Here is a 57,671-nt window from a genome sequence, read left to right as displayed (position 1 = left end):
GAGATTATTAATGATTCTATTTATCTCCTGATTATTTTTCAACTGACCAACACATAGGAATGGTATGATGAACAAAAATAGGCCAAACATAGATAACTTTTTCATAATCAATTCTATAAATTATAAATATTCTTGTATAACTCAGCTATATTATCCCACTTATAATTTTCAGCAAAATTTATAGCCTCAATTTTCATCTTGTTTAATAAATCCCGGTTTTTCGAGATATGTTCTAGAATTTCTTCAATTTGCAATTGACCATCTTTATCCACTAAAAATCCTTGTACACTATCTACGATTAAACCATCTATTCCCGTATTTTTACAGGCTAAAACCGGAAGCCCCGATGCCATTGCCTCAAAGTAAACGCGGCCTAATGTCTCAGGATAACTTACCATAGCAAAAATATCATAGCTAGGGAGTAAACGTATTATCTCTTCGTGATTTAGCCTCCCTAATAATTTAATACGGTGGTTCAACTTGAGATTACCTATCTGATCTCTAATATTATTTTCTTCCGGACCATCTCCAATAATGTCGAAATGCACATTATCCAAATCTTTAATAGCGGAGATTATGATATTTATATTTTTCAATTTCAATAATCTGCCTACAAAGATCAGACGAAGATTATTTGATACATTTTCTTTATGGCTCTGGAAGAATTTAGCATCAATCCCATGGGGAATAGTTATTGAGTCAAGATCAAAATATTTCAACCCATCATTCTTCTGGGTTTTGGATACTGATAAAAGAGCCCTGGCACCAAGTAAATTTTGATGAATTAAATGATCATGGATAAAATTGATTCCCCTTAAAGTGACAATATAGGGTATATCATATTTTTCTTTAATATATCTCGCTATATATGCGCTAACATCTGCATCTTGAGCATGGATCACTGTGGGTTTAAACTCCTGAATAATATTGTCCAACCTCCTTTTGTATTTTAATAAGCTTAACTTAAATAAAAGTCCTCTTTTTTCTACTTTATAAGGCAATTGTATAATGGGGAGAATATCTATTTTAACATCGTCCTTAGATCGAAAGTAATTATATTTTCTCAAGGTACTCAACTCCTTCCACTTTTTTGAAAATAGACCTAGGAAATCGTTAGAATAGATAAGAGGATATATATTTCTAAATGTTATTCCATTATAATAGAAACCAATCTTATTTTGGGTTTCAAGTACAATGTCATTTTCATTCTTCTTATGTGATAATTCACTGATTGGAAATATCGCAGAAATAACTAATACTCTAGAAGGCATATTTTGGTCTATCTTCATTTGGTATTCTTCTTATGTTTGTTATATTATTTAAATTGATAAATGAAACATATAATACTATAAAAAATATTGTATTTTGATTCATCAGCAAATCAATGTTTAAAGAAGTAAGCATAATGACCACTAGAACAAGTGGAAAAAATAGTTTTAACTTGTACAGCCTCTTTAATAGTATCAGATATAAAATAAGGGGAACAATGCCAAATCTTAAAAGAATATTGATAAAACTTATATCTGTTTTAGATGCTTCATATATCCCATCAATCCTTTGTATTTCAAAAATCTTAGTTTTAAAATCAAGCCCAGCTATCCAATAGCTCTCCGACAATCTCCGAAAAACTCCATCGTAAATTACTTGACGACTATCTTGAACCGCATTTTCGGAGATAGATTGTTCTTGTGTAAGAATCGGCAAAATTCTCCTATCTATCTGTTTTCGAATCGTTTCATTTGAATTATACAATAAAAAAGCAACTATTATACCAACAACGCCAACGAAAATAGCACTTATAGCTTTTTTTACATTAAAGCTCTTAAACGTCAAAATAATCACCTCTACGAAAATTGCTGCTAAAAACGTCCTATTAAAAGTCATGACTAGGATTATAATGCTTAAAATATATACGGCCTTATATATCTTCTTATCGTAAAAAAAAGAATTACATTTTTTTAGTAAAAGATAAACACCTATTAATCCAAAACTAGCATTTCCATTAATCAATCTACCGGAAAAAGCAGATAGAACATCTTCTGAGTTATCCAAGTTATAATAAATTGGTAAAGGATAAACTAACGAAATTAGCGACAATAAATATGACGTAAGAATTGTAATTATAAATACATAATACAGTTGTTTAATATTTGTATTTATTCCCCGAAAGAGTAAAAATAAAGATACTAGTAAAGGAAGTGCATATCTTAATGACTTTACACCATCACTAATGGACTGGGAATAGACAATAGATTTTAATACCAGTTCATTAAATAAAATTAGCATTAGTAAAGATAGACTCAATAATCTAAGCTTCTTACTACGTAAACGAAATGAATATTTTGACTTGCACAATTCATTTACTACAGGCAGCCCTAGCAGGGCTAGTTCATTGAATTTCAGCAAAACACCGGGAAGTGGAATGTAAAATGTATTATTTGTCGGCAAGAAGAAACCAACAAATATAAGTAGATAAAACAAATAATTAAAAACAAAGTATTTACTCATCTTATTTAAATTTGAAAGAAACTAGAAATGCAGCTTTAAAGTATTCCTTAAAACTTATTATAGTCATCTTATTTATTAAATACCTCCAGCTTGGGTAAAATAATATCATCATAGAGATTGTAAGTGATAAAGCAACAAATTCAATCCCCCATCTACTTCCAGTAAAAACTGCTAATGGTATAACGGCCAATGTTAATAAATTCCACTTAAAATCTAGATCAGTCCGCCCCGTTGCAACAACGAGACTTCCTACAGGATTGCCAATTGCTCTAAAAATCATATATACACTCAAAATCCGTACTAATATTGAAACGTTCAAATAATCCTTTCCGTATAGAATTTCTATAGCTTGATCGGAAAACAAAATTAGCAAAACATAAATAAGAATATTTAAAGATGAGACAGAATTAAGAAGTTTTAAGTAATTGATTTTTAATGACTCCGGATCATTTTGGCTTTTCGCCAGAACAGGAGATGCTACCTTGATAATTACCGGGTTTATTAATTGAAATGGTCTAAAAACTAATTGTTTGGCTAAGCTATAACCACCAAGGATTTGAGCATTAAATAACTTACCAATAATTAGAATATCCAGATCTCTATTAAAATAATTAGCGATTTGCCCGCCGACCTGAAACATTCCAATTCTAAAAAAGTCCTTTATTAATGCTAAATTACAATACAAAGATATTTTATGCTTTGAAAACCCTAATATAACAAAAGTACAGTTACTTAAAAACATCTGTAAAATGGTGGAATATACTAACGAAAAAACTCCGAACCCCTTAATGGCTAAATATACCGCAAGACAAAGGGAAATTAGAGCAGAAGAAATATCAGCAACTGCCAATAGTCTGAAGTTTAATTCTTTCTGCAAAATAACTTTGAATTGTCGGCCAATTCCTGTAAACAACAAATTCAAGGCCAACAAGGGCGTTATGACAGACAATTGTGGCTGATTATAAAAGTTAACTATAAGAGGTGTTGCAAGAAAAATTACAAAATACAAGAAAATACTCAATCCTAAATTGGACCAATACAAACTCGAATACTCTTTTTTACTAATATTTTGCTTGTGTAATATTGCTGTAGAAATTCCCATATCATTAAAAAGATCCATAAAATTTAAAATGAATGTAATCATAGCAATTAATCCAAAATCAGACTTATTAAGATAACGAGTTAAGATAGAAATTTTAGCAATTGCAACAATAGCTAATACAATAGTACTAAATGAGGTCCATTTAACCCCTTTTATAACACTTTTTTTAAAATCCATTATATACTTTCAACTAACTTTCCTAAATGGTATACTACTATCTCCTTCGAAAAATTTTTCCTCAAAATTTCTCTGTTCTCGTCCGCTAAAACTTCCTCTAAAACTGCCGTGCCGTAAAGAATATAGTCGTTATCAAAATCGAATACATTAAGCCCAATTCTTTTGCAATATCTATAAGCAGGATTATTATTAGATAGATAGACCCGCATTCCCATATAGAGTAAAGCTATAATATTACCCATCGCTTGTTGACGAAAGTGATAAAATATAGCAATACTACACCCAGAAATTAAATTTAAGTAATCCGATATAGCCATAAAGTCTGTTAAAGCAACTACTTTTTCTCCATATTTTTCTTTACCATATTGGATTACAAAATTTCGATATTCTAAGTCATTTCCATAGCTCAAAGGAATATAAATCTTTGCTCCCCCTTCTCTCCCCTTAAGTTTTTCCAAAACATCCACATGATTATTCTCTATCGAGTTTGAATTACCCAGCAATATATTCGATGCTGCTGACGACATTCTTCTATCTTGGTTCCCTCCAAGATACTGATCTATAGTACAAAAAGGTGCGTAGAAGAATGCTGAGGAATGATTGTAGAATTTATCAAAAAACAAGAAGTCATCCTCGATATATGAACAAAAATATTTTATTCTTTTATATGCAATATTTATATTATTTTGATAATCTTGAGTACCGAGGATTTTATAGTATAGCTTTTTGATAAAAGGAATATTTTTTATAGTTCGCTTCAATCCTCCTTTTCTGAACTTTCCTCTCAATTTCTGTGTTTCAGTAGCGTACAAGGTATTTCGGACACGATCTTGATTGTAAATATCAAACCCCCATACGAACCAAGCAATTGAGACATTATGTGGAATTTTGTTTATTAAAGCAGCAAATTCCGGAAATAGACCATGAATTATCAATTTTGAAATTCCAAAATCTTTAATTATATGAGATATTTCTAGATTTTCAACCTTCTGTTGGTCAACTCCATCACCTATTGTCACTAGATCATTATTGAATATTAGAAATAAATTCCTAATATTCAATAATGAAAAGTTCTCAATAATATTTGAGCTTATCTTTTCCGATCTTAACAGGTGTAACACGCAATCCGTTTGCATTACTGACTAAATTATATTTGAAATGATTTTAGCCAAGTCTTCCTGATTCAACTCATAATACATAGGAAGTCTCACAAGATTTTCTGAATAGAAATCAGATAATGGCAGCTCCCTGCCATCGTGTTTTTCATGATAAAAAGGGCTCTTGTGTAAACTTAAATAATGAAAAACAGCAGAAATATCATTGGCTTTTAACCTTTCAATAATAGCTGAACGTTGTTCTATCGATTCACAGACTAAATAAAACATATGTGCGTTATTAGTCGCTGAATTCGGTATTTTTGGTAAACGTACATTATTCTTTCCTGCCCATTCTTTCAATCCCTCAAAATACGTATTCCAATGTTGCTTACGTTTAATTTGTATATCATCTAAATTTTCCAGTTGTGCCCACAAAAACGCAGCTATTGTTTCAGATGGTAAAAATGAAGATCCTATATCAACCCAACCATATTTATCTACTTCTCCTCTAAAAAATGCAGACCTATTTGTTCCTTTTTCCCAAATAATCTCCGCTCTTTTTGAGAATCTCTCATCATTAATTGCCAACAACCCTCCTTCGCCAGAAATAATATTTTTAGTTTCATGAAACGAAAAAGCAGCTAAATGACCTATTGCCCCTAAGGCTTTTACCGTTCCGTCACTAAATGTAAAGTAACTATCAATGGCCTGAGCAGCATCTTCAATTACCAATAAATTATATTTCGCTGCGAGCGCCATAATCTTTTCCATATCACAAGCAACACCTGCATAATGCACAGGGACAATAGCCTTAGTTTTGGCTGTAATTAGGGTCTCTATACTATCTTCATCAATACCTGGATGATCTTTTCTACTGTCTGCAAAACGAATATGCGCTCCTCTTAATACAAAAGCATTTGAGGTAGATACAAACGTATAAGAAGGCATAATAACCTCATCACCGGGTTGAATATCGGCAAGAATAGCTGCCATTTCTAGTGCATCCGTACAAGAAGTTGTCAAAAGGCATTTTTTGAATCCATATTTGGATTCAAAAAAATGTTGACATTTCTTAGTAAATTTTCCGTTGCCGGACAACTTTCCCGTGTACACAGCATCATACATATAGTGGGCTTCTTTGCCTGTCAAGTAAGGCTTATTAAATGGTATCATAATTCCAAATGTGGTAAATGTATGTTAATTCCTTTAATTCGAATCCAACAGATTCATATAATTTTGTTGCAGGTATATTATCAATTTGTGTCACAACCTGCATCTTCGTAAAGCCAATATTACTGGCATAACCTTTTACATGTTCAATTAATGAAGACGCAACTTTTCTTCCCCTAGCTTCAGGACTAACCGCCAATAGTCCAATATCCGCCAAGTCTTCAGCTTTTTTTGTCAATGTAATAAATCCCAAAAGTTCCTTATTCTCCAATGCAACAAAGACTTCAATAGCCGACGTCTTATTTACAGAGTTTTCAATCCACTTCGTATATAACCTCGAAAACTCTTCATTAACAAACTCCTTATCAACAAAAAAACGTGAAAAAACACCGCTCTCTAACGTAAGGCTTTTTAAGGTCTCATAGGAGTGTTTCCGTGCATCAAAAGATTCTATTAATAGAGAATTATTCGAAATCTCATTATTAACCAAAATAGTCTCCATATGAAAACAAGCCTTTTTATCCATCAATTTAGATTCAAGACTAGCAATAGGCTGTCGACTGAATACGTATACTAATCGGAAACGTCGATCCAACAAAACAGAATTGTCTATCGAATCGCTTACTTCTATCTTAGCAACATTGTAGCCAAAAAACTCACTATCCCAGTCCAAAGGTATTAATTGCATGCTATTCACTTTCTATAAGACTTTTTTCTTAATATAATCGAAATAATCACCCTTCATAGACCTAACTTGCTTTTCTAGGAACTCTTTATCTATCCAATTATAACGAGCTGAAATTTCTTCAATACAAGCGATTTTTAGACCTGTCCTTTTTTCAACAGCTTTAACAAATTCGGTTGCTTCTGTTAAAGATTCATGAGTCCCCGTATCTAGCCAAGCAAAACCTCTACTCATTGTCTTTAACTTCAATTGTTCTTGAGTTAAATAATACTGATTAACGGAAGTTATTTCTAATTCACCGCGATTCGAAGGTTTAACATTCTTCGCAACATCAATAACTGAATTCGGATAAAAATATAACCCTACTACCGCATAGTTCGATTTCGGAGATTGTGGTTTCTCTTCGATACTTAATACTCTTCCCTCCGAATCAAACTCTGCAACTCCATATCGTTCAGGATCTTCCACATAGTATCCAAACACAACAGCATTCTTATCTCCTTCAACATCCCTTACGGACTCCGCGAGCAATTTTTGAAAGCCAGCTCCATAAAAGATATTATCTCCCAAAATAAGACATACATCATCATTCCCTATAAACTCTTCTCCGATGATAAATGCTTGAGCTAAACCATCTGGACTTGGTTGTTCTGCGTAACTTAAAGATATACCTAATTGCGATCCATCCCCCAGTAATTTTTGAAAGTTAGGAAGATCGTGCGGGGTTGAAATAATTAATATCTCTCTTATTCCTGCTAACATGAGAACAGAAAGGGGGTAATAAATCATTGGTTTATCATACACCGGCAACAATTGCTTTGAAACAGCAATTGTCAATGGATGTAATCGCGTGCCGGATCCACCAGCTAATATAATTCCTTTCATAACCCTGCTCCTCTATTATTGGTATTGTTTTTCGTAGTAATTTTGATATTCTCCAGATGTCACCTGATCCAACCAATCCTGATTTTCTAAGTACCAGTCTATTGTTCTTGATAACCCCTCTTCAAATGTAACTGATGGTTGATACCCAAGCTCCTGATTAATCTTCGTCGCATCGATAGCATAACGAAGATCATGGCCGGGACGGTCTTTAACATAAGTGATCAGTTGAGTGGCTTTACCTTCTTCTCGTCCCAACTTCTCATCCATTTGTTTACACAACTCCTTGACCAAATCTATATTCTGCCATTCATTAAAACCTCCGACATTATAAGATTCGCCTAATTTTCCTCTATGAAAAACCAAATCAATGGCACGCGCGTGGTCAATCACATAAAGCCAATCTCGCGTAAACTTCCCGTCACCATAGATAGGTAATGGTTTATTATTTAAAATATTATGTATACAAAGTGGAATCAGCTTCTCTGGGAAATGATTTGGTCCATAATTGTTAGAGCAATTTGTCATAACAATAGGTAAGCCATAAGTATCGTGATATGCCCTGACGAAATGATCTGAAGACGCCTTCGACGCCGAATAAGGCGAATGCGGATCGTAAGCAGTTTGTTCCGTAAATAGTCCTGTATCACTTAACGTACCATAAACCTCGTCTGTAGAAACGTGATGAAAAAGCTTCCCGGAAAAATCTTTCCCCCAGATCTCTTTTGCTGCATTCAGTAGATTTACTGTACCAATCACATTTGTCATCACAAATGCTAAAGGATCAGAAATTGATCGATCAACATGGGACTCGGCTGCAAGATGAATAATTCCATCTGGCAAATACTGTTTGAATATATCCAAAATATGCCCCGCATCCGTAATATCTGCTTTAACGAACGTGTAATTTGAACACCCTTCAATATCTTTTAAGTTTGCCAAATTACCTGCATAGGTTAAAGCATCCAAATTTATAATTTGATAATCTGGGTATTTTAAAACAAATTCACGAACCACGTGTGAACCAATAAATCCAGCCCCTCCAGTTATAACGATAGACTTCATACCAATAACCTATTTATTTGTCACTCCACAGAAATCAAGAACAACTTTTCCTTCTGCAATTTCTAAAGTCTTAAATTCGTTATGTGCGACCAAGAAAACTATAATATCAGCTTTAGCAATGGCATCCTTGTAATCCGTCAGTTTGAAAACCTTATGTTCGTGCACATTGGGCTCTACAATATACATATCAGCGTCTCCTGAATCCTGTAACACACGCTCGGCAATATGAATAGCTGGCGATTCTCTTAAATCATCAATATTTGGTTTAAAGGCTAATCCCATAATTGCAATCGAAGGTTGACGACCGTTCTTGATTTCGAACTCCAATCTTGCTGTTTTCACTTTTTCGGCACACCAAAAAGATTTATAATTATTTGTTTCTCTAGCCTGTGCAATCATACGTGACTCCATAGGAAAATCTGCAGTCAAGAAGTAAGGATCAACTGCAATACAGTGCCCGCCAACACCACATCCAGGTTGCAAGATATTAACACGCGGGTGTTTATTGGCCAAGCGGATCAAATCCCAAACATTAATATCGGCTTTATCGCAGATCAAAGAAAGCTCATTTGCAAACGCTATTTGTGAATCTCTAGATGCATTTTCAGTTAACTTACACATCTCAGCAGTACGCGCATTGGTTGGATGCAGTTCTCCTTTTACAAACTGACCATAAAATGCCAGTGCTTTTTGCGTAGAAGCCTCATTTACTCCACCGATAACACGATCATTATGCACCAATTCGTACATTACATTCCCAGGGAGAACACGTTCTGGACAGTATGCCAACGAAATTTTCCCCTCCAATTCAGGACGTTTTGAGAAAATCAAGGCCATCATCTTCTCTGTCGTTCCAACTGGAGACGTTGACTCAATCACATATAAATCCCCCTCTTTCAATAATGGAATAATACCTTCTGTAGCCGCCTGAACATAGGAAATATCAGGTTGGTGATCACCCTTAAAAGGCGTAGGAACAACCACTAAGTACGTGTCAGCCTCAACAGGCTTTGTATCCGCCTTTAAAAAACCTTCCGCCACAGCTTTCGCTACAGCCTTATCCAAATCGGGTTCAACAATATGAATTTTACCTGCATTGATCGTATCCACAACATGTTGTGAGATATCTACACCATGCACAGCGATGCCACTATTTGCGATTAATGCTGAGGTAGGCAATCCAATATATCCTAAACCAACGGTTACTACTTTTGCTTGCATTGATATGATTATTTTAAGTTTTTAATAAAGTTAACAATTCTTTCACATGCCTTACCATCACCGTAAGGATTATGCAATCCACTCATTTGTTGATACCGACCAACGTTGCTCAAAAGGTCTTGCGCTTCTTTAACGATTTTTTCTGTATCAGTACCAACAAGGATAACTGTACCTGCATCAACTGCCTCTGGTCTCTCTGTTGTGTCGCGCATCACCAAAACCGGCTTACCAAGACTAGGAGCCTCTTCTTGGACACCACCTGAGTCTGTAATAATCAGGTAAGACTCATTCATTAACCAGACAAATGCTGGATAGGCCAAAGGTTCGATCAAATGAATATTATTCACCTCAGATAAGATCTCATAGACTGGCTTCTTCACATTTGGATTCAAATGAACAGGATAAATTATCTGTACATCAGTATTTGACAATGCGATTTCCTTTAAAGCCTGGCAAATATTGATAAAACCCTGACCGTGGTTTTCACGTCTGTGCCCTGTCACTAAAATCAATTTTCTCGTAGGATCAACCAGCTCTTTTAAACGATTAATTTCGTTATTATCCAAATCCTTTACACGGTTAGAGCTTTCAAATAAAGCATCAATAACAGTATTACCAGTAACTAAAATATCTGAATCCTGAATATTTTCACGTAGCAAGTTCTGCCTTGACGCCTCAGTAGGAGCGAAGTGAAAATCGCAAATACGCCCAGCAACCTGCCTGTTGATTTCTTCAGGGAACGGAGAACGCTTGTTATGTGTACGAAGTCCAGCCTCAACATGACAAACCTGTGCCCCAGCATAGAAAGCTGCAATGCTCGATGCCATAGTCGTCGTTGTATCTCCATGCACATAAACATAATCTGGTTTAAAATCTTCCAACACCACTTTCATTTCAGTGATAATGTCAGCTGTTAATGAATAGAGATTCTGATTTGGTTTCATTAAATTCAAATCATAATCAGGCTTAATATCAAAAAACTCTAATACCTGATCCAACATCTCACGATGTTGCGCAGTAACACATACTTTTGTTTCAAAAGAGTTGTCTTTTTGGAATTCTTTTACCAAAGGAGCCATTTTAATAGCCTCAGGCCTAGTACCAAATACAATTAAATTCTTAATTTTCATAAATATAAATATTACAATCTAGCATCAACAAGTGACCTATCCAAACAGGCTTTCAGATCAAATACAACCGAATTATCTTTCTTTAGAGATTTTAGATCTAACGTCAAAAATTCGTTATGAGAAACTGCTACGACTATGGCATCGTATTGATTTTCAGCACTAATCTCATTTAAAATATCGACACCATACTCGTGTGCTACCTCTGTGGCCTCAGCCCAAGGATCATATATGTCAACATCTACTCCATACTCATGCAACTCCCTATAAACGTCCACGACCTTCGTATTACGGACATCAGGACAATTTTCCTTAAAGGTTACGCCCAATATTAATGCTTTGGCACCACTCACAGAAATCCCCTTCTTGATCATAAGTTTGACCACTTTCGAAGCTATAAATTCAGCCACGGAATCATTTACGCGACGTCCCGATAAAATCACATCCGGGTGATAACCTAATTGAGTGGCTTTATGTGCCAAATAGTACGGATCTACTGATATACAATGCCCTCCAACTAAGCCCGGCTTATATTTTAAAAAATTAAACTTAGTACCAGCAGCTTCCAGTACATCATTTGTATCAATGCCAATACGATCAAATATCAATGCAAGTTCGTTAACAAAGGATATATTTACATCTCGTTGCGCATTTTCAATGGCCTTGGATGCTTCTGCCACTTTAATGTTCGCTGCTTTATGCGTACCTGCTTTGATAATCGTTTTATATAGCTGATCAACTTCTTCTGCAATCTCCGGAGTAGATCCCGAGGTAACTTTTTTTATTGTTGTCAAGGTGTTTACTTTGTCTCCTGGAACAATGCGCTCTGGAGAGTATCCAACATAAAATCCTTTATTAAAAATGAGACCGGAATATTTTTCCAAAATTGGCACGCAATCTTCTTCTGTACAACCAGGATAAACAGTAGATTCATAAATAACAATATCTCCTTGTTTTAACACCTTACCCAGCATTTCAGACGCTTTAAGCAATGGCGTTAAATCGGGAGCATTATAACGATCGATCGGGGTTGGGACGGTAACAATATAAATTTGAGCTCCTGCAAGTTCCTCAAGGCTATTTGAAGCCTTGTATCCAACTGAAAAATCACTTTCCGCTGCCTGCTTTAATCCATGATTTAACTTCTCCAAATCAGCTTCTAAGGTCCTATCTTTTCCGGAATTTAATTCCTCAACGCGTTCCTGATTGATATCAAAACCAAGTACTGGAAAATATTGAGCGAACTCGATTGCCAAAGGCAAACCAACATAACCCTGGCCAATAACTGCTATTTTTTTCATTTATTTCTTTTTTATATAACGAGCTTTATTTTACAGAATATAGAATGATACGATGTTTTTCGGACATATCTGTCAAATGTAATACAATTGCTTTCTGCAATTTTTTTTCAACCTTGTCCGCTAACAGCAATAAATATGCCTGATTTATATTTTCACCCAAAACTAATACGTCAATTTTTCCTGAATCTACGCCTTCAGCATAATCTCCAACCAAACTAACTTCTTGAATATCTCCCGCTTGCTGTAGTATATTATCTACAATTTCATCAATTCCCAAATAGGTATGAATTAATTTTTGAAGAGGTGCAAATAAAGAATGCTTTGTGTTGGCTCGGTATAGGATTTTGTTTTTGTCTGTACTCTTTTCTAAATAACCTGCTTCGGACAATTGGTTCAGTTCTTTTCGTATGGCATTGGTTGATTCTTGAAACTCATCCGCAAGGCCTCTTAAATGTGATTGGTTACTTGCCGATACAAAAAACTTGATCAGTAGCTTCAGTCGAGTCTTGGATGTAATTAAAGAGTCTAGCATGGTATAGTTCAGATTGAGTAACAAAAGTACTCAATCTGATTATATTTATCAAATTAAATTATTGTTAAACAATGATCAAATTGTTTATTCGCCAATTGCATAATAGTCAAAGCCTAGTTTTTTCAGACTAGCGCTATCTAATAATTTCCGCCCATCAAATACAAAGGAGGGCTTCTTCATCTGTTTCTTGATCAGCGCCCAATCATACCCCTTAAACTCATCCCATTCTGTTAATATCGTAGCAGCATGCGCCTCCTGTAAAGCTTCATAAGGATCATTAACGACCGTTACCAAACGGCGATTTTCCTCAGCTGACCGAGTTTTTAAATAATCCAGATCCTTATAAATTTGATCTGCAGAAACTTTTGGATCGTAAACCACAAGATGTGCCTCCTCATCTAACAGATGATCGGCCACATAAATAGCAGCAGATTCCCGCGTATCGTTTGTGTCTTTTTTAAAAGCCCAGCCCAAAAAGGCAATTTTCTTCCCGTTTACTGTATTATACATGGTCTGGATAATCCGTTCTGCGAATCGCGATTTTTGATGATCGTTTAAAATAATTACCTGTTCCCAGTAATCAGCGACAGCAGTCAGGTTGTAACTTCGTGCGATGTAAACAAGATTGAGAATATCTTTCTGGAAACAAGAACCTCCAAAACCCACCGAAGCCTTCAGAAATTTAGATCCAATGCGGCTATCATGACCAATCGCTCGAGACACTTCATCCACATTGGCACCCGTCACCTCACACAACTCCGAAATCGCATTGATAGACGAAACACGTTGGGCCAAAAAAGCATTTGCAACCAATTTAGATAGTTCCGATGACCATAAATTGGTCGTAAGTATACGTTCTTGTGGAACCCAGGCAGCATAAATCTGCACCAATGCCTGAATAGCTTCTTCATCTTCACCACCGATAAGCACTCTGTCTGGATGGTGTAAATCCGCAACGGCTGTTCCTTCAGCCAAAAATTCCGGATTGGAAAGAATGGCAAAGTTGACGCCGTTCCCTGTATCGTCCAATATACTTTTTAATGCTGCAGCCGTACGGACCGGCAATGTCGACTTCTCGACAATTATTTTATCACCCTGAGCAACCCGGGCAATCTGTCGCGCACAAAGTTCGATATATTTTAAATCTGCAGCCTGCCCCTTCCCTTTACCATAAGTTTTTGTCGGCGTATTGACAGATATAAAGATCATGTCCGCCTCATCGATAGCCGTTTCAACATCTGTCGAAAAAAACAAATTCCGCCCACGAGCTTCTCCTACCACCCCATCAAGTCCAGGCTCATAAATTGGAAGCTGGCTAAGATCTTCATCGTTCCAGGCGTCAATACGTTGTTGATTGAGATCAACTACAGTAACTTGGATACCGGGATTTTTCTGTGCAATCACAGACATCGTCGGCCCCCCAACATATCCAGCTCCGATACATGCTATTTTCTTTATTTCTTTCATCTTTATGTGCCTAATTTTTAATGAGTCATTATTCTACAATGCGCAAGTCATTATTCCGCTAAAGATAGGAATATGCCCTGAATTTGTGATCAAAAGAAAATGACAATAAATAAGCTGAAAGCAAACTCCACGTGGAACATCGCCATGAATAAGAATAAAGAAACCCCGGCAAGCAGGGTTCCTTTGAGTTAAATAGGTATCTAATATGGAATAAAAACACGTAAATTATTTATTGACCAAACCATCCGATTTTTCGGAATGATTATGATATACGCCCATCATGGGAAGAACAGTACTAAAAGCTTTCTTTTCCCCATTTTGATAATTAATTACAGCTTGTATTCTGACTTTATAATTAGTCAGATCAATTTCTTTCGTTTTATCCGATCCAATCCGAAATCGTACAGACACTTCAAAAGAAGTATTTTCACTTTCTTTAAAAGGCAGAACCAATATCTGCTGGAGCTTTATTTCTACTTTGGAGTCTGTTGATCGGACGTCCTTCACGACAATATTATTGACATCGTCCCGAAATCGCTCGCCCCGAAATACCAGCGCCCCGTGGGTTGCTCGGAAACTGCCGCTATACTGTCCAGGATGTTCCTGAAAACGGTAGTAAACATTCATCGAGACATCAGTAGGTTTTTTCTTGCTAGAAGAAAAAAACCAAAATAAAGCATACACTAGTGCAATAAATAGAAATATATATAAATACATCATAATCAACTTATCATTCTATCTGAATGTCAATACCCTTGCGTTCGTAGATATTCCTTTAAATGCGTATAACAAAAGTAACAAGTAATTGTAGACCGAAACAGAGACCCTAGGGTCTTATTTACAATTAGGAAAATAAAAGCTTATTAGGTTTAATGAAAATAATGCATTTTTGTTTGCCTTATGAAGCCAAATATTATTGTTACCATTCTGTTGCTGCTCAGTATAGCCATAATCCATTTCGGGAGAGATGCAATTATGTCCAATAACCAAGCTACAGTGAACACGTGTCTGGCCAATAACTCTCCGATTCTCATTACAAAGGAAAATACGGCGTATAACAATCCCAACTATTATTATGATCATCCTAGCATATTTGTCCCCATCAGCCAGGTCAAAAGGGATATCGATCAAGAAAAGGGCATCTTCTGGCTGAAAAAAGAAATAACCCCATCAGATAGATTATCAACAGACAATTATGTACTTTCCTTTGACAATTTAACCTATGTCAATCTCACCTTGATCAATGCAAAAGGAGAAATTGAATTCAGTAGGAAATCCGGCTTATTTCGAAAACGAAAAGAATTGGCTCGGGATGACAATCGTGATTATTTTGTTTTACATCTGGAAGCCCAAAAACCTTATACGATATTGCTCCGTGTGAAACATAGCAAAGGGTACACTCCTGTATATAACTTCCGCTTGCAGACAGAACTGGATTTTGTCAAGAAGAAACAGCGCGGACGTATTGTACATGCCTTTATGGAAGGTGCTATTATCGTACTCCTGCTGTATATGGCATTGGCCTGGATGGTGTCACGTTACCGCCCATATATCTGGATCTTTTTATTCCTGCTATCCATTGGCTTATATAGCGTTGCACTGCAAAACTTCTTTATAGACTTTTTCTTTTATAATAGACCTCAACTGGGCTGGAGTACGGTATCGCTCTTTAGCCGATTGGCGGCCATCAGCTTCTACCTACTGACTATAGATTTTCTTCAACTGAGGAAACTACACACGCGTTATTACAAAGTCGCTTGTTATATCATTGCCACAATTGGTCTCACAGCACTGCTTACATTTATAAATAACTTCTATTTTGCCAACTACAAACAAAGTAACTGGATAAATATTACGCTCGGCATTATTCATATGCTCTATTTTTCCAACCTTTTTATTTCCCTATGGAAGAAGATCGATCTGATGCAACGTTTCTTGGCGTATGGCAGTGTGTTTTTTGTGACCGGCATTACGACTATGGTCTACTGCGCACTCACTTTACAAGAGCAGGCCATACAATATGTTTCCATGCTGACGCAGTTTTTTGCCCTGTGCATTACCATGTTGCTATTGATCGGTATACGCTTAAAATTGCGTAAAAATGAACTGGACTATCATCAATCGACCGAGTCAATTGTGCAGGAAAGGACAAACGAACTCAAAAAAGCAAATAATGCACTTTATGAACAGCAGATCCAGCTACTTCAAAAGAATTGCTATATTGAGACATTGATTGATGAAGTCAATCATCGGGTCAAAAACAACCTGCAACTTCTATATAGCCTCAGCAGCCTGTATAAAACCGGAGAAAATCATGGTGTTCAATATAATCAGGCCATCCAGTCGATGCAGGACCGCATCCACGCCATGATGCTGGTCAACCAGCTGCTGGTATATAATCAGAACAGCCAGCTGAAATTAAAAACACTGGTTGTTGAAACAATAAACTATCTCAGACAGATGCATGATCCGGAAAAAACGGTCTGCGTTAACGTCAATATTGAACAAGACTGGTTGATATCCACAAACACGTCGATCCCGCTAGCGTTGATCATCACAGAGCTATTGACAAATAGTTATAAATATGCTTTTCCAGAAGGAAGCACAAGTACCCCAGCCATTAGCCTAAAAATCATTAAGAAAAAACTTGAGACAATCATGCATTTTGAAGATAATGGCGTTGGCGCAGCTCAAACTGTTTTATCAACTTCCTTCGGAATTGGCCTGGTTAAAGACCTGACCAGGCAGATCAAAGGAACCGTTACGATTCAGCAAGAGCGAGGATTTCAGTATATATTTGAATTTAACAACATGATATGAGCCTAAAAGTTTTAATTGTAGAAGATGAAATGATTATCGCCCGATTTATTGAATATCAGCTTCATTCCCTTTATAACGGATTGGAATTGCATATTGCACTCACCGTTGACGAGGCAGATCAATACATGGCGCAAAACTCACCGGATCTAATACTCTGTGATATCCAGCTCAATGATCGATTAGATGGCATTGAGTTAATGGAAAAATATGCCGCAACCAAGCTTTTTAGCCTTATTTTTATTACTTCGTATCAATCGAAAAGCAGCATTGACCGGGCTGCCGCACTAAATCCTGAAAATTACATTATTAAACCGCTGGGAGAAAACCGACTCTATGCAGGTACGCATATGGTTATCCAGCGCCTGCAACAGCAAAGGGATAAAAATCAAGCGGTGGAAAAATTAAAAACATTGACTCCGGCAGAGTTAAATATCCTTAAGCTAATAGCCCTTCGGCATACGACAAAATATATTGCAGATAGCCTGTTCCTCAGTCCTTATACCATCAAAAACACAAGGCATCGCATCTGCAGGAAGCTTGATCTCCAAGAAGAAAACAATGCACTCTTGTCCTGGGCTATCGAACATCAGCATTTGCTGAAATTCTAGTTCAAAAAAATAAGGGTTTGTCCATTACAAACCCTTTCCCATAAAATAAGAATTAATGCAAATTATTTCGTCTGATTGGAGTACTCGCTCGATTGATAAAGCTCACCTATCTTCATTACTGTACTAAAATTTTTCGGTTTTCTGTTGGTATAATTCAATACACCAGCAATGCGTATCCTTTTTCCTTCCAATGCTGTTATTTCGCCTTTTTTTCGCTGTAATTTAAATCGCACCGATACATCTGAATCGCCTTTTTTGCTTTCGAAGGGTACCACCACAATCTGTTCTAAATTGACGACCAAAGCGGGATGGTCGGGCTTGACCTGTTTTATTACCATATTTTTAAGCTCTTCGTCTTTGGATTTTGTCCGAAATACAAAAACACCACTTTTTGTCCGATAGTCGCCACTGTATTGCCCTGGCCTATCCTGAAACAGGTAGTTGACCTGCATCGAAACAGCTTCGTTAAATAGCTTTTCCCGTTGCTTTGATTGCAGAATAAAATAAATAATAAATAAAACGATAACTGAAACTGCTAAAATAAGTACCATAATAAAATAGATAATAGGACTAGGTGTTATACAATCTTATGATTGCATTTAACTATATCTCAAAATTACGGTAATTGGCAATTGATGACTAAAATTGACAGGGGACAAATTGGGGACAATCACATATTCAGCTAAAAATCAACAATATAATGTATTTTACATGGAATTTATTGAATAGTTTAGAGTTCTACTTTACCCTCTGAGAGCGGGAATCAGCTACACGCTCAATAAAACCGTGAAGCTGATTAGCGTAATCTACGCATACAAGGAAATAGTTTAACTTGTAGCTAGATTGAAATTAGTCGATCAGTTTGGACTGATGACGTTCCAATGTATTATATATTTTCTTGACATCCTGCGATTTCTCTTTTTGTAACACCAGTATCGCGTCTTTTGTATGCACAAGAATACTATCACGCATCCCCACAAATGCCGTGTAAATATCGGTACCGATAACCATATTGCCATTCTCATCAACCGGATGACCCGTCTGTTTTAAATAATCGTACATGGATTCAAAGGAGCCAAGATCGGACCATTGGAAACTCGTCGCAACAACGCGAATTTTCTTGGAGCGTTCCATCACAGCATAATCAATGGAGATTGATGGAATCTCCTTAGATAAGGCCAAATCAAGCTCACCATCATTGCGATGCTGCCATGCGTTGAATGCTGTTGCATACACTTTAGGCTCAAAAGTCTGTAACTCGGCCAGAAACGTATCGGCTCTAAAACAGAACATCCCAGAATTCCATAAGAAATTGCCGCGTTCAATAAAATCTTCAGCAGTATCCTGATTGGGTTTCTCGCGGAAGGATAAAACTTTATCATCCTTATACTCGATATAACCATATCCCGTTTCAGGACGTGTCGGCTGAATACCAAAAGTAACAATATAACCTTTATTAGCCTTTTCTATCCCAGCTTTGATTGCTTCCGCATACGCCTCCTCACCCACAATCACATGATCGGAAGGTGTGACGATCAAAATATCATCCGGCTGTGCGGCAAAGGCAGCAAATGCAATCGCTGCGGCAGTATTACGGGGTGTAGCCTCGACAATGTCAATATAGTCTATCTTATTGTTTTCCATGACTTCACGGCTCAAACTATGGTTATCACAGTTGCCCACAACAATCACTTGTCCGCAAAGGGATTGATTACGTTTAACGGTCATTTCAAACAATGAGCCATCCTTAAATAAATCAAGGTATTGCTTGGGATAACTTTTACGTGAAAGAGGCCATAAACGGCTACCTACTCCACCTGTTAAAACAACATGAATTATTTTGCTCATAATCTTTATTTTTGCTCTTCCTCTTTTGCAGCGACAACACGACGTAAACCCGCGCTCGAAAAGCGATGTGTTCGCTTATTATAATAGATTTCAATATTCTCTTCTACGCAATACATACGACCCGAAAAATCTTTATCCCGATACTCCTCTCCAATAATACGGATATGAATAGGAAGTGCTTTGATCATATCAATCAAATCTTGCTCCGTCTCATAGGGGATAATTTCATCGACATAACGACAACCTTCCAATTGTACATAGCGCTCGACAATCGTTTGCGTCGGTTTAGCTTTCTCAGGAAATACTTCTGAGGGATCTGTATTTAAACCAACAATCAAGTAATCACAATTTCTCTTTGCTTCTTCAAGCATCATAATATGGCCAGCGTGTAATAAATCGAACACACCAAAGGTAATTCCAATTTTCATCTTATAATCTGTTCTTTAAAGGATGAGGTGAGCATTCAAGCTTGATCTTAAAAATTATTAGACAGTTTTCAATACAGTTTCTTCTTCTGAATTGGCATCAGCAACAATTCTTCGCAAGCCTGAACTCGAAAAGCGGTGATCCCTGCTATTGAAATAAAGCTCAATGCCTTTTTCCTCACAATAGGTTCTTCCAGTAAAGCTTTTCTCGCGGTATTCATCGCCAACAATTCTCACGTCAATATTGAATGAACGTAAGATATCTTCTAGATCTTGCTCAGTCGCATAAGGAACAATCTGATCGACATATTTACAGCCCTTGAGCTGTATATAACGTTCTACAACGGTCTGAACAGGTTTGTTTTTTTCAGGACGGTCAATAGTTGGATCTGTCTGTAGGCCACAGATCAAATAGTCACATTGCCTTTTTGCATCTTCCAACATTTTAATATGCCCGGCATGCAGCAGGTCGAATGCACTGAAAGTAATACCAATTCGCATTCCTTTTTCTGGAATTTTTATCATAGTCGCATTGATTTTAATAGAATAGAAATTTTATTGTATTCATATACCAAAGATAAGATATATCTAATAACAACCGGAGGTAATATTTGGTTCGATAAAAATGGGATGACTATATAGTCAAACCTACATCGTGATGTCGAATAAATAATTCCGCACAAGCACGTGCATCCGAAAGGGCTTCATGATGATTCAATTCAATACCCAATACTTCACAACATGCATTAAGTCTTGCCGGTTTAAATCCCTTGCCTTGGTAAATCTTAAATGTACACTCCCATTTGTCCATTAATCCCAGGTGATCATAGGGCAAATTATAGTAACTCATCGTTTTGCGAAGCACACCACGATCAAATAATTCATTATGAGCCACCATAATCCGATTATTAATAAGAGGATAAATTCGCGGAAACAACTCCTTGAATGTGGGGGCCTGCGCAGTATCTTTAGGCCGAATGCCATGTACGCGTGTCGTCTGCCACATATATTGGTTGTTGGGCGGCTGTATCAATGAATAGAATTCCTCAACAATAATTCCCTGCTCTACGACGACCAAACCCACCGCGCAGGCTGAATTTTGATTAGCCGTAGCTGTTTCAAAATCTATTGCTGTAAAACTTAATTCTGATTGCATTAACCCTCCTCCTTAAACTTTAGCAAAAATAACAACTTATTACTTATTTTGAGAATTGATTTTCCTGAGAATATCTTTATTGATTAAACGTCTTTTCCAATCAAAAAACCAGCCCCATTTATTAAAGTAGTAAATCGCAGACTGCATTCCTATTTTGGTCAACCGCCACGATTTGTGTGATCCTTTTTCAAAATGATGATAGATATGAACTTTCGGGTAGAAAACAGTGCGATACGCCGCATCTATTAAACGTCTACATAAATCGGTCTCTTCTCCATACATAAATATACCTTCATCAAAAAGGCCAATTTCCTTCAGTGCGGAGATTCGCAAATACATAAAACATCCGGATAAATAGGGTACATCCATAATATGGTCATACCCAGTAAATCTGAGTTCAAAAAGATCGTTTCTCCGCTCGACCATTTTTTTAAAAGGATTAAATCTTCTGCCGATCCAATCGTAGGGTGTCGGCAGCAGCTTACAAAGCCGCTGGATCTCATTATTCGGATAGAGTACCTTGGGCATAATATTGCCAATATCCGCATTCTTCTCCAGATAATCAGTCAATTCTTCCAACACACCTTCAGCGTAATAAACATCAGGATTTAAAATAAGATGGTATGTTGCCCCTTGTTGAATAGCCAATTTCAACGCAATATTATGCCCAGCACCAAATCCAGGGTTTGATGGATTGTGTATATATTCAATTCTCGCATCGGCAGCAATATCTTTCAGCTCATCTGTAGGTGAATTATCAATGAGGTATAACTTTGTTACTAAACCTGATAGAAGAAAACTTCCAATAGCCTCTAGGAGAATATTTCTTTCGTTCCGGTATAAAACGATTGAACCTGTTACAATAACCATTTATTTTAAAATTTGGATTTTACCTCTTGATAAACACGATTAATACCTTCTCGCAGAGAAATTTTAGCTCGCCATCCTATTCCATTGATTTTGGAGACATCCATTAATTTACGAGGCGTTCCATCTGGCTTGGAACTATCCAGTACTATTTCCCCTTCAAACCCAACAATCTCCTTAATTAATAGAGCTAAATTATAGATCGAAATATCCTCGCCCACGCCAATATTGACTAAACCTGCTTCATTATAATTTTCCATAAGGAAAACACAGGCATTTGCTAAATCATCAGCATGCAAAAATTCACGAAGGGGGGTTCCGCTTCCCCAGATCACAACTTGATCATATCCCTCTCTTTTTGCCGTAACAAATTTACGTATCATTGCGGGAAGCACATGAGAATTATTCAGGTCGTAATTGTCATTTGGTCCATATAGATTTGTTGGCATGACCGAAATAAAATTACAGCCATATTGCGACCGATAGGCATCACACATTTTGATACCAGCAATCTTTGCAATCGCATAAGGCTCATTGGTAGGTTCCAATTCCCCTGTCAATAAATATTCTTCTTTCAAAGGTTGGGGCGCCAACTTAGGATAAATACAGGATGAACCCAAAAACATAAGCTTATTTACACCGTTCAAATAAGATTGATGAATGACGTTATTCTGAATCATCAAATTTTCATAAATAAAATCTGCTCGATATGTATTATTGGCAATGATCCCGCCTACTTTTGCCGCAGCAAGAAAAACGTAATCTGGTTTTTCTTGCTCAAAAAAATGGGCAACGAGATTTGAATCGCGTAAATCCAGTTCTGCGGATGTTCTTAACACAAAATTATGATAACCTTGCTTTTCCAATTCTCTTAATATCGCAGAGCCCACCATTCCCCGATGCCCAGCGATATATATTTTACCACTTTTATTCATAAGCTCTTTTTCCTCTTCTTATTTTTTCAGTCTATCCAGATCAGCTTCCATCATCTCTTTTACTAAACCAGCTAGATCGTATTTGGGTTGCCAACCGAGTTTAGTCTTTGATTTCGTAGGATCACCAATCAAAAGATCTACCTCAGTTGGTCTAAAATAGGTCGGATCAATCGCAACTACTTGTTTCCCAATTTCGAGATTAAAATCAGGGTTACTGCATGTTTTGATAAACGCTTTTTCCCCAATACCTTCTCCACAAAAATCGAGCTCTACCCCTACCTGCGCAAAAGACATACGAATAAAATCTCGGACTGTCGTCGTTACACCAGTAGCAATTACATAATCTTCTGGTTTATCCTGTTGCAATATCAGCCACATCGCTTCCACATAATCTTTGGCATGCCCCCAATCCCTTTGCGCATCTAAATTGCCTAAATACAGACAATCTTGTTTCCCTAAAGCAATCGCCGCTGTTGCCATTGTGATTTTCCGGGTGACAAATGTTTCGCCACGACGGGGAGATTCATGATTAAACAAAATGCCATTGCATGCGAAAAGATCATAGGCTTCGCGGTAATTTTTTGTAATCCAAAAACCGTAAATTTTAGCCACGCCATAGGGTGAGCGAGGATAAAATGGTGAGTTTTCATCATAAAATCCTTTTTCATTTTTATTCTCGGCCAAGCCTCCATATAATTCAGAAGTGGAAGCCTGATAAATACGTGTCTTTTTTTCTAATCCCAAAATACGAACTGCCTCAAGAATACGCAGTGTACCTATACCATCAACATTCGCTACATATTCAGGAGAGTCAAATGAAACTTTGACATGCGACATAGCACCTAAATTGTAAATCTCATCTGGCTGTACTTCTTGTATAATACGAATTAGGTTGGTAGAGTCTGTAAGATCTCCATAATGTAATTTAAATCGTACATGTTGTTCATGTTGATCAATATAAAGATGGTCAATCCGCTGTGTATTAAAAGATGATGCCCTTCTTTTTATTCCATGAACCATATATCCCTTCTCCAATAAAAACTCTGCTAAATATGATCCATCCTGTCCTGTAATACCGGTAATTAATGCTATTTTCATTTCCCTTTCTTATTTTTCTTTATCAAACTTTCGATTATATATATTTAAGACCCGCCCTAGATTAGATCTTTGAATGCGACTTGTGTAGTTTAAAAAACTATTGCCAGCAACCTCCCAAACAAAACCATTCGCCCCTATATCAAGTATGAAACCCGTTAACCCCACATTATTTATGATGCCCGCATGTCCCTCACCGATCTCTATCAAATAATAGGCTGAACTAGAGTCCGAAGTCGCAACATTGTTTTGAATCTGAACATTTTTTGCTCCGTTCAATTGTATGAGATGCCGAAAGCTATTTTCAAAATAGTTTCCATCAATCACAAATCCATAAGTTGCCTGATTTAATGATAAACCAGTACCCTTTTCTATAGCTATGACCGCCTCACACCTGTTTCGAAGAAACGAATTTCCTAAAGCTGTTTTTCCGCGCTTACCTAAGCTTAGATAACCTTCTTTCATATTTTCGAACCCAGTTGACTCAATCGTATTAATATTATATGTGCCCTCACAAAAGATGCCTAAGCGCGAAGCCTTAAAGTAACTGTCGCGAATTATATTTGCATACATTCCTTCTAAAATCCCTCCATCAACCTCAATACAGATATCATGATCCTGAAAAACACAATTGTAGATCTTCACTTTAGTAAAAGCTCCACCGTTTGCCACATTCAGGTAAATCCCAGATTTACTTCCCAAGGTTCTGATATTTTCGAGTATAACATCTTCTAAAAGATTTCCCTTCGCCGTAAAAATCGCCGATAGATCTTTACCCACGCCGGAGCTAATGACCATACCTCCGGCCCCGCCAACATCTCCTTCACCAAGAAGCTTGATGGAATTGGGCAAAATTAATGGCCTTGTGACACGATAATTTCCCCTTGGAAAGAAAATTGTTTTCCCTACCCCCGCATTAATGGCCTGTTGTATAGACTCTGTATCATCTGCAGCTCCGTCTCCCTTTGCTCCAAAATCGCGAACATTTAATGTAAAATTGCTGCATACCTGCTCCTCAGATTTCTGTTTTGCCCTTCCGTGGCAAGAAATGTTGAGTACACAAAAAATAAACGATAGGATTGGAACAATTTTATTCATTGATAATTCTATTAATAAAATTCGGTTTCTTAACAAAAAGTCGATAATCACCTTCCACTAAAGAAGAATCTTTTTGAACAGGTAAAAGCTGCAACTTGCCCTCTTCATTAATTATCCCAATATCATATCCCAATGATAAAATGATTTGCGACAATTTGGCTTCACCAAAACGAATAATTGAAAGCTTATAATTCTCATTTTCGCCGGGAAATACTCCTCCATTAGCCGCAGTTATTTCACGCAAAATATCGGTAGTAGTTAATAAAAAAAAACTCTGCACATGTGGTGTGTAGTTGTCTCTGATCAACGACTGGTACACCTTTGAACTGTAAGAAATCCCCAACAAGCCCAAATTGCTCTGTGCACGAAATATGTTGATATACTCATCAATAAATACGTCGGAATCAGCATTGACAGAAGTATTGGTCAGAAAAATATACTTATTATCACCAGCTATTAGGTTTTTAACAACGAAACCATATCCCCCAAAATCCATTCCCCGATTAGGCACTCCATATACTTCAACACTTTTATCGAAGAACTTTTCACACGTTAATCTTTCGCTATAATTATCATCCAGATCCGATACAGTCAATATGTTTCTTATTTGTCGATGCCCTTGATAGTCCCGGAGCCTCTCAAAATGAAATCGCAATCCGCATAAAAACTTATTCCCGGTATACTTAATAACCTTGTGACGTTCAAAAGGATATCCTGACCACTCATGCGCATGAACAATTACCTCGTTACTTAAAATAGGATTACGTTGCTTTTTCCTAACTTTTACCGGCATATTTTTATTCAAGTGCAGGATGTTTAGGATATACTCAAAGACAACAAATAAATAAAATCTAATCATAAATTTTTATATACTGCTTTCTCACCAACTCCATTGAAAAATGATTTTGGATAAATTCCTTGTTAATCTTCTGCCTTTCTCGATATAAAGCGGAGGACCCAACTTCAAATATCTTTTTAAGATCATTTAAATTATTCATGATTAAATTTTCCTTTGGAACAATTTCTCTTACAGCAGGAATATCCCATGCAATGATGGGTAATCCAGCATTCATGGCTTCCAAATAAACCATTCCAAAAGTCTCACCCCGAGACAATAAGACAAAATAATCAGACCTTTCTAGTAACTGGTCAATATCCGATCGGTAGCCCATAAACTCAACTTTATCGGAAATACCTAAAGCTAAGACTCTCTGCTTAAGAAACGTTATATAATTTTCCTCTCCCCCACCAACAATTTTCAATGACCATTCAAATTCCTTAATCAAGCCAAAGGCCTCAAGCATCCGATCTGTCCCTTTTTGAAAGCTAATACTTCCGACGCTAATAAATTTTAACGGCTGATTTACATTCTCTTTTACCTGGATTTTGCAAACATCTACCCAGTTGGGAATACAAAATGCTTTCTTTTTAAAAAAGGATCTTTTTAAGGTAAACAAAGTCAGATATATAATTTTATGGGACAACAACTCAGCGAGAAAAAGTACTATCGTATGAAACATAAATACCAATTGCCTTTTAAACAAATTAGTATATGAATCTTTGTTATTTTCTGGTAGTGAATGAACGGTAATAATGGATTTCAATCCAAGGAGCCTTCCTAAAATTGCTGTCCAAAGAATAGCTTTGGGTTGATGTCCATGAATAAAATCAAAATCACTCGCTTTAATATAGTTAAAGAGCTTATTTACACCCGTCTTTGGAAACCAGCCCGTCTTTATAACGCATACAACAACATCTTTCGGAATTTTTTCCAACAATGGTCCTTCATCAAACGCTATGAGGTGAATTTCATATTCTCCTTTCAGCATTTCGATCAATTTTAATACATGAAGTTCACTTCCGTACAAATTCGGCTTATCAATTAAAAAGGCTATTCTCTTCATTCTCATAAACAAAAAACATAATTAAAAAGGGAATAGAAAAATTTAAAGTCTGAAAAGACATTGAAAATAGTAGTAAATAAAAGTACCAATACCTAATAAAAGAACACGATGTCTTTTTTAAAATTAAACCGCATGCAGCAAAATATGCCATGAAAAGAATCAGACCTAGTTCTACAGCCATTTGCAGAACGAAATTAAATGATGCGGGGCTTGCACCCCTTGGATAATATAAGACATTCATGTAGGAAGGCAAATAATCCTTAATATAATATTGGAAATTGTACATCCCCACTCCCAAAAAGAGAGACTTATCTTTTAACAAGTTAAAAAGAGCTTCTGAACTTCCATATCTTTCAATAGTCGAAAGATCGGCCTCAACCTCAAAAGTACTGATAAAGCGTGCTCCAATATTAAACCCCCCGATAGATAGCGTACTTATCAGATAAATCAAAGCTAAAACAACGGGTAATATAAATAGCGATTTTAATGCCCCCTTTAAACTAAAAATATGAATATATCGGCCAAACTCTATAGCATAGAAAATAAAAAAAAGCAACTGTCCCAACCTAGAAATGGAGAGGATAACACAGACTAAAAATAAAACCGCTATAGCTAAAAACAATTTTAGGCTAAGCAAACGTTTTCTAAATGCGTAAAATAAGGCAAGATTAGAAAAAAATAACTGATAGACAAAAAAAGAAGCCTCATTTGTTAGTCCTGCAGGTCTGGCGCCTAAATAGTCTTCGATTCTAAATGTCTCTGAAAATGAAGGGTTATTATGAATTAATATAAAACCAATACCCGAGAACTGGATAAGCACAGCCAAGGAGGGCAATATTCCCCCTAATATCATTGCATATAAAAAGTTACTATTTATTTTCTCAATACTAAAGTGATCAATAAGATAGTTACGAACAATAATAAAAACAGGAAGAAAAACAAAAAGCTTATTCAAAGACATTATTCCTCTAATGAATGGGCTAGGGCTCATATATTGTTCTGGAGATAAATTTCCTAAAGCTACTCTCGTCAGCCCAAAAAATATTGAAATGAGAGAAACACCAAGAAAAGCTATCCAAATAAAATCCGGCAAGAATAGTCGTACACTCGTTAAATACGTCTTCAATTTTTGTTTTTGGAACAATAGAATCAAAGCTAATAACAAAAAAAGATTCAATTCAAAAAAGGAAACTGTTATTCCAATCTTTACGATGGAAGTTACATTAAACTGTGAAGTTATAATCAAAGGATAAATTACACCTATTGATTTTTTTAAAAAAAAATATACAGTGGAAATTATGATTAAAAAATATAATAAATAAAAGAGTACACCTAGCATATCCTTTTTTTGAGATTTACAACATGGAATAATACCTTCCGATATTCTCTATAAAGATACGCTTTCCAAGAAGAAACTTTCAGGTTCTTCATAGAGGCTTTACAAACTTCATCAAATCCCTTAGTCGCATTAACATTGCTAATACCTTCTGTATTCATATGCGCTACGGTTTTATCTAAAAAATAAAATGCCCCTTTGTCCGCATAGATACGCGAGAAAAGATCATAATCCATTGCAATCTTATAATCCAAATCGTACTGCATTTTAATATATACTTCGCGAGAGACAAAACACGTCGGATGCCAAATAGGCATCTGAAAAGTAAAAGTATCCAGGCCCTTAGGCAAATAAGTTTTACTGGTTTGGCTATTGAACAGTGTGAGCTTTCCATGGATTACTCTAAATGGGATATTTGGATCGCTCTTAAGAAATAAATGAGCAATTTCAGAAAGTATATTAGGCTCGTAATAATCTCCGGAATTAATTAAGCCTACTAAATCACCAGAAGCCTGCTTCGTTCCTTTATTAAACGCATCACTTATTCCTTGATCTTTCTCGCTAATAACTGCACTTATTTTATCTCGATATTTGTTTACAATTTCCAAAGTTCCGTCTGTAGATCCACCATCTATTATAATATATTCTTTATTGGAATATTCCTGCTCGAATAATACATTTTTTATTGTTTTCTCTATATTTTTGACGTCATTATAAACAATCGTAATGATCGATATCTTTGGTAATACTTCCATTTTATAAGTTTATTTTATTTAAAAAATATTTAGCACGCTGGATTAAATTCCGGGGTAACCAATGAAATATAGATGATTTATAAAAATTGCCATCCGTCCCAGATTGACCGACTATCCATGGTAAATACTTAAATGGCATAAAACGCTTTCCTGAAGCCATTGCTAGTAATGTTGCTTTTGATAGACAATGCTCAAAATATATCCCCTTGCTATCGTTTAAGCTACCTAAAAATTGAAACAGAAAATCAGAGAAAAAAGACTTCTGTACTATAAATATTCTAGAATCTACAAATTGAAAGTTAAACTTCTGTAATCCATATATATCACTTTTCTCAAGGTTATATGAGCTTAGCAGATTATTTATATTCTTTATTATATATCTCCCTGTAATCTTACATATAAATTCAGCGTCTTTAATAAATTTTGATTGTTCAATTGCTTTCATTAAAATTAACATCTCCCCATAACCCTTTCCCAAATTTCTATCGTAATCGTTGCTCGAGAAAGTAATAAATTCCAAACGTTTTTTTTCGACGTCATTAAATTCAGTAGAAATATCTGTTCCTGAATTTTCTACGAAAACAATCGGAAGGTTAGTTTTTTGTATATAATATCTAATCGCCAGAATATATTGCGACTTTCTATCTTCATAATTCTGTAGGGCAGTTAATACCATTCCCTTTGGATCAATGCAGCCCGTCAATAATAGTACTCCCATATAAATCTATTTTTTCCAAATTCCGCGCGCAGTCCCTGCGACAATCTTTTGATACTGCACAAATTCGATCACCGCAGATATTATACTTAAAATCAAGGTCGCTAAAACAACACCTGCAAGACCAATCCAATGCCCGAAGAAAATGCCAAGAGGTATATTCAATATACCTACCACTACAACTAAAATAACTTGCAAACTAATGATCCCAAGACCATTTAAATAATAGATATAAATAGTTCTAAATGCATTCAAAACGGTATACAATGCTAATACCCAAGAGAGTAAAATAGGCGAATCTATTTCCATCCCCAGCCATAATTTATAGGCAAAACGAGATGAAACTGCCATAATACAAGCTAAAATTCCTAACCCCAAAACAAGCATTTGCATTTTCTTTATCGTGCTTTTTATCCATGTATGATCCTCTATTCTATAGGCTTCTCCAAACGCAGTCCATAAGGGTGCCATCACAATACCAGATAACATGGTAATAATGCTAAAATAGCGATATGATATATTGTAAGTAGTCACTGCATCAGGACCGAATAGCTGGGTTATGATTAAATTATCGATATTATAAACTAAAATTAAGCCCAATTGAATAATAAAGAACTTCCAGCCTAGCTGAAAAATATCCTTTAATAAGGTGGAATCGAAAAATGAATAATTTGGAGCTATAACCTTATATCTGCCTTTAAACAAAAAATAGTTTGCACTAAACAAAATTAATACTGGACTTAAAGCCATGGGAATGGCTAGCATTTCTAACGTACCTGTTTTTACATACACCGTTAATAGGAAAATCACAACAAGAGACAGGCAATTGATGAGAAGATTGACTATAGATCCAATGATGGTATTTTGGTTGGCAGCAGCGACTGTAACAATTGTATTCAGTACAAATTGAAATGTGAAAGAGAAAAAAATAAGGAAAGCAACCCTTTTCAATTCACTTTCTGTCATAAAATGTGCATTTAAAATGTCTTGCCAACTAACAAAGAACTGACCAATTATAAATAATAAAAATAGCCCTAAAGAAATGCATAGTAGAAGTAAATATGTTGTACTGACATATTTCTTTGCCTTTACAACATCCCCATCAGTAAGTGATTCTGTCAGCTTAGTCTTCAATCCATTTCCGAGACCGATATCAAAAAAATTAAACCAACCAATTATACTGCTTAACACCAGCCATAAACCATATTGATCTTTATTCACAAATTTCAATGTGATTGGTACCAATGCCAATGTAGCAAGTACACTTAACCCTTTAAATAATAGTGAGTATGAAATGTTATTCTTTAACCTACTGGTGCGATGGGACATTTTGCTATTTTTTAAATGCAAATGAAATTGTTAAAAAAAAGAGGGATATAAATATTCCCAGCACTCCTCCTAAAATAATCCCTTTGATTACTCCTATTGATTTTTTACTTAAAGGTAAAACAGGCTCATCAATAACTTGAATTAACGGTGTTTCACGCATAAGAGATAATTTGGCCATTTCTAAATTTTGGATTAACTGGCTCAATATAGCTTTATTAGTCTCCGCAGAAAATTGAGAACGCTGAGTTGGTATGATTCGCTGTGCTTGTTTTGTTGGGTTGAGATTTGGAGTATTGTCTATAACAATTGCCGCCGAGGTTATTGCTCCATTCAAAACTCCTCTAACGGAATCTGTTTTATGCTGTAAAATTTTTATATTATCTTCAGATTTCTTGGTTTTTGTTTTGACATAAAATTCATTCACTTTTTTTACCAAGGCTGAATTAAAATCTTTCGCAAATACTTCGTTAGTTGATTTTAACTCAACTTTAATGATAGACAGCTTTTTATCTAATTTATCTACAACCAAGTCTTTGTCACTTATATTAGCGACAATACTATTCATAACGCTGTCTTTTGCTCTTTGCAACTCTGATGACTTCTGTTTTGCTTCTTTAAAAGAGATCTTCAATAAAGTTGGTTTCTTTTTCTCCCACATTTTTTTCAACCCACTTATCTCCAGATATTTATCAACCATTAAAACTGAAGAATCGCCAGGAATGGGATCATATAATGCAGCCTCTATCATCTTTCTAGATTTATATAGCTCCAATAGATTGTCTCCTTGAAAAATTCCCCCGCTGGAAGATCCGAAATCTAATCCTGCTAATGCCGCTAGCCCAGCTACCTGTCCGAGCCCCCCGGGATTATTATCTCCAGACTCCAAAACAAATGTAGTTGTAGCCATATAAATTGGTTTATTAGCTTTAGCGTAAAATAACCCGCCAGCTATCCCAATTCCTAAAAGAATGAGAATGATATACCATTTTGACAAAAGGTAACTTATCCATCTTTTTATCTTAATCGCTAATTCACCTAAAGATAATTCCCCGGATACAATTTGCGTATTTCTATTTTCCAAAACCAACTATTTAAATAAACTAATAATAATCGCCAAAGTAGAAGCAATACCAGTTCCAATACCTATCCAAGCTTGTGAGCTTAGCTTTTCTCTAGGAGCGCGTTTAGGAACCACAATCTCTGCTCCGGGTTTCACATCAGGATACCCACCATCTTTTCCCTTAACAGCACCATTAGCATATTGTACAAAGACACGTTTCTTCAAGGCATTATCGGTAAATCCTCCCGCCTGGTTTACATAATATTTTAAGCTCTTGCCTTTGACATAGACTACGTTGTTTGGATTCAAGACTTCACCCACAACCTTCACTGTCTCCAATTCTTTTGGCACATTGATAATATCGCCGTCTAAAACCAGAAGGTCTCCCTTTTCATAAGGCTTCTCTAAGATTTTATTCAATTCAATACCTACAAGGTCACTCGGCTCAATCTCAGCAGCTGACATCCCTTGTTGCGACACTTTTGCCAAAGCGACACTTTTTGCTTTGGAACCATCATTATTCTTGTCAGCGTCTTTATCAGCATCTTTATCTAGGCTAGAATCTTTTTTATTACCATCTTCATCGAAGTCATCTTTTTCTAATTCTTTCTTCAATCTCTCCTTTTCCTTTTTCTCTTCGGCTTTCAATTTAGACATACCCGTACGTTTCAGGGATGCTCCTTCGGTATACGCATAAGGTGTCAGGCCACCTGCGCGTTTAATAATATCCGAAATACGTTCATCTTCACGTGCAATGGTATAAAAACCAGGATAAAGGACCTCTCCCTCAATTTTTACCTGACGCTGGGTACGGAAACCAGCGTCGCCCAAGATAGAAATGACATCATAAGGTTCCAGCGTTATGCTAGGATCCATAAGCACCCCATCTTTAATATCCACCAAAATAGTTTTCGACGATCGATGATCGGTTACATCTAAGTTTTGTAAACGTCGAGCAATTTCTACACGTGCATTCTTAGCCGCTTCGGTAAATCCACCGGCCTTCTGAATAAGGTCTCCCAAAGTCGCATTGCTCGCAAATGGGAAATCTCCAGGAAAACGTACCTCGCCCTGAACAGTGAATTTATACTCGTCTCTTAAATCAAAAATAGAAGCAATCTCTATCTTATCTTCTCGTTTTAAGGGAATATCTGCCGCAGTGCCGGCTAGTATGTCGCGTACATTGAAATTGATCAGCTCCGCAGTATTATCTGCTTTCAACCGATTAATGATACCACGTTCCATAAAAGCATCTTCCCGTACACCATCAGCCATTTCCAATACCTGTTTTAGGGTCATACCCGGTTCTAAACCAAAAATACCCGGACGAAATACAGCCCCCAAAACACTGATACGATTGGCAAAACGTTCCAATATAGGTTCTACAATATACTGATCTCCACCTTTGGGTGTATAGTTTGCAAACTGATCTGCATAAATATCCTGTACACTTCTTTCCCGGCCTGTTGTCTGAAGCACTTTAACTTTGGCACTATAGGCATTCTCTGTAAAATCTCCAGCATAACGTAAGATATCCGATAGCGATTCTCCTGGCACCGTTTCAAAAATTGCCGGGCGCTTGACTTCACCTTCAAACTGCACCCGGGCACCATATACAGGTATATGAATAATATCCTGATCCTGTAGACGGATATTACCCTGTTGTATACCATTGGCCAAAAAATCATAGACATCGATCGTGCTTATAACACGATTGCCACGAATCACCTGAATTTTACGATAAGTTCCGTTTTTATTCGGTCCGCCAGAGGCATATAATGCATTGAATACCGTCGCTAAAGAGGGTAAGCTATAGGTACCTGGTTTCGTCACGGCGCCAGTCAAAGTCACACGGATGGTGCGGATATTGCCAATATTGACGCTTACCTGGGTTCTTCCTGAACGCAGCGCTGGGTAAGTCCCGCTCAAACGTTGCTCAATCTTGCTTTTCGCCGCAGCTATGGATAAACCCGCGACATTGATCTGTCCCACATATTCCACCTTAATAGTTCCATCTGGACTTACCGGAAGCTGATAGGAGGCTTCATTGTCTCCTGTGATATCTAACAAGATTTCATCGTCTGGACCAATAATATAGGAACTTGGTGTCGCCATACGCAAATTAGGCTCAAAAGTAATCGCGTTATTTTTAAAAAGATCTGAGCCGAAGATTTTTAGTTTTCCTTCTTCATTTTCGATGGAGTCGCGTTTATTTAATTGTTGACGCTGTAACGAATCTGTATTGGAATAACCTTCTACTTGGCGCCCCTTATTCCGGTTATTAGCCGTGTTATTTACCTTTCCTTTTAGTTGTTCGGGTTGTTGTTTCTTACGTTTGATTTTCGCCAGACGATCTTTTAATTTCTGAACTTCTACAGCTGAAACACCCTGTGCACGTGCGAAACCGTCTAACTGACTTTCGTCATAACCCATTAAAGCGGCTTGTTTCACATACTGTTCAATCTGTGCATCACTTAGATTGTCTACTTTTATATTGGCAGGATTGGTCTGTGCATATACTGTACCCACAAATCCTGCAAGGCATAACCATAATATTATTCTTTTCATCGACACCGCGGTATTTGCCGCAAAATTAGTAAAACTATTTAATTAAATGATTGAAATATTTCTTGAATCGGCTTTTCAACTATAATTCATTTGTTATTAAAGACACTTTGCCAAAATACACTATAACGAACGTAAAAATGAGTAATGTTGCTACACTACAGGATAGCGGCTTATTCATTGATCATTTTTTTATTTAACGAAATAGTTAATCCAACAAGAAGGCCTATATTTGCGCATGCGCCAAATTATTTACACAAAAGCTATTCTTATTACGCTAGGATGTGGGCTATTGTCTTCTTGCCTAAAAAAAGATCTTTACTCGGGCAGCAAGCGCGAAGATGGAAAAGAAGTATCACCGCCCGATAACGGCGGAAATACAAATCGATATAGCTATCCATTTGGTGAGGAAAAGACAGGACAAGAAGCGGAACTCATCATCGAATTTCATTCCGAACAAGGAATAATCCACACTCCGACAGTAAGTATTCCGCCGCTGAAATATAATAAGAGCTTATTGTTTATGCTAACTCAGGACGATTGTAAGCAGTCGGCATTCAGCATGACCTGGGCTGCCATTAATGGTAAACCAGTTGATCGCTCTGATATTAAACGAAAATATTACTACGATATTGAACACCTGGAAGCAGATGACCTCCCTCCAAACAGTTACTTGCTGGGAAAAACGCTGGGTAGTACCGATGGTTTTGGGAATGAAGTGCGGTTCCACTTTACAACTACCCTAGCACCGGAATGGGATTTTATGGACGCCCCGACAGCAGTAAAGAAGAACTTCACAGAAAACTTTTTCCGCTTTTATATGAAATCTGGCCTACGCTGGAATAATGTAGTCGAAATGGTGAACGATGGCAATGCGATTGCATTCCACGACTTGAATACCGCCGCTATTAATAATGTGGACTCGCTAATCAAGCATTTTGATCGGGCTCAACAAATCACAAATAAAAGATTAAATGGCCGGAACATCAAGTTTTTGGCCGAGCCCAATGGAAATAAATCGTATCCCCAGGCCGCTCTTGGTTTTCCAGCAATTCAGACTATGACGGCGCAGACCGGTGCCGATGAGCTTATACCATATCAGGTCAATTCGTCCCTAAACCAAAAGTCCTTGGCCCGTGTGTTTGTTAATCATGCTGCTGAGGTGGAAAAGCTGGTCAACGATGCTGCTGCTCAAGATGTGGCTAACCGTGAGGCCGTTCATATTGGTGTACACGAAACAGATCATGACTGGGCTCAGCTCCTGCTCTGGCTGAACAATACATACGGAAAGGATGGAAAGGACATCCTGTGGTTTCCTTCGCAAGAAGAATATTATGAATATAATTATAATAGGCAAAACAGTGTAATCAGTAGCCGTATCGAAGGGAATAAATTAATCGTGAAAGTCAAATTCCCCAGTCAGCCGGATTTCTACTACCCTGCATTCACACTCAATATCAACGGATTGCACATGAATAGCATTAAATCAATTTCGTCGAATGAAACTGTAACTGGTTTGACATACGGCAATTTCGAAAAGGGAATCAGCTTCAATATAGACTGCCGTGGATTTATAAAGGAGCATGCAACGCAGTATGTGAATAGGTATCTATCGAAAAAATCCGCCGCAAACCTACTAGACGCAATGTATCATATTAACGCACTAAAAGATTCGCACGAGAAGAAAAACCTGCTTAACACCCTCGGTATAGAGTAAAGAGCTTTTAAAAATGTATCGCCCTGAAAATTTATGATTATATTGTATGTCACTCGTTCCGATTGAAAAAAATAAAGTGAAAGGATTAACTTTACGAGTGCTCTAAACTGATAAAAAATTATAGATAAATTAAAAAATGAAAATTATTTCGATTGTTCTACTGATACCTATTAGCGCGCTCTCCCTTTTGTTTTGGTCTTGTACCAGCACCACGAAAGAAAAGCAAAAGAAAGAAGCAATGGCCCAAAATACGAGGCCTATCAGTTCGGCAGACAGCACGTTATTCAATTTCTGGGATAAATTTGATATGCGGGATACAGCACAGGTGAAAAATCCGGAAAAAGGAGAACAACAGCTTGCTGATTTTCTTCAGCTCTTGTTGCAGCATCCAGATTCTGCAACAAGAGATAAAGCGGTCGATCTCATGCTCGACAAAGCAAAAGTCAATCGGACAAACTTTGACTATTTCATCAAAAAATATGAGCATTATCTATATGATGGCAATTCGCCCATGCGCAACGATATTGTCTATGAATCCGTATTACGCTATCTGATCAAAACAGATCTGCTTTCCGATCTTGAAAAAGAAGCTTATAGACCAATTTATAAACTAGTACGCCAAAATAAAGTTGGGCAAAAAGCAGAAGACTTCATTTTTGAACTGGCCAATGGACAAAAACAAAAGCTGTCCGAAATTGATGCGAAATATAGCCTTTTAATTTTCTACGATCCGGACTGTTCTCATTGTAAAGAAACCATTCATCAACTTCGTGATACCCCGCAGCTCGTTCAGCTCTTTAATCAACTGCAGATACAGGTAGTGGCCATCGATCCATGGGGCGACCGCAGCAAATGGAAAAATTTCCAATCCGAGTTATCGTATGAATGGATCAATGGTTTTGACAGCGAAAATAAACTTTTAACGTTCAATTTGTATGATCTCAAAGCTTCGCCAACGATTTACCTTTTGGACGAAAACAAAAAAGTACTATTGAAAGATACCTATTTACAGCAGGTCATTGCGTATTTTGTTAAAACCAATTCCTAACTGATGGCTGAAAATACGAGTAAAAACGAAACACGGGTTATATCAAACGAAGACTATTTCGCCGAGGTACAACGCATCCTTCGTGAAGGCAAAGAGGTCCGCATACGCGTGAAGGGTAATAGCATGCGTCCATTTATTCAAGATGGAGATACCGTCCTACTCCGTGCATACAGCGGTAACCCCCTGCCCTTAGGCAGCAATATACTCGCTAAAGAAAATGATAAATTTGTCTTCCACCGCTTTGTAGGGAAGAAAAATGGCCAATATATTTTGGCCGGTGATGGTAATCTTGTACTCCGTGAATACGTGAACTCAACAGATATTATCGCTATTGCCATCATGCATTATCCCAAAGATAAAGACAAAGTTATAGCTGTAAACGGTACATGGGCAAGATTACGTGGGCTGTGCTGGTATCGCTTCCGATTGTTACGTCGCGTGCTTACCAAATTAAAATTGATTAATTCTGCTGCAGATAGATTAATCAAGTAAGTAATTATTTACTCAAGCGCTAAGTAAGAATGTTTAAGAGAATAGATAGATATTATCAAACAGTTGAATAAAAATTTTCATTTAAAAGCATAGATTTTTGAATGAAATACACCTTTCCTAATTTTTGCTATTGTAGGAAAATGCTAAACTTTAAAAAAAATTAACATTAAACTGTAGCAATTAAGATAGAATTAACGTTGGGTAAATTAAAATAAGTAAATATATGTATATTTGCATTAATTATTTTAGCTCGAATTATGAAGAAAGTTTTTTACAATGTTAAATATCCTTCAAACTATCGCTTTTAATTATCCATATTAAAACTTTTAACAAACTATTTAATAATGCATTAAAAGATTCAGAATTCTATAATAATTAAACATATTTATTTAGCTATATAAATATCGAAGAGAAAGCGTAAGGGTAATAAGATGAAAGTATTAGTTTTAGGGGGAAGTAGCGGATTCCTAGGGAGTCATTTAAAGAGGAAGCTCAAGGATCCAATTCAATGTGAATTTGTTTCCATGAGAAATCTGAATTGGTCAAAAGACAATTATCCAACAGATTGCATCATCAATTTAGTAGGTAAAGCCCACGATTTTACGGGTAAGGCAACAGAAGAAGATTTCTTTTTTGCCAACTTTGAGTTAGCAAAAAAGGCATTTAACATATTCGTTGCCTCTCAAGCAAAGTTATTTATTCATATTAGCTCCCTTGCGGCTATTGAAGAAATAGAGTCTTTAAAATCTCTCTCTGAAAATGCTACATATAACTCTGTTTCTGCTTATGGTAGATCTAAACAAGCGGCCGAAGAATGGCTGATGAGTCAACAACTACCTGCAGATAAGAAACTAATTATCTTACGTCCTCCTATGGTGCATGGTGCCGGTGACAAAGGTAATTTAAAACAATTGTATTCCATCGTAAGCAAAGGAATTCCCTATCCATTGGTTCGATTTAAGAATAAACGATCGTTTCTTTCCGTTGACAATTTTTGTTTCTTTGTTGAACAGATTCTTTTACAAAATGAAAAGATAAATTCAGGAATCTATCACCTATCCGACGATGAAACTTTATCGTCCAATGAAATCGTAAATATCATGAAACAGGAAACAGGCTTAAAAATTCCTTGTTTTCCACTGCCGAAGCGTATAGTTTCCTTTCTATCGAAAATCGGCGACCATAGTAGAGCGTTCCCTCTGAATACATGGCGCTTGAAAAAATTAACAAGCAACCTTGTTGTTTCAAACAAAAAAATAAAACTTGCATTGGCAATTGAGCGTTTGCCTAAAACAGCTAAGGAGGGTCTGCGTGACACCATTAGATCATTAAGGCAACAGTAAAATCTGTTTGAGCCTCAAAGCAGAGCAATAGACAACCGCTGAAATAAAAATTAAAATTGTGCCTTAAATACGAGTCTTTTATATTGTATTTAAGGCACAATTTATTTATGTTTGATATCATAGCCTGTAGCAAGCTATCTCTTATTATTATATTTTAAACCTTATGAAGTTAAGATCGGATTTAATTTTGAGAACCATTGGTTCAGATCATTTGATTGTAGACCCCAGCCAAGATATGGTCGACCTATCAACAGTTTATACGCTCAACAGCTCGGCGGCCTGGCTTTGGGAAGAACTCAAGGGAAAAGAGTTCAATACGGATACCATTGTGGAGTTACTCGTTGAAAATTATGAGGTCAGTAAAGAACAGGCACAATCCGATACAGCCATTTTACTCGAAGATTTCCAAAAACAGGGATTGCTGGAAGAATGAAAACTTCCTGGACAGTAAACCTACGCATGGATGAGGCAATCACTTGGATGACATGAATAGCAGCAGTTTGAAACAACACCTGTACTGGGCTTGGTCGATCAGCAAAGGATACCGAAGCAAACTGTTCTTTTATTTCATATTAGAACTGATTTGTATTGTCCTCTCTTTAGTTTTTGTTTACCTATCCAAGAAAGCTGTTGACACGGCAACATCTCCAGGTGAACTTCCGCTGAAATGGTTGTTAATAGGTATCATTAGCGCTATTGCGCTGAATGTCGGTATTAAAGGCTACTCCGGACGTTTGATGGAACGGATTAAGATGATGCTTACGCTCGAGTTGCAACGAACTATGCTCGACGCACAGATGCTGTCCATCTGGAAGCTGATCAAAAACTGGCATACAGGAGATATTCAGATCCGTATTCAGACGGATTGCGAGGAAGTAGCCAATATAATCGCCAATACATTCCTGTCTTTTATATTGACCGCAATCCAATTACTGGCCTCGGTCGGCTTCCTATGGTATATGGACCCCATGCTAGCCCTGATGATCCTGGCGATATCACCGCTCTTTGTTTTTTCGAAACTCTATTTCCGCAAAATGCGCAAGCTCAGCAAGGAAGTGAAAGAGGAAGAAAGTAATTTCTCCAAAGTCCTGCAGGAGAACCTGCGCTTTCGCCTGCTCATCCGTGCTATGGGTGCTTTTCCTAAAAGAAGAGCAAAATTGACCGAAAGCCAAGAACAACTTTTTAGGCTAAAAATACGGCAGCTCAACTTCTCTACCTACACGCAAGGTGCCATGAAAGTAGCGATGAACGCCGGTTACCTCGTAGCCTTCATCTGGGGGATCTATCGATTGCAATCCGGTCAGATTTCATTCGGAACGATGACTGCCTTTTTGCAGCTCGTCGCCCGGATACAATCGCCCATCCTTGCACTGATTTCCTATATTCCCGGTTTTGTTCGTTTCCGTGTCTCTGCGGATCGCCTATTGGAACTACAGGCCGGCGAGATCGAACCTCAGGTGACACCGCAACGCCTCCACGAGACTCAGGAGCTCCGCATTAACGATCTCTCTTTTAGGTATGAAGATAAATGGGTTTTACAAAATTTAAATCTCTCTTTGAAAGCAGGTGAACCTACCGCTATCATAGGGCCTAGTGGAAAGGGGAAAACAACATTGATACGTTTGCTCCTGGCACTGCTTAAGGCCGAAAAGGGACAGATATCGCTCGTCGACAAGAATGGAGAAAGGCCGCTGGCCGCTAGCCATCGCGTCAACTTTGCTTATATACCGCAAGGTAATTCACTCTTCAGCGGCACAATACGGGAAAATATGTTGCTGCATGTTAAAGAAAGTGGCCCATTGGATATACAGCAAGCACTGCGCATCGCCTGTGCCGAATTTGTATTTGACCTTCCTGACGGTATAGACACTCAAATCGGTGAGTCTGGCATCGGCCTATCGGAAGGACAGGCGCAACGAATTGCCATAGCCCGAGGCTTGATGCATAATGGTGACATATGGCTCTTCGATGAAGTCACATCGGCATTGGACCGCACAACAGCTGATACATTGATACAGCGCCTATTGGAATATGGCAAACATAAACTGTGTTTATTTGTGACACACGACCTTCATTTGGCAGACAGATGCCAAAAACGTATTTACCTGGATTAAAACAGATTGACTATCTAGCTTTTTTTCTTCTGACATTCATAATATCGATCTTATGTGTTGTTTCTGCATAGTGGATCAATACCTCAAGGTCGTTAATTTTATTGGTCAGTATCCTTTGAAAATGTAATAGCTCTAAATTTCGCTTTTTGGCACCCTCCAGCTCGGATTCCAGTTTGCTGATTTTTTCTTCATTCGAATGAACAGTTAAATCTTCCTGATAGCGATGATTTTCGAGAGTTAGCTCGATAACCTTGCCCGGTTTATTTTCTTTTATCGCTCGCTTCAGCCAGCTCACAATAGTACGTTTATCTTTGACATGGCTACGTTGCATGGCCTCTTGGACTGAAATCCTCCCAGTGAGCACCTCCCGCGCAACCTGTAACATAAAGGCTTTTCTATCTTTCATTATAATTGATTCTTACCGTACAACGCTTTAAAAAGCCGCGACCAACCAGGTGGTCCGGTCGCGGCTGCATGATCCAAATATGACATCAAATAATCAAAACCTATTCCTTCGCTGTGTCAATATTTGAAAGAACGCTTACAATAGTCCATCATCTTGTAAGACATTCGAATAGAACGCAAAAGGACAGTGAACAAATTTTGAGAGAATTTTTCTGGTTTCAAATTGCCATTAACTGAAACTTTCTGTTTCCGAACATTACGAAAAAAGAAAACACACTTTAAATTCAGCATAAGGAATTTATTTCGCCGAGACGACCTCAACTTTTTCTCCAATCAAAAAAATATTTTCATAAACTACATAAAAACAGTACCCTTCCATTAATGCTTGATTTTACGGGTAAAGATAGCTCGAATAGACCGAGCTATTTTTCTCCAGCTATTTTGTCCTTCTTCACGACCATAACCATAGCCATAGCCATAACCATACCCGGACTGCCCTAATTTGAGCCCATTCAGAATAATTGCCAAATTGGAAAGGCGCTTTTCCACATAGATTTTTTGGATTTCTGGCAGCTGCCGTTTGTCCATCTTACCGGCGCGGATCACAAATAAAGTGAGGTCAGACACACGGTCTACCACAGTGGCATCGGCCACAATACCTGTTGGTACACCATCGATAATAATGTAATCATATCGGTTACGCAAATCGCTGATTAACTGGTCCAATCTTTTGCTCAGCAGTAGCTCGACCGGATTGGGAGCCTCCATACCAATGGAGATATAATCTACATTTTTTCCATGCAAGTTGTAATGAATGATCTCTTCTAGTTCGAGGTTTAGATCGGATAAATAATGGCTCAGGCCCTTGCCGTGTATAATGCCCATGCGCTCACTTAATGTTCCTTTGCGTAGATCCATATCGACAACAATAACTTTTTTATTTAAAAAAGATAGGGTGCTCGATAGATTCAGTGAAGTGAATGTTTTTCCAACGCCAGGAATAAAAGAGGTCAGGGTAATGGTTTGGGGATGTTTACCCTCCCTCGCCATAAAACTCATATTGGTGCGCAGGATGCGAAATGCTTCCGTGAGCGGATCTCTGCCCATGGCACTCACCAAAATATTGTTCTGGGAAGTACGCTTGTTATTGGCCAAGGGAATTTCACCCAAAAGGGGCACATCAATGGCTTCCTCAATATCTTGCCGACGCCGTACGCCGGTATCCAGAATGGAAAGGGTCATAATCACAATAGCTGGCAGTATAAAACCAATTGCCATACCTAAGCCCAGCTTGCGCATTTTGCTCGGGGCAACAGGATCAAAGGAAACGATGGCCGGATCAATAACGCGGATATTATCTTCGGTCATGGCCTGGTTAATGGCATTCTCCTCACGCTTATTCAACAAATACAGATAAAGTTCTTCCTTGACCTTTTGCTGTCGCTCCACAGATAGCATGACCCGTTGCTTTTGCGGTACCTGCATCGCTTTGCCCCGGGCGACATTCTCTTCTTTCTTCATGTTGCCGGCTTTGATCTTTAATCCACCGATTGCGTTATCCACTGCCCGCCCGATATTACCGCGCATGGCCTGGAGTGCCCGATCTAAATCCTGAACCACCGGATTGGCATCACTGCTACCTTCGATAAGGCGATTGCGCCGAAGCAACGTCGTATTGTAGTCGTTGATCTGTGTTTCGACACTGGCATCTACCAGTCCTGTATTATTGGGAATAAGATCATTCTTCTTACTACCATCAGCCAGATATCCACGCATCATCTGCGCAAGATTGATATCGGTCTCGACCTTGTTGCGCTCGGATTGATACAATCTGCTGTCCTCAAAATAGGCTGTGCCGACCGTGGAAGCATCCATCCCCTGGTTTTGCGTCCGCAAATCTTCAATACTCGATTCTACAGATCCCAGCTCCTGCTCAATAATGGCCAGTCTTTCGCGAATAAAGTTTGCGGTATTTACCCCAATCTGGTTTTTGTCCTGCAAAGCAACTTCGTTGTACACTTTGATCATCTCAGCAATCAGGGCTGTCGCGCGTAGCGGGTTGGTATCTTCGGCTACAATCTGCAGTAATGAAGCATCTTCTTCCATCTGGGTGATGGAAATAGTCGAAATAAAGTAATTGACCATACCCTCTAAAGCAAACTTCTCCACTTTAATTTCTTGCTGCGGGAGCGCTTTATTGGACTTCAGAGCCGACTGTACAATGACCTGCCCAAAGGGTGTATTAACAGGTTTGTCTAAGGTAGCATCGACCTCCAGTGTGGCATCACCTTCACTCCAGTTACTCAAAACAAGTTCCTTGCCACCAACGGGAGTGACTGTAAAGGAAAAGGAATCTTCGGGTTTCCTTTGTGGAACAATCACCTGAATCGGACTCGCTGAATAGAGTTCCTTGCGCCGCAACCCCGCACCCACTGTATAGCTCATCTCGGCACCAATACGGGTAACGGTCTGCCGCATCAGCTCCTTGGATTTGAGCTGTAGGATCTCACTTGCCACACTAATGGAGTTGTAGGCTTCATTCGTGCGGGAAATCCGAGCAGTCCGCGGTGTATTCATCGGTGTTTTAATGATTATGGTCTCCGCACTGCGGTAGATAAAGGGTGATTTTGCGTACTGATAATAATAATATGATCCAAATAAGAGAATGGACAGTGCAAACCATTTCCAATGGTAAAGCAGATGTGCCAAAACATCCAGCACATTGATCGATTTGTCCTTCTGTAGCTGATTATAGTGTGTTGTTTTCATTTCTCAATCCGTTATTTTAGCAGGTTTATGGCCGTCAATATGACTGTAACCACACCTGTAGCAATGGTGGTGAACCGCCAGCTTCGATCTTCACGCGGCGTATTTTCGGCCGCTATAGGCTCCACATATACAATATCATTTTGTTGCAGATAATAGGCCGGGGAGTCAAAGATGTCCTGCGACCCGACGTTGGTCAGCATCTTTTTTCGGACGCCATTTTCTTCCCGTATCACCGTCACGCGGTCTGATGCAGCGTTTCGGGTTAGTCCACCGGCTTTGGAAATCGCTTCCAGCAAATTAATACGGGCGTCAGGCACATCAATAATGCCGACACGGTTGACTTCGCCCATGACGTTGACCCTGAGGTTCAGCAGTTCTACTTTGACGATGGCATCTTTGATATACCCGCCATCGGACAAACGCTTTGCCAACAAATCGCGTACTTGCTCCAGTGTCAGGCCTTCGAGCTGGAAATTGCCCAGAATTGGAAAGGTAATATTACCCTGCTGGTCAATAAGGTAACTTGGGCTGCTGGCACCAGTGGTATTTGAACTGAGACTATTCTCCTTCTCCACGACAGCGTAGCTACCTCCCATTACATTGAAAGGAGCCGCGAGTTCGGGATTTTTCGCGCTAATCGTTATACTGAGCCGGTCACTCTTCTGTAGTTTTAACATCGGTACATCCACTGCCTGATAGGCAATATTGGGAACCATGTCGTTGACATAGACCACTTTCTTGGGGGCCATACACGAACTTAACAGGCTTATACCAAGTAAAATCATTCCTAAAATCTGTCTTTTCATATCGTAATAATCGTTTGTTTTTAAATGTTTGGACTGCATGAGCGCTTCTAAATTTATAGGCCCCGCTGGTAAAAAAAATGAATAATAGGGAACCAAAAAGCCTCCTTAGGAGCATAAGGGAAATAGCGTACAATACGCCTCAGCAATGCTTCGGTCCGATTCTTACGTGCAACAGAAACTCCGTCAACACGTTGCACATAAGCTTCATCATAAAAGCCAAAGTTGCCGCTGTCCCAGACATCCTGGAGGATATCCATTCTAGATGCGGTAGGAGGGGAAAGAAAAGGTAGCTTCTCTGTCGCTAAGCCAAGTTCATGCACCAGAAACTGATGTACCGGAGCAATCCAGCGCAATAGGCCAATCCGGCGGTAAAGCTTTTCTAAACGCGCCCCATCCAACAGGTGCCTGTAACTGTGATAAAGTGCCGCCAGGTCGCAGAACTGACGAAGGCCGACCCCAAAAGCAAGTGAATGCTTGAGGATATGTGCAGTCACCTGAATAATCTGAACCTGTGGTGCCAATATAGCGACCTGCTGACCAGCAATCGTAAGTGTGGTATCCGGAAAATCGACCCTATACCGTTTCAATACCGCCTTGCTAAAAGGATTGTAGAAATCAAAAAGACGGTCATGCAGATCCATTTCAGTATCAGCCCAACGATAAACCTGCCCCCCAGCATCAATCCGGGGTATGCTATTTTTGATCAGGTGAAGACCGGCAAGTGTACACTGACGCCTTGATTCAAAATACCAATCGATATCGCCACAGACACGATGCTGTGGTAGCCGATAGCTAGCCGCTACACCCTGCCCTTTTAAAAGCAAAGGCCGGAGCTGCCGCTTTGTAAAAAAAGCATGCTGCTGGGCAATCATGCTATTGTTGCGGTGATAGCTGCGTTCGATCCGGTCGATCTGTACCGACCATTTTAGCTGCAGCTGCCGTGGTGGCAGATTGTTTTTTTCTAGGCAGAGCAGTCCATCATAAACAATCCCTTGAACAGTCTGCTCGTTCGCCCGGCGATAAAGCACATCCCATTCCGCCTCGGATAAGGGAAAAAGCTCCTTTTCATACGCACTCTGTTTCTTTCCCCAAAGTCCACAACGTAAAAGAAAAAAGAAGGCTCCCTGAATTCTAGTACTTTCCATATACCCTCCTGCACTCTGCGATCATTTTATCTCGCGTAAAATGATCATGATATCTTTTTCGACTTCCTTTGGCACACGTTTGATAAAAGCTGGAATCGGATCCGATCTGCTGGATGGCCTGAGCCAAAGCTGTTGCATTCTCCGGCGCAACGACCAAACCCGATACCTGATCTTGGTTGACCCAGCTCACGCCAGAACCCGGTATATCCGTAGAAACGACGGGTATGCCACATGACATGGCCTCGATCTGTACTATAGCAAATGCCTCGGTTTTCCAGATAGAGCTCAGGCAAAAAATATCGGCAGCGCCAAAATAGGTAGGAATTTCATCATCGGCCACAAACCCCACCATACTGATCCGCTCCTGCAGATTCAGCTCCGCGATAAGCTGGACGAGTTGCTGCTCCAGCGGGCCCTTCCCGCCAATAATGAGGTGATAATGCGCGTCTAGCTGTTGCATCGCCTGGATTAGATAGGCGTAACCTTTGTATTCCACAAGCCGGCCCAGCGAAAAGATAATTTTCTTGTTGGGATAACGTTTTTTTAGCGCCGAAACAGCCGTCGTATCATATTCCATCGGATTTACGCCGATCGGTATATAGTCAATTTTAGCCCCCACATCTTGTAAGAAAGGCGATTGCTCAACATATACCGGTGTGGTACCGACAATCTGATCGGCCCTTTTGATCAGCCAGCTTTGCAGTGGCTTATATAATTTAAGCAGGTTTTTCTGCTTTAAAATATCCGAATGCCAATGTAAAATAACACGCCCCCGATAGCCCGATAGGTATAGCGCCAGACTGGCCATGGGATCGGGATGATGAATGTGAATAATATCATATTGAGCAGCAATCTTCTTTAGTTTGCCAATCATCGCAGGAGCTAACATGGTACCGGCAATTTTGACCGAGGTACGGACGACAAATATTTTGGCACAGGGGTTTAGCTGTATTTCAGCCGCGGGATGATCTTCGGTCGATGCACAGAGCATGTCACAATAGACCCCGGCCTCGGATAGTCCCAGCATCAAATCGTACATCACTTTTTCCACGCCACCGCGTATCGGATAAAATTTTCCCAGTTGTAATATCTTCATCAAATTATTGCGTTTAACAGTTTATTAATAGCGCTATTGTAAGAGCTTATGAAATAGATCGGTCCAGTTTAAGACAAAGGGTTCAATCAGTTTTCCCTTTGCCACTGCATGCAAGAAAGACGCGTCTCCGCCTATAAGTGCGCCCATTTGTGTAGCTAAAGCTTTCGGATCGTCGGGGTCAAAAAAAGACACAGACGAACTCCCCGCAGCAGTGTCATGCGCATAGGGCAAATCGGCTAGTAACATAGGCTTGCCATAAGCGGAAAACTCCGTAATGGGCAATCCCCAGGACTCCGTTTTTGAAGGAAAAATAAGACAGTCGCTACTGGCATAGTAATCTTCAAGCTGTTTACGGGTGACGAAGCCCATAAAATGAAGCGATTGCAGATGCCCCCATTTGCGATGAAGCCACTGTGCATATTTATTTTCATCGCCCTTCACGGTTAGATGTACTTTAAAGGGCACAAGGCCCTGCTGTTCGAGCAGTGCTGCCGCCTGGCAGATCACTTCAAAGTTCTTGTGACTATTTGGTGATCCAGCAAACACAAAGGAATAAAATCCCGGCTTTTCCTCTTTTTCTAGAACCGACACAGCTTTGGCGGTAACTCTGGCTGGAGCAACAATAATTTTAGCCGTGGGAATAGCAAATAGCCGAAGAAATGCCTCCCGCAACCACTGCTGCTGTACAACCAAATAATTGTTGTGCTGGATATTGGGCCGGTAAATATATTTGCTAAAAAGCGCAAACAGTACAATCTTCGGGGCAAAGAGCAGATCGTGCAGCTTCCAGCGATAAAAAGGGAACGCATTATGGCAATATACGGCCCGCCGTTCGGCGACGACCGACGGACTGGTATCGTGGAGCGAAAACCAGAGGTAAACGGGCCCGATCTGTCTGGATATGGACCGCATCGACACATATTCGTACCATAGGCGGTTGACCCAGCGTTTTTTTGGCCACTGCGTTTCGATATATTCAATATTTGGAAAATCGGCCAGTGATTGCTTATATACTAAAGCAATCACCCGATAATTACCTGTTACTGCCATGACGGACAGGCAGGCCAAGCATTCCCTGAGTATGGCCAATGGTCCGGCTTCCACGAGATTTACCGCTGAGATAACAATCGTCTTTCTCATCGTTTCTCTCCTTTCATTAAGCGCTCAAATAACAAAATCCACTGCCGCATAATCCGTTCTTCATCAAAACTTTCGGCCATTTCCCATGCCGCCTGTCCCATCTGCTGCCTCCGTTGCTGATTTTCCATCAGCCGGCATGCCTTATCGGCAAAATCCTCCTGATCACCTTCGGCAATCAAAAATCCATTCTTGCCCGGTTTGATAATATCACGTGGTCCACACTTACAGGCATAGGAGATCATGGGCAGACCGCAGGCCTGCGCCTCAAGTAAGGCCATCGGCAAGCCTTCGTAGCGGGAGCTCATCAAAGCCAGCGAGCTTCGCATATAGGCATCCATAATATTCTTGACCGGTGCGTGAAGCAAAATCTGCTGTTCCAATCCCAACTCATGAATCTGGGCTTCCATTGCTTCTTTCAAAGGGCCCTGTCCGTAGATGTCGAGCTTCCAGTCGGGGCATCTCGCATGGATAACATTCCAGATCGAAATAAGCTGGTCAAATCCTTTCTGATAATCAAACCGCCCGACAGCAATAGCGCGCCTTTCAATAAGAGCAGCCCGCTGTGGCGGTGAAAAGGTCTGTGCATTGGGAATAACAACACTATTTTTTAAGCCTTTCCAATAAGTCAGGTCTTCATGGGTAAGTACCACAAAGTGGTCATATTTCCTCGCCAATGCCAGATCCTGTGCTGTCCGCCATGTATTCACTATTTTCCAGAGCCCCTTCCGATCGTACTGCAAGCGTTTAAACCTTGAAAAGTGAATTTCCAGAACTTTCTTGCTCCCATCCTTCTTGAGTTCGTGCATAAAACTGACGTCGTGGTCAAACATAGAGATCACAATATCGGCCTTTACCTGCATAAGGAATGCTTCAAGCCGCTCCCGGTGAATACGTTGTCGACGCTTATAGGAGAGCATTTTGCGAAAAATCCCCAGACCATCATCATCGGTATAATTGATACCAAGATCGACCTGCCGTATTTGCGGATGCAGCTCAAAATTAGGCTCGCGCACTTTCTGATCTGTCGTTACAATCGTTAGTTCGTGCCCCAGTTTAGCCAGATAATTGGCCTTATTGGCCAGTACGCGTTCCATGCCCCCGGCATTATACGTTCCCAAGATTGAGTAGACTATTTTCATTTTCGACACTAGATTTGGAAGTGAACAAAGAGCCCTGCACGCCTTCAACACAATAAAACAGGGCATAAATCAGAAATATATCGGTGGAGACCTTAAACCAGATGACAAAAGAGAAAGCCAATAACGAAATAAACAAAAGTTTATAACGTTTATATCTGGACAGGAATGATAAAGCATTGAAGATAAAAAAACTGGCAAAGACACCGAATCCGGCAATGCCACAATAGAGTACAAAACGACAATAGCCAATGTCGGTATTAAAGATCCAGCCATCAAAAAGGCCTGTGCCAATCAGCCAGGTGCGGGTATCTTTGGGCCAAACCCACATGTTAGTGCTCAATTTGTCCGTCGAATCGGTACGAAACTCCCCGGTCTCGTAATAATTGAAAAAACCTTCGAAAGCAAAGCGCATATAACCCCGGAAAAGCTCATTATGTGTATAAAAGTACATGGCCACAAGAATGGAAACCAGCATAAGGATAGAAAGAACAGTAAAAAACCGGACAAACTCCACACGGATAATGCGATGGAAGAGTCCTGTGGTGAAAAATATGGACAGCAGTCCCATCACGCCGCCAATGGAAGTGGTCCGCGCAATGATGTTGCCCAGAATTAAGATGGCAAAGAAGAGAATCAACAAGATGACCGTCAGCAACATGGTCCTTTTTTGAAAGAGGTCTCGTGTAAACAATGCGGAAAGCATGATCAACACCAGTGAGAACCGCACGCCGGCATTGTCTAAGGAGGCACCGATGCCATAAAGGCGGTCGACCTCCTGAGCGAAGGCCTGCCCCTGCTCGATGTAGCGATCCACCAGCGATTGCACGGCCGGTGAGCTATCGATCCATATCGCCAGAATACACTGCGCGAGACAAACAGCGGCGAGATAGTAAGTGAGGATATGAAAGTTAATATACCCATGTACCTGACGGATCACAAAAACTACCGTATAACCGGCAAGAAGCCATATTGCAAAACTCAGGTAATAGGTGGCATATGCAAAATCGTCTGTGCGGTTGAGGTCAGTTGCAATATAACAAACCAGCGAAAAAACAATAGCTACCACGGTCGCGGTAAAAAGCTGTCGGCTTATTTCGACCCGTTGCGAGCGAAAAAGCTGTATAAACAGCAGTGGAGCACCGATACCAGCCAAAATAATTTTGGTATTGACAGCCGGCGGCAAAAATGTAAAGCCGAAAGAGAAAAAATAGCAACTCACCAACAGGCCAACAAAACAGATCATAAGTACCTTTATCATAGCGTTATTTATAGATGACACCATAGATGACACGAAGTACAAGCAGGTAATAAACCCGCACCGCCCAGTATTGCCTTTTGGAAGCGAGCCATTGCAACAGGCGCGTATGCAGCGAGGCTGCGCGATTTTGGAGAATATAGCGGTCGGAATTGCTAAACCAATTGGTCCAGCGGATATAGTCAGCTTTTTGCCCCGTGACGAGCAATGGCAATTTGATCGTCAATTTTAGAAAGTCGATCCCAAGACCTATTTCTAGTGCATATTTACTCTCCCGAAGATAGCGCTCGACCTCCAAGATATTAGTTTCAACCTCCCGCATATGCTGCATCGAGAAAGTTTTGCTAATTGACCCAGCATTATCCTGCCGGTAATGGTACAATATGCGGTCCAGCAAACTAATGCGCGCAGCATGGACAAATAGTTTTAGCGTCACTAAGAGATCTTCACCCATATTGGCTCCCGGTATAAAACGGATAGCATGATCTTCATACAGCGATCGCCGCACCATGAATAACCAAAGATTCCAGCGCATACGTCCGGCCAACATGGCTTGTATAGCTTCCAAAGGACTTGCACAATAAGGCTGCAGCATCGTACGCTCACTTTTTTCAAAAACAAGGCACCACTGAAAGTACACGATGTCTGCCTGACTACGCTGTGCTTCCTGCACACAGCTTTCCACCGCATCGGGTTCCAGACTGTCATCTGCATCGACATAGAGAATAAACTCGCCTGAAGCATATTTGAGCCCCGTATTACGGGCTTCAGAAACCCCCTTATTTTTAGTATGGGAAATAATTTTGGCCGAAAAACCATCTTGTGCGCCCACCGCATCGGCAAATACCTGTAGCATCGCTAAGCTGAGATCTGCACTGGCATCGTTGACACAGATAAATTCAATATGTCCATAGGTCTGCCGACGGAGTGACACTAAAGTCCGTTCGAGGGTCTCCTGTGCGTTGTAGACCGGGGTGATAATGCTGACTAAGGGTAAACTCTTCATTTCGCTTTTGATGGATTAAGGTGTAAAAATTCGGCTTACAATCTCCTGCTCATACTGTTGATCTGCCCGATCCTCTTGCCGGTCGCCCCCCTTCACCTCATTGACATATTTGCCAGGGATGGCCACTTTTTTGGATGCTTTCTGCAGAAACCACTCGTACTCGATATCCACATGCCCAATATCCAGGGCACGCAGCCCTAACTGGGAAAGATCATAAGCGAGTACTGTCGCCGTAGGGCCAAGCGCCAGGAGCACAAGGTCGTAGGCTTCTGCCAGACGACTTGTCTCCGAAAGCAAGGCATCATAACAAGTAAAGGCATGCTGAGCCAAGGTAATTATACGGCCTATCGACGCTGCCCCTGAAAACAGATCGTTCCCCACGCCAAGGCGGCTCCTTTCACCTTCCACAATTAAGATATTCTTCTCTTGCCAGAGTCCCTTGAGCCTGGAAAAAAAGCTGCCGCTATGGGTCTTATCCAGCCAATCGATATAAGGACGGGTCACACAGGCATCGTAATAGGGTCTGGAATAATTCAGATAGGGAATATATTTTCGGTAATGAAACACCACAAATTGCCGCCAGAAAAAACTGCCCTGCGCATTAAGATGCTTCACCGAGCGTAAGCCAAAGGGGATACAGATCATACAACCCGCACTGCTGCTGCTCAGAATAGCACGGAGTCGCTGGGATAGCCTGTCATCGATATCCTGAAAACCCAGGTGTTCGGTCTGATTGATCATATGGAATTCGCCATCGCCAAATCGGGCCATCGAAAGATTGGAATGGAGCAGCTTATCCAGCGTCTCTTCATTGGTATGAATTTTTGGAAAGGGCAATAACAACCTGAAGAGCCTGTATCTAATTGTTAAGTAGCAGCGTCGTAGTATATTCATAAGGTTAATTTGAAGTGGAAACCTGTTTATCACGCACCTGTTCAACTATCCGTTCGACAAGTTCCATATCCCTCCTGCTGAACTTGCGGGCAAACAATAGATCTGAAGCAATCAGGCGATTAAAATCAGCGCTGGTCCATTCGATCAATTGGCCCTTGTGCCAGCCGATCATACGCTGGCAATCGTGATATTCGCTATCCGTATGATGCCGCTTCAACCGAAAACTAGAATTCCAGCAGAGTGTCTGTATAAAGATTTCGTCGCTGCAGAAGGTGTTTTGATACATCTTGAGCACCGCACTTTTGTGGGCCAATACATAGCGGACGAATGCGTCGGTCAGGCTGACCCATTGGGTTCCTTTCTTGAAGTCTACATATCGATTGCGACGGAGGCCAAACAGGCATTGAAAGCGTAAACTAAGGGCACGTACAGCACGATACCAATAGGCAAAAATTCCCTTACCTGCTCTAAATCTGCTGGGGTACAGATGTAGCCGCCGTACTTTTCGGTCGATCTCCTTTTCACAATCCCCTTGCTGGAAACCGATAAATTCCTGTCCTTGATGTGCAGCAAAAAAAGCATGAATCTCGTCCTGACTTTTAAGTGGAAGATCGACACCTGACAATAAATGGTAGTAGGCGTATTTCTGCTGCTTTGCAGCGGCTTCAAAAAGCTGATATTCTGCCGCCACCACAGAAACGTCCCCCCAACGCACGTCGACACGTTCTTTCAGGAGGTATAGCGTCGCATGGTTCGTTGCCAGCTTGGGCAACTGTGCTACTTTTTTATCAAAATGGATGTATATGTCGTTACGTTTATCATCCAGAAACAACAGAAGCTTATGGAGAACCTCAAACTCGGTATGCGCCATAATGAGGTAAGCATGTTTTAAGCTGTCCATATTATATACCCGTATCCTTTCCAGCGGGAGTTTCCGCTTTAGTCTGGCTCAGGATCTCCTTGAGATGAGCGATGGTAGCATCGGGAAAATAAGTCAACTTGTGGATGCTGGTTCGCAAAAAAATATCAGTGTAAGCGACTGGGTAATTGCCTCCGGACAGCTTATTCTGTAAAAGATGGGGTTCAACATCACTGATACGAAGGCACTGCTCCGAAGATTTTTCAACGGGCAGCAGCTGCTCGTGCAAGATCTGAAAAAAGAAGTAGTCGAGCGCGCCATCTGCCGCTTTCCAGTAATTGAAAAGCAGATGACACAGCTGGCCGAGCAGGGCATAGCCTTTCTTTGCGAAAATAATACTGTTGAGCATTTTTACTTTATAGTCTTCATGCCAGCCCCAGTAGTAGGCATAGCTATTTTTCCAATAGTCGGCATAGGGTTCCTGCACATCTCTCTGGTAGACGAAATAGTCCTGTTCACACAATTGATCGGGCAACTGATCGGTCAACAAAATTGTGGCGTCGAGCCACACACCGCCATAGACATACAATAGCGCCAGCCGGATAATGTCCGAAAAAAAAGTCCGACTGATAATATCCGCCTTTCTTTTTGACCATATAAAATCGGGTATATCGAGATAGTCTGCCAAAGTATGATCATCTAGACGGATGACGGTATAATCAGCCCGGTAGGTATCGACCGACTGAAAGCAGATTTTGACTACATCCGGCAGTCGATCCGGCTGTATACCTTGCCCCCAATATTGCCAGATGACTTTATTTACAGGCAGATCTTTTTTTGGCTGAAGTGGAAAATATTCGAGCTGACCTGCCTGCTCCCGCGCGATCATCTGATCCCAAAAAGCGGCAACCTTACGGTGTCTTCGCAATATCTTCTGTTCACGGAGCATACTCCAGGCTGTTTTTACGATCGACTTCATCATCATTTAGGTCGCTATTATTTGTAACTTGATATTTTTTTCCATGCACTGTTGAGTACGCCGCTAAAAAATCGGAATTCCTCGAGTTGAATAAGCCAGCATATCGTCGCAAATCCTACGATATATGTGGACAAAACCAGCAGCGCTTCCATCACATCCGTAAGCTCATACGGAAGCAGCGAAGTACCCCACCATACGGCGAATCCAAGTGCACAGGATATGAAAATACTAGGGAGCAGATCATACAGCTGTTGGCGCATTGAATAATCGAGAAATCTGGCTGTATAATGGGTATTGATACATAGGGAAGCAACAGAAACGGCAACCTGCCCCCATATTAAACCGTACACCCCATACCTTAAGCCCAGTACAACAGCAATCACGATACATATTTTTTTAATGATTTCGAGCTTTAGATAAAGGTCTGAACGGCCTTTGACCTGCAATACGTTTAGATTATAGTTATGAATAGGCTGAAAAAGTGCACCCAATGCCATCAGCTGAAAATAAGGGACAGCCGGCAACCATTTCGCACCAAGCAAGAGCCGGATAATAGGTTCGGCCGCAATAACCATCAGCGAGATCGTAGGCGCAATAATAAAAATCACCAACTTGAGAACACGCCTGTAGGCATGGCGTAATTGCTGATTATCTGTGCTAAACTTGGCAAATAAGGGATAGGTAACTTTGTTCAATGCTGTCGAAATATTATTGATAGGTAGGTTTTTCAGCGACTCTGCCCGGTTATAATAGCCCAACGTTGTTTCCGAAAATCGCTTTCCGATCACAATGGAATACACATTATTGAAAATCACATTGAGCAACGCAGAAAGCGTAAGCCTAAATCCGAAAGCAAAATGATAGTTAAATTTTTCCCGGTCAAATGTAAACGTAGGCCGCCAGTCACTGTAAAACCAGTATTGAAGGGTATATAGGAGATTTTGAAGCAAGGCGGAATAAACCAATGCCCAGACCCCCATTCCTGCCAGCGCAAAGCAAATACCGGCAATTCCTCCGGCAATAACTGAAGGCAGACGAACTTTGAAGGTGGTCTTAAAATCCAATTTTTTATCAAAAAGAACGGCTTGCACATGCACAAAGCTATCGATGATCAGCACAATACTATAGACACGAATGATAGGCGCCAGGATGGGTAGCTTATAGAACTCCCCAATCCAGGGAGCGGCTATAAATACAATCAGGTACAATAAAGCTGTCGTAGCCATGTTGAACCAGAAAACGGTGGATAAATCGCGTTCATCTACCGATTGTGTACGTACCAAGCTGCTACTCATTCCCCCGTTGATCAAGACGGATGAAATATTAATGACCACATTGAATAAAGCAATCGTCCCGAAATCTGCCGGCATAAGCAGGCGCGCCAATACCAGGTTGACCACAAATGAGACTAGCTGTACTCCAAATTGGTCCATAAATACCCAGATTGCTCCTTTCGCGACTTGTTTTTTTAACTCCATCTGAAATCGGTAATTAAGCCAATTGCTTGGTTAGTGCCTGATACTTTGGTTGTAAAGGAAGAGGGAAAGCAGCTAAAAGCCGGCGCTGCAGATCCTCAAGATCTGCTTGGCAGTTCGCCTTGTCCCAATGGGACGCAAACAAGCTCATCCACCCCTCTTCATTGACCAAAATGTCATCCAGCTGCTCAAATCCCTGATAGGAAGGGATACCAACAGAGCTAAAGTAATCGTCAAACTTAAATCCGTCGGTATCGATATAGCCCATTTTGATCCACAATGCCGGTATCCCATAGGCATGGGCTACAATAAGGCCGTGCAAGGAAGATGAAAGAATATACGCGCAGTCTGTAATCTCGTGGACAATACGCTCAACATCGACCGTGCGGAAGTCAATCAGATTAGTATCCGGTCCAAACTTTTCCCGAAAAGCATCCACCTCTTTCCAATGCGGAATAACACCGAGCTGCTTCGTTTTTCTTTCCTTGCCACGAATCCAAAGGGGAAGCAACAAGGCTGGATCACCGAAGGTTGTACAAGGAGGAAAGCCCATGGCCTCCAGCTTTTGACTGGTATATTTTCCGCGAACGGCATAAATGTGTCCCCCTCCAAAAGGATCGTCGGCATTCATAAACCCCGCGCCCCAAACCGATGATTTACTATTCCCCCACCGAATGACTGATCCTACCGCAATCAAGGATGATTGAGAAGGCCAAAGAATGCTGCGAACGCCCGAAAAACGAAAACGGAGAAACTTCCTACATAAGTTCTTTAAACGGTCAATTGCGGAAGGATCCCAGCTTTTGTACTGCACGGGAAGACCTGTCAACTCTTCGATCAATCGGGGGCTCAGCGCATCCCCAAAATTTTTCCCGTCCCAATAGATCAGGTTAACTGTTTTCATAACTCGCAATTTGGCTGTTGATTTTTATGTAAGCTGAAAAATCGCTTTCAAGAGTACGACGGAGTCCCTCCTGCAAAAGAAATGGTGGCTGAAATCCACTCGCCATAGCTTTGGAAGAATCATACTGCGTGACAGCACAAAATTTGCGGACACGAACGGAGCTAATCGCAAACTTGCGGCGAAGAATAAAAGCCAGCGCATCAAAAACGTAGCCGCCCATGAGGCCAAGTGAATA

The 57,671-nt window shown here is 39.5% G+C and carries 55 protein-coding genes (2 of these 55 running past the window's edge); 8 read left to right on the top strand and 47 right to left on the bottom strand.

What is annotated here, in order from left to right; all coding sequences use genetic code 11:
- From AB1Z56_RS21565 to AB1Z56_RS21495, 15 genes are all read right to left on the bottom strand, one after another.
- Positions 1-105 carry the start of a chondroitinase-B domain-containing protein gene (locus AB1Z56_RS21565; protein WP_426790106.1) on the bottom strand. It extends 1,083 nt beyond the left edge of the window, so the window shows 105 of its 1,188 coding nt (coding positions 1-105); its start codon is at positions 103-105; the stop codon falls past the left edge of the window.
- A gap of 8 nt (positions 106-113) precedes the next feature.
- Positions 114-1,289: a glycosyltransferase gene (locus AB1Z56_RS21560; protein WP_426790105.1), complete on the bottom strand. Its 1,176-nt coding sequence runs from the start codon at positions 1,287-1,289 to the stop codon at positions 114-116.
- Positions 1,261-2,508: a hypothetical protein gene (locus AB1Z56_RS21555; RefSeq protein ID WP_426790104.1), complete on the bottom strand. Its 1,248-nt coding sequence runs from the start codon at positions 2,506-2,508 to the stop codon at positions 1,261-1,263. Before AB1Z56_RS21555 ends, AB1Z56_RS21560 begins: the two co-directional genes overlap by 29 nt.
- Position 2,509: 1 nt before the next feature.
- Positions 2,510-3,787: an MOP flippase family protein gene (locus AB1Z56_RS21550; RefSeq protein ID WP_426790103.1), complete on the bottom strand. Its 1,278-nt coding sequence runs from the start codon at positions 3,785-3,787 to the stop codon at positions 2,510-2,512.
- Entirely contained in the window at positions 3,787-4,806 is a 1,020-nt protein-coding gene (locus AB1Z56_RS21545) for a TDP-N-acetylfucosamine:lipid II N-acetylfucosaminyltransferase (protein WP_426790102.1), read from the bottom strand. The genes AB1Z56_RS21550 and AB1Z56_RS21545 overlap by 1 nt, the downstream gene beginning before the upstream one ends.
- A gap of 123 nt (positions 4,807-4,929) precedes the next feature.
- Positions 4,930-6,057, bottom strand: coding sequence for a dTDP-4-amino-4,6-dideoxygalactose transaminase (gene rffA, locus AB1Z56_RS21540; RefSeq protein ID WP_426790101.1), 1,128 nt, complete (start codon positions 6,055-6,057; stop codon positions 4,930-4,932).
- Positions 6,044-6,742, bottom strand: a complete 699-nt coding sequence (locus tag AB1Z56_RS21535; RefSeq protein ID WP_426790100.1) for a GNAT family N-acetyltransferase — start codon at positions 6,740-6,742, stop codon at positions 6,044-6,046. The genes rffA and AB1Z56_RS21535 overlap by 14 nt, the downstream gene beginning before the upstream one ends.
- 12 nt (positions 6,743-6,754) lie before the next feature.
- Positions 6,755-7,624, bottom strand: a complete 870-nt coding sequence (rfbA, locus tag AB1Z56_RS21530) for a glucose-1-phosphate thymidylyltransferase RfbA (RefSeq protein ID WP_426790099.1) — start codon at positions 7,622-7,624, stop codon at positions 6,755-6,757.
- A 15-nt stretch (positions 7,625-7,639) separates the two neighbouring features.
- Positions 7,640-8,686, bottom strand: a complete 1,047-nt coding sequence (rfbB, locus tag AB1Z56_RS21525) for a dTDP-glucose 4,6-dehydratase (RefSeq protein WP_426790098.1) — start codon at positions 8,684-8,686, stop codon at positions 7,640-7,642.
- A 9-nt stretch (positions 8,687-8,695) separates the two neighbouring features.
- The gene (wecC, locus tag AB1Z56_RS21520) at positions 8,696-9,907 is read right to left on the bottom strand and encodes a UDP-N-acetyl-D-mannosamine dehydrogenase (protein ID WP_426790097.1); all 1,212 of its coding nucleotides are present in this window, start codon (positions 9,905-9,907) and stop codon (positions 8,696-8,698) included.
- 8 nt (positions 9,908-9,915) lie between these two features.
- Positions 9,916-11,037, bottom strand: coding sequence for a non-hydrolyzing UDP-N-acetylglucosamine 2-epimerase (gene wecB / locus AB1Z56_RS21515; RefSeq protein ID WP_426790096.1), 1,122 nt, complete (start codon positions 11,035-11,037; stop codon positions 9,916-9,918).
- An 11-nt stretch (positions 11,038-11,048) separates the two neighbouring features.
- On the bottom strand, positions 11,049-12,335 hold the full coding sequence (locus tag AB1Z56_RS21510; RefSeq protein WP_426790095.1) for a nucleotide sugar dehydrogenase: 1,287 nt from the start codon (positions 12,333-12,335) through the stop codon (positions 11,049-11,051).
- A gap of 25 nt (positions 12,336-12,360) precedes the next feature.
- Positions 12,361-12,867, bottom strand: a complete 507-nt coding sequence (locus AB1Z56_RS21505; RefSeq protein WP_426790094.1) for an ArsR family transcriptional regulator — start codon at positions 12,865-12,867, stop codon at positions 12,361-12,363.
- Between the two features lie 84 nt (positions 12,868-12,951).
- On the bottom strand, positions 12,952-14,334 hold the full coding sequence (locus AB1Z56_RS21500; RefSeq protein WP_426790093.1) for a nucleotide sugar dehydrogenase: 1,383 nt from the start codon (positions 14,332-14,334) through the stop codon (positions 12,952-12,954).
- A 225-nt stretch (positions 14,335-14,559) separates the two neighbouring features.
- Entirely contained in the window at positions 14,560-15,054 is a 495-nt protein-coding gene (locus AB1Z56_RS21495) for a hypothetical protein (protein WP_426790092.1), read from the bottom strand.
- A gap of 180 nt (positions 15,055-15,234) precedes the next feature.
- On the opposite strand from AB1Z56_RS21495, the gene AB1Z56_RS21490 reads away from it, so the two are divergent.
- Together AB1Z56_RS21490 and AB1Z56_RS21485 are read left to right on the top strand one after the other, a co-directional pair.
- On the top strand, positions 15,235-17,154 hold the full coding sequence (locus AB1Z56_RS21490; protein ID WP_426790091.1) for a 7TM diverse intracellular signaling domain-containing protein: 1,920 nt from the start codon (positions 15,235-15,237) through the stop codon (positions 17,152-17,154).
- Positions 17,151-17,762, top strand: a complete 612-nt coding sequence (locus tag AB1Z56_RS21485; protein WP_309367362.1) for a DNA-binding response regulator — start codon at positions 17,151-17,153, stop codon at positions 17,760-17,762. The genes AB1Z56_RS21490 and AB1Z56_RS21485 overlap by 4 nt, the downstream gene beginning before the upstream one ends.
- A gap of 62 nt (positions 17,763-17,824) precedes the next feature.
- Here the strand turns inward: AB1Z56_RS21485 and AB1Z56_RS21480 are convergent, their stop codons facing one another.
- From AB1Z56_RS21480 to AB1Z56_RS21400, 17 genes are all read right to left on the bottom strand, one after another.
- Positions 17,825-18,313 carry a hypothetical protein gene (locus tag AB1Z56_RS21480; protein ID WP_309367361.1) on the bottom strand — a complete coding sequence of 163 codons (489 nt, stop codon included), beginning with the start codon at positions 18,311-18,313 and terminating at the stop codon, positions 17,825-17,827.
- Between the two features lie 298 nt (positions 18,314-18,611).
- Positions 18,612-19,610 (bottom strand): mannose-1-phosphate guanylyltransferase, encoded by a 999-nt coding sequence (locus AB1Z56_RS21475; RefSeq protein ID WP_309367360.1) that lies wholly within the window; start codon positions 19,608-19,610, stop codon positions 18,612-18,614.
- Between the two features lie 5 nt (positions 19,611-19,615).
- On the bottom strand, positions 19,616-20,038 hold the full coding sequence (locus AB1Z56_RS21470) for an adenylyltransferase/cytidyltransferase family protein (RefSeq protein WP_286768733.1): 423 nt from the start codon (positions 20,036-20,038) through the stop codon (positions 19,616-19,618).
- Between the two features lie 57 nt (positions 20,039-20,095).
- Positions 20,096-20,560, bottom strand: coding sequence for an adenylyltransferase/cytidyltransferase family protein (locus tag AB1Z56_RS21465; protein ID WP_426790090.1), 465 nt, complete (start codon positions 20,558-20,560; stop codon positions 20,096-20,098).
- Between the two features lie 109 nt (positions 20,561-20,669).
- Entirely contained in the window at positions 20,670-21,191 is a 522-nt protein-coding gene (locus tag AB1Z56_RS21460) for a 3'-5' exonuclease (protein ID WP_426790089.1), read from the bottom strand.
- A gap of 39 nt (positions 21,192-21,230) precedes the next feature.
- Entirely contained in the window at positions 21,231-22,061 is an 831-nt protein-coding gene (locus tag AB1Z56_RS21455; RefSeq protein WP_426790088.1) for a glycosyltransferase family 2 protein, read from the bottom strand.
- A 5-nt stretch (positions 22,062-22,066) separates the two neighbouring features.
- A complete protein-coding gene (locus tag AB1Z56_RS21450; protein ID WP_426790087.1) occupies positions 22,067-22,993 on the bottom strand; it encodes a GDP-L-fucose synthase family protein in 927 nt (308 codons plus the stop codon).
- Positions 22,994-23,011: 18 nt separating this feature from the next.
- Positions 23,012-24,091 (bottom strand): GDP-mannose 4,6-dehydratase, encoded by a 1,080-nt coding sequence (gene gmd, locus AB1Z56_RS21445; protein WP_426790086.1) that lies wholly within the window; start codon positions 24,089-24,091, stop codon positions 23,012-23,014.
- A 9-nt stretch (positions 24,092-24,100) separates the two neighbouring features.
- A complete protein-coding gene (locus AB1Z56_RS21440) occupies positions 24,101-25,186 on the bottom strand; it encodes a glycosyl hydrolase family 28-related protein (RefSeq protein ID WP_426790085.1) in 1,086 nt (361 codons plus the stop codon).
- On the bottom strand, positions 25,179-25,991 hold the full coding sequence (locus tag AB1Z56_RS21435) for a hypothetical protein (RefSeq protein WP_309367350.1): 813 nt from the start codon (positions 25,989-25,991) through the stop codon (positions 25,179-25,181). Before AB1Z56_RS21435 ends, AB1Z56_RS21440 begins: the two co-directional genes overlap by 8 nt.
- Positions 25,992-26,037: 46 nt before the next feature.
- Positions 26,038-27,090, bottom strand: coding sequence for a glycosyltransferase family 4 protein (locus AB1Z56_RS21430; protein ID WP_309367349.1), 1,053 nt, complete (start codon positions 27,088-27,090; stop codon positions 26,038-26,040).
- The gene (locus tag AB1Z56_RS21425; RefSeq protein WP_309367348.1) at positions 27,065-28,429 is read right to left on the bottom strand and encodes an O-antigen ligase family protein; all 1,365 of its coding nucleotides are present in this window, start codon (positions 28,427-28,429) and stop codon (positions 27,065-27,067) included. The genes AB1Z56_RS21430 and AB1Z56_RS21425 overlap by 26 nt, the downstream gene beginning before the upstream one ends.
- Positions 28,423-29,181 carry a glycosyltransferase family 2 protein gene (locus AB1Z56_RS21420; RefSeq protein ID WP_309367347.1) on the bottom strand — a complete coding sequence of 253 codons (759 nt, stop codon included), beginning with the start codon at positions 29,179-29,181 and terminating at the stop codon, positions 28,423-28,425. Before AB1Z56_RS21420 ends, AB1Z56_RS21425 begins: the two co-directional genes overlap by 7 nt.
- 1 nt (position 29,182) lies before the next feature.
- The gene (locus tag AB1Z56_RS21415; protein WP_309367346.1) at positions 29,183-29,899 is read right to left on the bottom strand and encodes a hypothetical protein; all 717 of its coding nucleotides are present in this window, start codon (positions 29,897-29,899) and stop codon (positions 29,183-29,185) included.
- Positions 29,900-29,905: 6 nt separating this feature from the next.
- Positions 29,906-31,117 (bottom strand): lipopolysaccharide biosynthesis protein, encoded by a 1,212-nt coding sequence (locus AB1Z56_RS21410; protein ID WP_426790084.1) that lies wholly within the window; start codon positions 31,115-31,117, stop codon positions 29,906-29,908.
- A 112-nt stretch (positions 31,118-31,229) separates the two neighbouring features.
- On the bottom strand, positions 31,230-32,306 hold the full coding sequence (locus AB1Z56_RS21405) for a lipopolysaccharide biosynthesis protein (protein ID WP_309367344.1): 1,077 nt from the start codon (positions 32,304-32,306) through the stop codon (positions 31,230-31,232).
- Between the two features lie 6 nt (positions 32,307-32,312).
- On the bottom strand, positions 32,313-34,853 hold the full coding sequence (locus AB1Z56_RS21400; RefSeq protein WP_426790083.1) for an SLBB domain-containing protein: 2,541 nt from the start codon (positions 34,851-34,853) through the stop codon (positions 32,313-32,315).
- Between the two features lie 235 nt (positions 34,854-35,088).
- On the opposite strand from AB1Z56_RS21400, the gene AB1Z56_RS21395 reads away from it, so the two are divergent.
- From AB1Z56_RS21395 to AB1Z56_RS21370, 6 genes are all read left to right on the top strand, one after another.
- The gene (locus tag AB1Z56_RS21395) at positions 35,089-36,567 is read left to right on the top strand and encodes a hypothetical protein (protein ID WP_426790082.1); all 1,479 of its coding nucleotides are present in this window, start codon (positions 35,089-35,091) and stop codon (positions 36,565-36,567) included.
- Positions 36,568-36,703: 136 nt separating this feature from the next.
- Positions 36,704-37,615, top strand: a complete 912-nt coding sequence (locus AB1Z56_RS21390; protein ID WP_426790081.1) for a DUF5106 domain-containing protein — start codon at positions 36,704-36,706, stop codon at positions 37,613-37,615.
- Between the two features lie 3 nt (positions 37,616-37,618).
- A complete protein-coding gene (locus AB1Z56_RS21385; RefSeq protein ID WP_426790080.1) occupies positions 37,619-38,107 on the top strand; it encodes a S24 family peptidase in 489 nt (162 codons plus the stop codon).
- 431 nt (positions 38,108-38,538) lie between these two features.
- Positions 38,539-39,450 carry an NAD-dependent epimerase/dehydratase family protein gene (locus AB1Z56_RS21380; protein WP_426790079.1) on the top strand — a complete coding sequence of 304 codons (912 nt, stop codon included), beginning with the start codon at positions 38,539-38,541 and terminating at the stop codon, positions 39,448-39,450.
- Positions 39,451-39,613: 163 nt separating this feature from the next.
- A complete protein-coding gene (locus tag AB1Z56_RS21375) occupies positions 39,614-39,883 on the top strand; it encodes a PqqD family protein (protein ID WP_426790078.1) in 270 nt (89 codons plus the stop codon).
- Between the two features lie 52 nt (positions 39,884-39,935).
- The gene (locus tag AB1Z56_RS21370; protein WP_426790077.1) at positions 39,936-41,564 is read left to right on the top strand and encodes an ABC transporter ATP-binding protein; all 1,629 of its coding nucleotides are present in this window, start codon (positions 39,936-39,938) and stop codon (positions 41,562-41,564) included.
- 10 nt (positions 41,565-41,574) lie between these two features.
- Here AB1Z56_RS21370 and AB1Z56_RS21365 read toward each other — a convergent pair whose 3' ends face one another.
- The 15 genes from AB1Z56_RS21365 to AB1Z56_RS21295 all read right to left on the bottom strand — a co-directional run.
- Positions 41,575-41,970, bottom strand: a complete 396-nt coding sequence (locus AB1Z56_RS21365; RefSeq protein WP_426790076.1) for a hypothetical protein — start codon at positions 41,968-41,970, stop codon at positions 41,575-41,577.
- Between the two features lie 377 nt (positions 41,971-42,347).
- Positions 42,348-44,738 carry a GumC family protein gene (locus tag AB1Z56_RS21360; RefSeq protein WP_426790075.1) on the bottom strand — a complete coding sequence of 797 codons (2,391 nt, stop codon included), beginning with the start codon at positions 44,736-44,738 and terminating at the stop codon, positions 42,348-42,350.
- A gap of 11 nt (positions 44,739-44,749) precedes the next feature.
- Positions 44,750-45,544: a polysaccharide biosynthesis/export family protein gene (locus AB1Z56_RS21355; protein ID WP_426790074.1), complete on the bottom strand. Its 795-nt coding sequence runs from the start codon at positions 45,542-45,544 to the stop codon at positions 44,750-44,752.
- 53 nt (positions 45,545-45,597) lie between these two features.
- On the bottom strand, positions 45,598-46,689 hold the full coding sequence (locus tag AB1Z56_RS21350; RefSeq protein ID WP_426790073.1) for a nucleotidyltransferase family protein: 1,092 nt from the start codon (positions 46,687-46,689) through the stop codon (positions 45,598-45,600).
- The gene (locus tag AB1Z56_RS21345) at positions 46,676-47,785 is read right to left on the bottom strand and encodes a glycosyltransferase (protein WP_426790072.1); all 1,110 of its coding nucleotides are present in this window, start codon (positions 47,783-47,785) and stop codon (positions 46,676-46,678) included. Before AB1Z56_RS21345 ends, AB1Z56_RS21350 begins: the two co-directional genes overlap by 14 nt.
- A 33-nt stretch (positions 47,786-47,818) precedes the next feature.
- Positions 47,819-48,925 carry a glycosyltransferase family 4 protein gene (locus AB1Z56_RS21340; RefSeq protein WP_426790071.1) on the bottom strand — a complete coding sequence of 369 codons (1,107 nt, stop codon included), beginning with the start codon at positions 48,923-48,925 and terminating at the stop codon, positions 47,819-47,821.
- Positions 48,922-50,064, bottom strand: coding sequence for a glycosyltransferase family 4 protein (locus AB1Z56_RS21335; protein WP_426790070.1), 1,143 nt, complete (start codon positions 50,062-50,064; stop codon positions 48,922-48,924). The genes AB1Z56_RS21340 and AB1Z56_RS21335 overlap by 4 nt, the downstream gene beginning before the upstream one ends.
- Positions 50,030-51,322: a hypothetical protein gene (locus AB1Z56_RS21330; RefSeq protein ID WP_426790069.1), complete on the bottom strand. Its 1,293-nt coding sequence runs from the start codon at positions 51,320-51,322 to the stop codon at positions 50,030-50,032. The genes AB1Z56_RS21335 and AB1Z56_RS21330 overlap by 35 nt, the downstream gene beginning before the upstream one ends.
- A gap of 4 nt (positions 51,323-51,326) precedes the next feature.
- On the bottom strand, positions 51,327-52,325 hold the full coding sequence (locus tag AB1Z56_RS21325; RefSeq protein ID WP_426790068.1) for a glycosyltransferase family 2 protein: 999 nt from the start codon (positions 52,323-52,325) through the stop codon (positions 51,327-51,329).
- A gap of 15 nt (positions 52,326-52,340) precedes the next feature.
- A complete protein-coding gene (locus tag AB1Z56_RS21320; RefSeq protein ID WP_426790067.1) occupies positions 52,341-53,219 on the bottom strand; it encodes a GT-D fold domain-containing glycosyltransferase in 879 nt (292 codons plus the stop codon).
- A 4-nt stretch (positions 53,220-53,223) separates the two neighbouring features.
- On the bottom strand, positions 53,224-54,120 hold the full coding sequence (locus AB1Z56_RS21315) for a beta-1,6-N-acetylglucosaminyltransferase (protein WP_426790066.1): 897 nt from the start codon (positions 54,118-54,120) through the stop codon (positions 53,224-53,226).
- Position 54,121: 1 nt separating this feature from the next.
- Positions 54,122-55,063 carry a capsular polysaccharide synthesis protein gene (locus tag AB1Z56_RS21310; protein ID WP_426790065.1) on the bottom strand — a complete coding sequence of 314 codons (942 nt, stop codon included), beginning with the start codon at positions 55,061-55,063 and terminating at the stop codon, positions 54,122-54,124.
- An 11-nt stretch (positions 55,064-55,074) separates the two neighbouring features.
- Positions 55,075-56,535, bottom strand: coding sequence for a lipopolysaccharide biosynthesis protein (locus AB1Z56_RS21305; RefSeq protein ID WP_426790064.1), 1,461 nt, complete (start codon positions 56,533-56,535; stop codon positions 55,075-55,077).
- Positions 56,536-56,548: 13 nt separating this feature from the next.
- A complete protein-coding gene (locus AB1Z56_RS21300) occupies positions 56,549-57,436 on the bottom strand; it encodes a polysaccharide pyruvyl transferase family protein (protein WP_426790063.1) in 888 nt (295 codons plus the stop codon).
- On the bottom strand, positions 57,423-57,671 hold the final stretch of the coding sequence (locus tag AB1Z56_RS21295) for an NAD-dependent epimerase/dehydratase family protein (protein WP_426790062.1). The gene runs 753 nt beyond the window's last position; 249 of the gene's 1,002 nt are visible here — the last part of the coding sequence; its start codon lies off the right edge, out of view — the gene reads right to left on this strand; it ends in the stop codon at positions 57,423-57,425. The genes AB1Z56_RS21300 and AB1Z56_RS21295 overlap by 14 nt, the downstream gene beginning before the upstream one ends.

Source organism: Sphingobacterium sp. WOUb80 (assembly GCF_050058145.1).
Taxonomy (GTDB): domain Bacteria; phylum Bacteroidota; class Bacteroidia; order Sphingobacteriales; family Sphingobacteriaceae; genus Sphingobacterium.
Note: the sequence above shows the minus strand (reverse complement) of the source record. Positions and strands in the feature narration are given on the sequence as shown.

What these genes read in the sequence shown, in the direction of transcription:
- AB1Z56_RS21475 (WP_309367360.1), bottom strand. Translation starts at nt 19,610, where the DNA reads ATGAGCAAAATAATTCATGTTGTTTTAACAGGTGGAGTAGGTAGCCGT.
- AB1Z56_RS21370 (WP_426790077.1), top strand. Translation starts at nt 39,936, where the DNA reads ATGAATAGCAGCAGTTTGAAACAACACCTGTACTGGGCTTGGTCGATC.
- gmd (WP_426790086.1), bottom strand. Translation starts at nt 24,091, where the DNA reads ATGAAAATAGCATTAATTACCGGTATTACAGGACAGGATGGATCATAT.
- AB1Z56_RS21430 (WP_309367349.1), bottom strand. Translation starts at nt 27,090, where the DNA reads ATGAAGAGAATAGCCTTTTTAATTGATAAGCCGAATTTGTACGGAAGT.
- rfbB (WP_426790098.1), bottom strand. Translation starts at nt 8,686, where the DNA reads ATGAAGTCTATCGTTATAACTGGAGGGGCTGGATTTATTGGTTCACAC.
- AB1Z56_RS21330 (WP_426790069.1), bottom strand. Translation starts at nt 51,322, where the DNA reads ATGATAAAGGTACTTATGATCTGTTTTGTTGGCCTGTTGGTGAGTTGC.
- AB1Z56_RS21505 (WP_426790094.1), bottom strand. Translation starts at nt 12,867, where the DNA reads ATGCTAGACTCTTTAATTACATCCAAGACTCGACTGAAGCTACTGATC.
- AB1Z56_RS21360 (WP_426790075.1), bottom strand. Translation starts at nt 44,738, where the DNA reads ATGAAAACAACACACTATAATCAGCTACAGAAGGACAAATCGATCAAT.
- AB1Z56_RS21300 (WP_426790063.1), bottom strand. Translation starts at nt 57,436, where the DNA reads ATGAAAACAGTTAACCTGATCTATTGGGACGGGAAAAATTTTGGGGAT.
- AB1Z56_RS21315 (WP_426790066.1), bottom strand. Translation starts at nt 54,120, where the DNA reads ATGGACAGCTTAAAACATGCTTACCTCATTATGGCGCATACCGAGTTT.
- AB1Z56_RS21340 (WP_426790071.1), bottom strand. Translation starts at nt 48,925, where the DNA reads ATGAGAAAGACGATTGTTATCTCAGCGGTAAATCTCGTGGAAGCCGGA.
- AB1Z56_RS21310 (WP_426790065.1), bottom strand. Translation starts at nt 55,063, where the DNA reads ATGATGATGAAGTCGATCGTAAAAACAGCCTGGAGTATGCTCCGTGAA.
- AB1Z56_RS21480 (WP_309367361.1), bottom strand. Translation starts at nt 18,313, where the DNA reads ATGGTACTTATTTTAGCAGTTTCAGTTATCGTTTTATTTATTATTTAT.
- AB1Z56_RS21485 (WP_309367362.1), top strand. Translation starts at nt 17,151, where the DNA reads ATGAGCCTAAAAGTTTTAATTGTAGAAGATGAAATGATTATCGCCCGA.
- wecC (WP_426790097.1), bottom strand. Translation starts at nt 9,907, where the DNA reads ATGCAAGCAAAAGTAGTAACCGTTGGTTTAGGATATATTGGATTGCCT.
- AB1Z56_RS21420 (WP_309367347.1), bottom strand. Translation starts at nt 29,181, where the DNA reads ATGGAAGTATTACCAAAGATATCGATCATTACGATTGTTTATAATGAC.
- rffA (WP_426790101.1), bottom strand. Translation starts at nt 6,057, where the DNA reads ATGATACCATTTAATAAGCCTTACTTGACAGGCAAAGAAGCCCACTAT.
- AB1Z56_RS21465 (WP_426790090.1), bottom strand. Translation starts at nt 20,560, where the DNA reads ATGATAAAAATTCCAGAAAAAGGAATGCGAATTGGTATTACTTTCAGT.
- AB1Z56_RS21415 (WP_309367346.1), bottom strand. Translation starts at nt 29,899, where the DNA reads ATGGGAGTACTATTATTGACGGGCTGCATTGATCCAAAGGGAATGGTA.
- AB1Z56_RS21550 (WP_426790103.1), bottom strand. Translation starts at nt 3,787, where the DNA reads ATGGATTTTAAAAAAAGTGTTATAAAAGGGGTTAAATGGACCTCATTT.
- AB1Z56_RS21495 (WP_426790092.1), bottom strand. Translation starts at nt 15,054, where the DNA reads ATGATGTATTTATATATATTTCTATTTATTGCACTAGTGTATGCTTTA.
- AB1Z56_RS21440 (WP_426790085.1), bottom strand. Translation starts at nt 25,186, where the DNA reads ATGAATAAAATTGTTCCAATCCTATCGTTTATTTTTTGTGTACTCAAC.
- AB1Z56_RS21355 (WP_426790074.1), bottom strand. Translation starts at nt 45,544, where the DNA reads ATGAAAAGACAGATTTTAGGAATGATTTTACTTGGTATAAGCCTGTTA.
- AB1Z56_RS21535 (WP_426790100.1), bottom strand. Translation starts at nt 6,742, where the DNA reads ATGCAATTAATACCTTTGGACTGGGATAGTGAGTTTTTTGGCTACAAT.
- AB1Z56_RS21455 (WP_426790088.1), bottom strand. Translation starts at nt 22,061, where the DNA reads ATGGTTATTGTAACAGGTTCAATCGTTTTATACCGGAACGAAAGAAAT.
- AB1Z56_RS21425 (WP_309367348.1), bottom strand. Translation starts at nt 28,429, where the DNA reads ATGCTAGGTGTACTCTTTTATTTATTATATTTTTTAATCATAATTTCC.
- AB1Z56_RS21325 (WP_426790068.1), bottom strand. Translation starts at nt 52,325, where the DNA reads ATGAAGAGTTTACCCTTAGTCAGCATTATCACCCCGGTCTACAACGCA.
- wecB (WP_426790096.1), bottom strand. Translation starts at nt 11,037, where the DNA reads ATGAAAATTAAGAATTTAATTGTATTTGGTACTAGGCCTGAGGCTATT.
- AB1Z56_RS21375 (WP_426790078.1), top strand. Translation starts at nt 39,614, where the DNA reads ATGAAGTTAAGATCGGATTTAATTTTGAGAACCATTGGTTCAGATCAT.
- AB1Z56_RS21365 (WP_426790076.1), bottom strand. Translation starts at nt 41,970, where the DNA reads ATGAAAGATAGAAAAGCCTTTATGTTACAGGTTGCGCGGGAGGTGCTC.
- AB1Z56_RS21560 (WP_426790105.1), bottom strand. Translation starts at nt 1,289, where the DNA reads ATGAAGATAGACCAAAATATGCCTTCTAGAGTATTAGTTATTTCTGCG.
- AB1Z56_RS21335 (WP_426790070.1), bottom strand. Translation starts at nt 50,064, where the DNA reads ATGAAAATAGTCTACTCAATCTTGGGAACGTATAATGCCGGGGGCATG.
- rfbA (WP_426790099.1), bottom strand. Translation starts at nt 7,624, where the DNA reads ATGAAAGGAATTATATTAGCTGGTGGATCCGGCACGCGATTACATCCA.
- AB1Z56_RS21395 (WP_426790082.1), top strand. Translation starts at nt 35,089, where the DNA reads ATGCGCCAAATTATTTACACAAAAGCTATTCTTATTACGCTAGGATGT.
- AB1Z56_RS21400 (WP_426790083.1), bottom strand. Translation starts at nt 34,853, where the DNA reads ATGAAAAGAATAATATTATGGTTATGCCTTGCAGGATTTGTGGGTACA.
- AB1Z56_RS21305 (WP_426790064.1), bottom strand. Translation starts at nt 56,535, where the DNA reads ATGGAGTTAAAAAAACAAGTCGCGAAAGGAGCAATCTGGGTATTTATG.
- AB1Z56_RS21320 (WP_426790067.1), bottom strand. Translation starts at nt 53,219, where the DNA reads ATGAATATACTACGACGCTGCTACTTAACAATTAGATACAGGCTCTTC.
- AB1Z56_RS21555 (WP_426790104.1), bottom strand. Translation starts at nt 2,508, where the DNA reads ATGAGTAAATACTTTGTTTTTAATTATTTGTTTTATCTACTTATATTT.
- AB1Z56_RS21490 (WP_426790091.1), top strand. Translation starts at nt 15,235, where the DNA reads ATGAAGCCAAATATTATTGTTACCATTCTGTTGCTGCTCAGTATAGCC.
- AB1Z56_RS21470 (WP_286768733.1), bottom strand. Translation starts at nt 20,038, where the DNA reads ATGAAAATTGGAATTACCTTTGGTGTGTTCGATTTATTACACGCTGGC.
- AB1Z56_RS21380 (WP_426790079.1), top strand. Translation starts at nt 38,539, where the DNA reads ATGAAAGTATTAGTTTTAGGGGGAAGTAGCGGATTCCTAGGGAGTCAT.
- AB1Z56_RS21450 (WP_426790087.1), bottom strand. Translation starts at nt 22,993, where the DNA reads ATGAATAAAAGTGGTAAAATATATATCGCTGGGCATCGGGGAATGGTG.
- AB1Z56_RS21510 (WP_426790095.1), bottom strand. Translation starts at nt 12,335, where the DNA reads ATGAAAAAAATAGCAGTTATTGGCCAGGGTTATGTTGGTTTGCCTTTG.
- AB1Z56_RS21350 (WP_426790073.1), bottom strand. Translation starts at nt 46,689, where the DNA reads ATGGAAAGTACTAGAATTCAGGGAGCCTTCTTTTTTCTTTTACGTTGT.
- AB1Z56_RS21390 (WP_426790081.1), top strand. Translation starts at nt 36,704, where the DNA reads ATGAAAATTATTTCGATTGTTCTACTGATACCTATTAGCGCGCTCTCC.
- AB1Z56_RS21345 (WP_426790072.1), bottom strand. Translation starts at nt 47,785, where the DNA reads ATGAAGATATTACAACTGGGAAAATTTTATCCGATACGCGGTGGCGTG.
- AB1Z56_RS21385 (WP_426790080.1), top strand. Translation starts at nt 37,619, where the DNA reads ATGGCTGAAAATACGAGTAAAAACGAAACACGGGTTATATCAAACGAA.
- AB1Z56_RS21500 (WP_426790093.1), bottom strand. Translation starts at nt 14,334, where the DNA reads ATGAAAGAAATAAAGAAAATAGCATGTATCGGAGCTGGATATGTTGGG.
- AB1Z56_RS21460 (WP_426790089.1), bottom strand. Translation starts at nt 21,191, where the DNA reads ATGCAATCAGAATTAAGTTTTACAGCAATAGATTTTGAAACAGCTACG.